The 56,318-nt window shown below is 59.9% G+C and carries 54 protein-coding genes, 2 pseudogenes and 1 riboswitch (2 of these 57 cut by a window edge); of the genes and pseudogenes, 30 read left to right on the plus strand and 26 right to left on the minus strand.

Annotated elements, in window-relative coordinates; all coding sequences use genetic code 11:
- The 4 genes from NKJ21_RS04650 to NKJ21_RS04665 form a co-directional block, all read left to right on the plus strand.
- Positions 1-658, plus strand: the 3' portion of a protein-coding gene (locus tag NKJ21_RS04650; protein ID WP_032740580.1) for an ABC transporter substrate-binding protein. Its footprint begins 278 nt before the window's first position; only the last 658 of its 936 coding nucleotides appear in the window; its start codon lies beyond the left edge, outside the window; the stop codon is at positions 656-658.
- A gap of 306 nt (positions 659-964) precedes the next feature.
- Complete coding sequence (locus NKJ21_RS04655; RefSeq protein WP_008804788.1) at positions 965-2,350, plus strand: diaminobutyrate--2-oxoglutarate transaminase; 1,386 nt, start codon at positions 965-967, stop codon at positions 2,348-2,350.
- A gap of 9 nt (positions 2,351-2,359) precedes the next feature.
- Positions 2,360-3,841 carry an aspartate aminotransferase family protein gene (locus NKJ21_RS04660; RefSeq protein WP_162493254.1) on the plus strand — a complete coding sequence of 494 codons (1,482 nt, stop codon included), beginning with the start codon at positions 2,360-2,362 and terminating at the stop codon, positions 3,839-3,841.
- A 204-nt stretch (positions 3,842-4,045) separates the two neighbouring features.
- Positions 4,046-4,939, plus strand: coding sequence for a LysR substrate-binding domain-containing protein (locus NKJ21_RS04665; protein WP_032754453.1), 894 nt, complete (start codon positions 4,046-4,048; stop codon positions 4,937-4,939).
- A 239-nt stretch (positions 4,940-5,178) separates the two neighbouring features.
- Here the strand turns inward: NKJ21_RS04665 and NKJ21_RS04670 are convergent, their stop codons facing one another.
- The 4 genes from NKJ21_RS04670 to NKJ21_RS04685 all read right to left on the minus strand — a co-directional run bounded on the left by NKJ21_RS04670 (position 5,179) and on the right by NKJ21_RS04685 (position 9,631).
- Positions 5,179-6,369, minus strand: a complete 1,191-nt coding sequence (locus NKJ21_RS04670) for a cytochrome c biogenesis protein/redoxin (RefSeq protein ID WP_032754455.1) — start codon at positions 6,367-6,369, stop codon at positions 5,179-5,181.
- Between the two features lie 102 nt (positions 6,370-6,471).
- Positions 6,472-7,815, minus strand: coding sequence for a HAMP domain-containing sensor histidine kinase (locus tag NKJ21_RS04675; protein ID WP_032754458.1), 1,344 nt, complete (start codon positions 7,813-7,815; stop codon positions 6,472-6,474).
- A complete protein-coding gene (locus NKJ21_RS04680; protein WP_032754460.1) occupies positions 7,812-8,552 on the minus strand; it encodes a response regulator in 741 nt (246 codons plus the stop codon). Before NKJ21_RS04680 ends, NKJ21_RS04675 begins: the two co-directional genes overlap by 4 nt.
- Positions 8,553-8,638: 86 nt before the next feature.
- Positions 8,639-9,631: an alpha/beta fold hydrolase gene (locus tag NKJ21_RS04685; RefSeq protein WP_048268461.1), complete on the minus strand. Its 993-nt coding sequence runs from the start codon at positions 9,629-9,631 to the stop codon at positions 8,639-8,641.
- A 243-nt stretch (positions 9,632-9,874) separates the two neighbouring features.
- Here NKJ21_RS04685 and NKJ21_RS04690 point away from each other — a divergent pair, with 243 nt between their 5' ends.
- From NKJ21_RS04690 to pqqF, 7 genes are all read left to right on the plus strand, one after another.
- Positions 9,875-10,894, plus strand: a complete 1,020-nt coding sequence (locus NKJ21_RS04690; RefSeq protein ID WP_012968141.1) for a dipeptidase — start codon at positions 9,875-9,877, stop codon at positions 10,892-10,894.
- A 136-nt stretch (positions 10,895-11,030) separates the two neighbouring features.
- A complete protein-coding gene (pqqA, locus tag NKJ21_RS04695) occupies positions 11,031-11,102 on the plus strand; it encodes a pyrroloquinoline quinone precursor peptide PqqA (protein WP_002905689.1) in 72 nt (23 codons plus the stop codon).
- Positions 11,103-11,156: 54 nt separating this feature from the next.
- Positions 11,157-12,083 (plus strand): pyrroloquinoline quinone biosynthesis protein PqqB, encoded by a 927-nt coding sequence (gene pqqB, locus NKJ21_RS04700; protein WP_008804781.1) that lies wholly within the window; start codon positions 11,157-11,159, stop codon positions 12,081-12,083.
- Complete coding sequence (gene pqqC, locus NKJ21_RS04705) at positions 12,077-12,832, plus strand: pyrroloquinoline-quinone synthase PqqC (protein ID WP_008804780.1); 756 nt, start codon at positions 12,077-12,079, stop codon at positions 12,830-12,832. Before pqqB ends, pqqC begins: the two co-directional genes overlap by 7 nt.
- 2 nt (positions 12,833-12,834) lie before the next feature.
- Positions 12,835-13,113 carry a pyrroloquinoline quinone biosynthesis peptide chaperone PqqD gene (gene pqqD, locus NKJ21_RS04710; protein ID WP_008804779.1) on the plus strand — a complete coding sequence of 93 codons (279 nt, stop codon included), beginning with the start codon at positions 12,835-12,837 and terminating at the stop codon, positions 13,111-13,113.
- Complete coding sequence (pqqE, locus tag NKJ21_RS04715; protein WP_008804778.1) at positions 13,100-14,242, plus strand: pyrroloquinoline quinone biosynthesis protein PqqE; 1,143 nt, start codon at positions 13,100-13,102, stop codon at positions 14,240-14,242. Before pqqD ends, pqqE begins: the two co-directional genes overlap by 14 nt.
- Positions 14,242-16,527, plus strand: a complete 2,286-nt coding sequence (gene pqqF / locus NKJ21_RS04720; protein ID WP_254732739.1) for a pyrroloquinoline quinone biosynthesis protein PqqF — start codon at positions 14,242-14,244, stop codon at positions 16,525-16,527. Before pqqE ends, pqqF begins: the two co-directional genes overlap by 1 nt.
- On the opposite strand, the gene NKJ21_RS04725 is transcribed toward pqqF, so the two are convergent.
- The 3 genes from NKJ21_RS04725 to NKJ21_RS04735 form a co-directional block, all read right to left on the minus strand.
- Positions 16,524-17,261, minus strand: a complete 738-nt coding sequence (locus tag NKJ21_RS04725; protein ID WP_008804776.1) for a glutamine amidotransferase — start codon at positions 17,259-17,261, stop codon at positions 16,524-16,526. The genes pqqF and NKJ21_RS04725 overlap by 4 nt on opposite strands.
- Positions 17,262-17,372: 111 nt before the next feature.
- Positions 17,373-19,283, minus strand: a complete 1,911-nt coding sequence (gene mrdA / locus NKJ21_RS04730) for a penicillin-binding protein 2 (RefSeq protein ID WP_043875224.1) — start codon at positions 19,281-19,283, stop codon at positions 17,373-17,375.
- A 221-nt stretch (positions 19,284-19,504) separates the two neighbouring features.
- Entirely contained in the window at positions 19,505-20,137 is a 633-nt protein-coding gene (locus NKJ21_RS04735) for a LysE family translocator (protein WP_004898401.1), read from the minus strand.
- A gap of 17 nt (positions 20,138-20,154) precedes the next feature.
- Positions 20,155-20,234: riboswitch (ZMP/ZTP riboswitch) on the minus strand.
- A 341-nt stretch (positions 20,235-20,575) separates the two neighbouring features.
- Here NKJ21_RS04735 and katG point away from each other — a divergent pair.
- Complete coding sequence (gene katG, locus NKJ21_RS04740; protein ID WP_167341267.1) at positions 20,576-22,753, plus strand: catalase/peroxidase HPI; 2,178 nt, start codon at positions 20,576-20,578, stop codon at positions 22,751-22,753.
- Between the two features lie 34 nt (positions 22,754-22,787).
- On the opposite strand, the gene zapE is transcribed toward katG, so the two are convergent.
- Positions 22,788-23,849, minus strand: coding sequence for a cell division protein ZapE (zapE, locus tag NKJ21_RS04745; RefSeq protein WP_012968136.1), 1,062 nt, complete (start codon positions 23,847-23,849; stop codon positions 22,788-22,790).
- 262 nt (positions 23,850-24,111) lie between these two features.
- Here zapE and NKJ21_RS04750 point away from each other — a divergent pair, with 262 nt between their 5' ends.
- Positions 24,112-25,518: an MFS transporter gene (locus tag NKJ21_RS04750; RefSeq protein WP_032754473.1), complete on the plus strand. Its 1,407-nt coding sequence runs from the start codon at positions 24,112-24,114 to the stop codon at positions 25,516-25,518.
- 20 nt (positions 25,519-25,538) lie between these two features.
- On the opposite strand, the gene NKJ21_RS04755 is transcribed toward NKJ21_RS04750, so the two are convergent.
- The 4 genes from NKJ21_RS04755 to NKJ21_RS04770 form a co-directional block, all read right to left on the minus strand.
- Complete coding sequence (locus NKJ21_RS04755) at positions 25,539-26,420, minus strand: LysR family transcriptional regulator (protein ID WP_008804771.1); 882 nt, start codon at positions 26,418-26,420, stop codon at positions 25,539-25,541.
- Between the two features lie 149 nt (positions 26,421-26,569).
- Positions 26,570-28,870 carry an FdhF/YdeP family oxidoreductase gene (locus NKJ21_RS04760; RefSeq protein WP_254732741.1) on the minus strand — a complete coding sequence of 767 codons (2,301 nt, stop codon included), beginning with the start codon at positions 28,868-28,870 and terminating at the stop codon, positions 26,570-26,572.
- A gap of 321 nt (positions 28,871-29,191) precedes the next feature.
- Entirely contained in the window at positions 29,192-30,109 is a 918-nt protein-coding gene (locus NKJ21_RS04765) for a bestrophin family protein (RefSeq protein WP_012968132.1), read from the minus strand.
- Positions 30,110-30,340: 231 nt separating this feature from the next.
- Positions 30,341-31,294, minus strand: a complete 954-nt coding sequence (locus NKJ21_RS04770; protein ID WP_042947889.1) for a cation diffusion facilitator family transporter — start codon at positions 31,292-31,294, stop codon at positions 30,341-30,343.
- Between the two features lie 220 nt (positions 31,295-31,514).
- Here NKJ21_RS04770 and NKJ21_RS04775 point away from each other — a divergent pair, with 220 nt between their 5' ends.
- Complete coding sequence (locus NKJ21_RS04775; protein WP_039103605.1) at positions 31,515-32,201, plus strand: ABC transporter substrate-binding protein; 687 nt, start codon at positions 31,515-31,517, stop codon at positions 32,199-32,201.
- Positions 32,202-32,204: 3 nt separating this feature from the next.
- Here the strand turns inward: NKJ21_RS04775 and NKJ21_RS04780 are convergent, their stop codons facing one another.
- The 4 genes from NKJ21_RS04780 to NKJ21_RS04795 all read right to left on the minus strand — a co-directional run bounded on the left by NKJ21_RS04780 (position 32,205) and on the right by NKJ21_RS04795 (position 34,289).
- Positions 32,205-33,074 carry an oxygenase MpaB family protein gene (locus NKJ21_RS04780; protein WP_039103607.1) on the minus strand — a complete coding sequence of 290 codons (870 nt, stop codon included), beginning with the start codon at positions 33,072-33,074 and terminating at the stop codon, positions 32,205-32,207.
- A 103-nt stretch (positions 33,075-33,177) separates the two neighbouring features.
- Entirely contained in the window at positions 33,178-33,609 is a 432-nt protein-coding gene (locus NKJ21_RS04785; protein ID WP_008804765.1) for an OsmC family protein, read from the minus strand.
- A gap of 113 nt (positions 33,610-33,722) precedes the next feature.
- Positions 33,723-33,869, minus strand: coding sequence for a hypothetical protein (locus tag NKJ21_RS04790; protein WP_012541624.1), 147 nt, complete (start codon positions 33,867-33,869; stop codon positions 33,723-33,725).
- 15 nt (positions 33,870-33,884) lie between these two features.
- The gene (locus NKJ21_RS04795) at positions 33,885-34,289 is read right to left on the minus strand and encodes a YdeI family stress tolerance OB fold protein (protein ID WP_064323531.1); all 405 of its coding nucleotides are present in this window, start codon (positions 34,287-34,289) and stop codon (positions 33,885-33,887) included.
- A 145-nt stretch (positions 34,290-34,434) separates the two neighbouring features.
- Between NKJ21_RS04795 and NKJ21_RS04800 the strand changes: the two genes are divergently transcribed.
- From NKJ21_RS04800 to NKJ21_RS04810, 3 genes are all read left to right on the plus strand, one after another.
- Positions 34,435-34,938, plus strand: a complete 504-nt coding sequence (locus tag NKJ21_RS04800) for a hypothetical protein (protein WP_116696053.1) — start codon at positions 34,435-34,437, stop codon at positions 34,936-34,938.
- Between the two features lie 8 nt (positions 34,939-34,946).
- Positions 34,947-35,393, plus strand: coding sequence for a DUF421 domain-containing protein (locus NKJ21_RS04805; RefSeq protein ID WP_008804762.1), 447 nt, complete (start codon positions 34,947-34,949; stop codon positions 35,391-35,393).
- Between the two features lie 314 nt (positions 35,394-35,707).
- Entirely contained in the window at positions 35,708-36,703 is a 996-nt protein-coding gene (locus tag NKJ21_RS04810) for an SDR family oxidoreductase (protein WP_022066401.1), read from the plus strand.
- Here NKJ21_RS04810 and NKJ21_RS04815 read toward each other — a convergent pair.
- From NKJ21_RS04815 to NKJ21_RS04835, 5 genes are all read right to left on the minus strand, one after another.
- Entirely contained in the window at positions 36,700-38,325 is a 1,626-nt protein-coding gene (locus tag NKJ21_RS04815) for an alpha-amylase family protein (RefSeq protein ID WP_016161119.1), read from the minus strand. The two genes, NKJ21_RS04810 and NKJ21_RS04815, sit on opposite strands and share 4 nt — an antisense overlap.
- Before the next feature lie 54 nt (positions 38,326-38,379).
- Positions 38,380-38,562 carry a hypothetical protein gene (locus NKJ21_RS04820; protein ID WP_012968126.1) on the minus strand — a complete coding sequence of 61 codons (183 nt, stop codon included), beginning with the start codon at positions 38,560-38,562 and terminating at the stop codon, positions 38,380-38,382.
- A gap of 17 nt (positions 38,563-38,579) precedes the next feature.
- Positions 38,580-39,086: a ferritin-like domain-containing protein gene (locus NKJ21_RS04825; protein WP_254732743.1), complete on the minus strand. Its 507-nt coding sequence runs from the start codon at positions 39,084-39,086 to the stop codon at positions 38,580-38,582.
- A 23-nt stretch (positions 39,087-39,109) separates the two neighbouring features.
- Positions 39,110-39,325, minus strand: coding sequence for a hypothetical protein (locus NKJ21_RS04830; protein WP_008804758.1), 216 nt, complete (start codon positions 39,323-39,325; stop codon positions 39,110-39,112).
- Positions 39,326-39,528: 203 nt separating this feature from the next.
- A complete protein-coding gene (locus NKJ21_RS04835; protein ID WP_008804757.1) occupies positions 39,529-39,714 on the minus strand; it encodes a general stress protein in 186 nt (61 codons plus the stop codon).
- A 653-nt stretch (positions 39,715-40,367) separates the two neighbouring features.
- Between NKJ21_RS04835 and NKJ21_RS04840 the strand changes: the two genes are divergently transcribed.
- Together NKJ21_RS04840 and NKJ21_RS04845 are read left to right on the plus strand one after the other, a co-directional pair.
- Positions 40,368-41,282, plus strand: coding sequence for an SDR family oxidoreductase (locus NKJ21_RS04840; RefSeq protein WP_008804756.1), 915 nt, complete (start codon positions 40,368-40,370; stop codon positions 41,280-41,282).
- A 165-nt stretch (positions 41,283-41,447) separates the two neighbouring features.
- Complete coding sequence (locus NKJ21_RS04845; RefSeq protein ID WP_008804755.1) at positions 41,448-41,693, plus strand: DUF2543 family protein; 246 nt, start codon at positions 41,448-41,450, stop codon at positions 41,691-41,693.
- 66 nt (positions 41,694-41,759) lie between these two features.
- Here NKJ21_RS04845 and NKJ21_RS04850 read toward each other — a convergent pair whose 3' ends face one another.
- Entirely contained in the window at positions 41,760-42,653 is an 894-nt protein-coding gene (locus NKJ21_RS04850) for a LysR family transcriptional regulator (protein WP_012968123.1), read from the minus strand.
- 114 nt (positions 42,654-42,767) lie between these two features.
- Here NKJ21_RS04850 and NKJ21_RS04855 point away from each other — a divergent pair, with 114 nt between their 5' ends.
- Both NKJ21_RS04855 and sra read left to right on the plus strand, forming a co-directional pair.
- Positions 42,768-43,619: a Vmh family MBL fold metallo-hydrolase gene (locus tag NKJ21_RS04855; protein ID WP_254732745.1), complete on the plus strand. Its 852-nt coding sequence runs from the start codon at positions 42,768-42,770 to the stop codon at positions 43,617-43,619.
- A 177-nt stretch (positions 43,620-43,796) separates the two neighbouring features.
- Entirely contained in the window at positions 43,797-43,937 is a 141-nt protein-coding gene (gene sra / locus NKJ21_RS04860) for a stationary-phase-induced ribosome-associated protein (protein WP_012541615.1), read from the plus strand.
- Here sra and NKJ21_RS04865 read toward each other — a convergent pair.
- Entirely contained in the window at positions 43,934-44,032 is a 99-nt protein-coding gene (locus tag NKJ21_RS04865) for a hypothetical protein (RefSeq protein WP_048268468.1), read from the minus strand. The two genes, sra and NKJ21_RS04865, sit on opposite strands and share 4 nt — an antisense overlap.
- 85 nt (positions 44,033-44,117) lie before the next feature.
- On the opposite strand from NKJ21_RS04865, the gene NKJ21_RS04870 reads away from it, so the two are divergent.
- From NKJ21_RS04870 to NKJ21_RS04880, 3 genes are all read left to right on the plus strand, one after another.
- Positions 44,118-45,815: an NAD-dependent malic enzyme gene (locus NKJ21_RS04870; RefSeq protein WP_008804752.1), complete on the plus strand. Its 1,698-nt coding sequence runs from the start codon at positions 44,118-44,120 to the stop codon at positions 45,813-45,815.
- A 183-nt stretch (positions 45,816-45,998) separates the two neighbouring features.
- Positions 45,999-46,706, plus strand: coding sequence for a glycosyl transferase (locus NKJ21_RS04875; protein ID WP_087498330.1), 708 nt, complete (start codon positions 45,999-46,001; stop codon positions 46,704-46,706).
- A gap of 396 nt (positions 46,707-47,102) precedes the next feature.
- Positions 47,103-48,818 carry an ABC-F family ATP-binding cassette domain-containing protein gene (locus tag NKJ21_RS04880; protein ID WP_032735710.1) on the plus strand — a complete coding sequence of 572 codons (1,716 nt, stop codon included), beginning with the start codon at positions 47,103-47,105 and terminating at the stop codon, positions 48,816-48,818.
- Between the two features lie 36 nt (positions 48,819-48,854).
- Here NKJ21_RS04880 and NKJ21_RS04885 read toward each other — a convergent pair whose 3' ends face one another.
- Positions 48,855-49,184 carry a GNAT family N-acetyltransferase gene (locus tag NKJ21_RS04885; protein WP_323053531.1) on the minus strand — a complete coding sequence of 110 codons (330 nt, stop codon included), beginning with the start codon at positions 49,182-49,184 and terminating at the stop codon, positions 48,855-48,857.
- Between NKJ21_RS04885 and NKJ21_RS04890 the strand changes: the two are divergent.
- Positions 49,134-49,262 (plus strand): annotated as a pseudogene (locus tag NKJ21_RS04890) (hypothetical protein); the annotation flags it as partial. The gene NKJ21_RS04885 and the pseudogene NKJ21_RS04890 sit on opposite strands and share 51 nt — an antisense overlap.
- A gap of 309 nt (positions 49,263-49,571) precedes the next feature.
- Here NKJ21_RS04890 and NKJ21_RS27760 read toward each other — a convergent pair.
- Positions 49,572-49,808, minus strand: a pseudogene (locus tag NKJ21_RS27760) (MarR family transcriptional regulator); the annotation flags it as partial.
- A 167-nt stretch (positions 49,809-49,975) separates the two neighbouring features.
- Entirely contained in the window at positions 49,976-50,575 is a 600-nt protein-coding gene (locus NKJ21_RS04900; RefSeq protein WP_022066397.1) for an inorganic diphosphatase, read from the minus strand.
- Between the two features lie 253 nt (positions 50,576-50,828).
- Here NKJ21_RS04900 and adhP point away from each other — a divergent pair, with 253 nt between their 5' ends.
- From adhP to NKJ21_RS04925, 5 genes are all read left to right on the plus strand, one after another.
- On the plus strand, positions 50,829-51,839 hold the full coding sequence (adhP, locus tag NKJ21_RS04905; RefSeq protein ID WP_002906221.1) for an alcohol dehydrogenase AdhP: 1,011 nt from the start codon (positions 50,829-50,831) through the stop codon (positions 51,837-51,839).
- A gap of 157 nt (positions 51,840-51,996) precedes the next feature.
- On the plus strand, positions 51,997-53,619 hold the full coding sequence (locus tag NKJ21_RS04910) for a TIGR04028 family ABC transporter substrate-binding protein (RefSeq protein ID WP_012541609.1): 1,623 nt from the start codon (positions 51,997-51,999) through the stop codon (positions 53,617-53,619).
- A gap of 10 nt (positions 53,620-53,629) precedes the next feature.
- A complete protein-coding gene (locus NKJ21_RS04915) occupies positions 53,630-54,574 on the plus strand; it encodes an ABC transporter permease (RefSeq protein ID WP_008804745.1) in 945 nt (314 codons plus the stop codon).
- Positions 54,571-55,419 (plus strand): ABC transporter permease, encoded by an 849-nt coding sequence (locus NKJ21_RS04920; RefSeq protein ID WP_008804744.1) that lies wholly within the window; start codon positions 54,571-54,573, stop codon positions 55,417-55,419. Before NKJ21_RS04915 ends, NKJ21_RS04920 begins: the two co-directional genes overlap by 4 nt.
- A protein-coding gene (locus tag NKJ21_RS04925; RefSeq protein WP_032730463.1) for an ABC transporter ATP-binding protein crosses the window boundary here: on the plus strand, positions 55,416-56,318 show its 5' portion. Its footprint extends 714 nt past the window's final position; 903 of the gene's 1,617 nt are visible here — the first part of the coding sequence; its start codon is at positions 55,416-55,418; the stop codon falls past the right edge of the window. Before NKJ21_RS04920 ends, NKJ21_RS04925 begins: the two co-directional genes overlap by 4 nt.

Genomic DNA, 56,318 nt, shown 5'->3' on the forward strand with positions numbered 1-56,318 from the left:
GTTACCGCTGGTGCGCGTCGGGACCCTGATTAACTCGCCGCTGAACACGGTGATCGTTCTCAACAAGCAGATCAAAACTCCGGCAGATCTGCAAGGTAAGAAGGTGGGCTATTCGGTCAGCGGCATTGAGCAGGCCACCCTGTCGACCATGGCGCAACACGCGGGGATCGATCCGGCCAGTATCAAACTGGTTAACGTCAATTTCCAGCTGACCAGCGCCCTGCTGGCGGGCCAGGTGGACGCGGTCATCGGCGGCTATCGTAATATAGAAGCACAGGAGCTGAAGCTGCAGGGCAAAACGCCGGTAGTGATGAACGTCGAAGATTACGGCGTGCCGGCCTATGACGAGCTGGTGATTGTCGCCCATCGCGACGCGATTCATGAGGCGAAGATCCGTAAATTCCTCACCGCCCTGCAGGCCGGGGTGAGCTATCTCCGCGCCCATCCGCAGGAAAGCTGGGAGGCGTTTGCCGCCGCCCACCCGGAGCTGAAAACCGAACTCAACCACCAGGCGTGGCTGCAAACCGTGCCGCTGTTCGCCACCGATCCGGCGGCGCTGGATAAACCGCGCTACGAAGCTTATGAACAGTTTTTATATAACAATAAGTTGGTGAAAAAAGTCACACCTTTAACAAATTATGCGGTGGAACTGCATTGAGACTTGCTATCGCTGACGGAAGGCATTCCGTCAGCGTTTTAACGCAGCGGCAATAAAAATATAGAGACTTTCTCACTAATAATTACACTTTAAAGGGTTATCGTGACACGCAGTTGTTCTATTATAATTCAGCAGGTTACGTTAATTATTGCCCCGGTAAGAATAACGTCAAAATAGCGCAATCAATAAAACGTTGAATGCGGATTTAAAAAGCCATATATTGTGCGCGCTTTATGAATGCCAATTCAATTCCTTAGACCAATTATTCAACCAGCGTTCAACCGCAATGCTGGTTGTGGGAGTGATATGATGACGGATAAAGTCCGTATTGATACTTTACGTGCCGATTTATTAGACGCAAACAACGAAACCTTTTTGGCCCGTCAGGCCGAATTCGAATCGAATGTCAGGAGTTACCCGCGTAAGTTACCGCTGGCTATCACTAAAGCTGAAGGCGTGTGGCTGACGGATGCGGATAACAAACAGTACCTGGACTGCCTCGCGGGCGCCGGTACTCTCGCTCTGGGCCACAACCACCCTGATGTATTGCAGAGCATCCAAAGTGTCATTACCAGCGGCTTGCCGTTACATACCCTCGATCTGACTACCCCGTTAAAAGATCGTTTCTCCGAATACCTGCTCTCTTGCCTGCCGGGCGAAGGGAAAGAGTATTGCCTGCAGTTCACCGGTCCTTCCGGCGCTGACGCCGTGGAAGCCGCGCTGAAACTGGCGAAAAAATACACTGGCCGTACGGCGGTGATCAGCTTCTCCGGCGGCTATCACGGGATGACCCATGGCGCGCTGTCCGTCACTGGCAACCTGTCGCCGAAAGCGGCGGTTAACGGCATGATGCCGGAAGTCCAGTTCATGCCTTACCCGCACCTGTATCGTTGCCCGCTGGGCATCGGCGGCGAAGCCGGCGTGAAAGCCCTGACCTACTACTTCGAAAACCTGATCAACGACGTGGAGAGCGGCGTCCGTAAACCGGCGGCGGTGATCCTCGAAGCTGTGCAGGGTGAAGGCGGCGTGAACCCGGCGCCGGTTGAGTGGCTGCAGCGCATCCGCAAAGTGACCGAAGAGCATGGCATTCTGCTGATCGTCGATGAAGTGCAGGCTGGCTTTGCCCGTACCGGTAAATTCTTCGCCTTCGAGCACGCCGGTATCCAGCCGGACATCATCGTGATGTCGAAAGCGGTCGGTGGCGGTCTGCCGCTGGCGGTGCTGGGCATTAAAAAACAGTTCGACGCCTGGGAACCGGGTCACCACACCGGCACCTTCCGCGGCAACCAGCTGGCGATGGCTACCGGTCTGACCACCCTGCGTCACCTGCGCGACAACAAGATTGCCGACAAAGTCGCTGCCCAGGGCGAGTGGCTGAAAGGCAAACTGGCCGAGCTGCAGAAGCGCTACCCGGTCATTGGCCACGTACGCGGTCTTGGTCTGATGATCGGTATCGAAATCGTCAAGCCGAACGAAGCTCAGGATCACATGGGCTGCTACCCGGCTGACGGCGAACTCTCTGCCCTGCTGCAGAAGAAATGCTTCGAAGCGGGCCTGATTCTGGAGCGCGGTGGTCGTCACGGCTGCGTGCTGCGTCTGCTGCCGTCCCTGCTGATCAGCAACGCGGAACTGGATGTGTTCCTCGACAAATTCGAACAGGCCCTGCTGGCCGCCGGCGTAAAGCCGGTCTGAGTGGAGTCAGTGACCACCATGTCCACATTGAATCCGATTCTTGCTGGTTCAGCGCAGAGCGTTGAAGCCTATCAGCAGGTTATCGAGCAGACCAGCCAGGCCGTTGTGCAGTGGCTGAAGCAACCTGAGATGTATCAGGGGAAAAGCGTTGACGAGCTGCGTGAGCGTATCTCCCTTGAATTTAACGAACAGGGTTTGGGTAACCAGGCGGCGATTGATCGTGCGATCGAGTACTTCCTGAAAGACAGCCTGTCGGTGCATCACCCGCAGTGCGTGGCGCACCTGCACTGCCCGAGCCTGGTAATTAGCCAGGCGGCGGAAGTGTTGATCAACGCCACCAACCAGAGCATGGACTCCTGGGACCAGAGCCCGTCGGCAACCATCATTGAGATGAAGCTGATCGAATGGCTGCGCGCCCGGGTCGGTTATCCGGCTGGCGACGCCGGCGTCTTCACCAGCGGCGGCACCCAGAGCAACCTGATGGGCCTGATGCTGGCGCGCGACGCCTTCTTCGCCCGTCAGGGGCACTCCATCCAGCAGGATGGGCTGCCGGGGGATATCCGCAAGTACAAAGTATTGTGCTCGGAAAACGCCCACTTCTCGGTGCAGAAGAACATGGCGCTGATGGGCCTCGGCTACCGCTCGGTCACGCTGGTGAAAACCGACGAATTCGCGCGGATGGACGTGTCCGATCTGAAAGCGAAGATTGCGCAAGCGCAGGCTAACGGCGAGCAGATCATGGCGATCGTCGCCACCGCCGGCACCACCGACGCGGGGGCTATCGACCCGCTGCGCGACATCGCCGGTATCGCCGCGGAACATCAGATCTGGCTGCACGTTGACGCAGCCTGGGGCGGCGCGCTGCTGCTGTCTGAGCAGTATCGCGACTACCTTGACGGTCTGGAGCTGGTGGATTCCGTTACCCTGGACTTCCACAAGCAGTTCTTCCAGACCATCAGCTGCGGCGCCTTCCTGCTGAAGGACGCGCGCCATTACGAGCTGATGCGTTATCAGGCGGCCTATCTGAACTCCGAGTTCGATGAAGAACACGGCGTACCGAACCTGGTATCTAAGTCGCTGCAGACCACCCGTCGCTTCGATGCGCTGAAGCTGTGGATGGGTCTGGAAGCGCTGGGCCAGAAACAGTATGCGGCGATCATCGATCACGGCGTCACGATGGCGAAAAACGTGGCGGAGTACGTGAAGTCGCAGCCGACGCTGGAGCTGGTGATGCAGCCGCAGCTGGCGAGCGTGCTGTTCCGTTCCCGTCCGGCGCAGATGGCGCAGAGCGACGCGGCGGCCATCGCGCTGCTCAACCAGCGCGTCGGCGATGCCCTGCTGGCTTCCGGCCGCGCTAACGTTGGCGTGACCGAGCATAACGGTGTCACCTGCCTGAAGCTGACCCTGCTGAACCCGGTGGTGACGCTGGATGACGTGAAGGTTCTGCTTAACCTGGTGGAACGCACCGCTCAGGAGCTGCTGGCGCAATAACCTGCCCTAGCGGGCGGCGCCTGCCGCCCCGCTGTCAGCCTTACCTGCAATAAGCCGATAATCTCCTTATCGGCTTTTTTATTTCTTTCCGCGCCACTGACGTTCTCTGCTCCCTGGCTGGTCGCTGGGCCCGTTGACGCCTGCCTTTCGCGATGCCACAGTATTATCCCGAGAATAACGACGTTCAGGATAAACATCCTGAAAATGAGGATGATGATGGAGAAACGCTTACCGGGACTGGATCTCGACGCCCTGCGCAGCTTTGTGACCGGCATGGAGTGCGGCAGTTTCGCCCAGGCAGCGCTGCGCCTGTCGCGTTCCACTTCGGCCGTCAGCGCCCAGCTTAAAAAGCTGGAGAGCCAGTGCGGTACGGCGCTGGTGGCCAAACAGGGGCGGCATCTGGTGCTCACCGCGGAAGGCGAAAAGCTGATGAGCTACGCCAGACGACTGCTGGCGCTCAATGATGAAACCCTGCGCGCGCTGCAGGGCGAGCGACTCACCGGCGAGATCCACCTTGGTATGCAGGAAGATTTTGGCGAATCGCTGATGCCGGGGATCCTGGGGCAATTTAAACGGTATCATCCGCAGGTGCGGATAGTCGCCAGGGTGGATCGCAATGGTCCGCTGCGCCAGGCGCTGGCGGAAGAGGCGCTGGATCTGGCGCTGCTGTGGCAAACCGAAGATCAGGGCCCCGGGATGGGCCGCTGCCCGCTGGCGTGGATTGCGCATCCTGACCTGGATATTGGTGCACTGCTGGCCTCCGGCGAGCCGCTGCCGCTGGTGATGTTCGACAGCCCGTGCCTGATGCGCTCTCGCGCTATTGCCTGTCTCGATGCCGCGGGGATCCCCTGGCAGGTGGTATTCGTCAGCCACAGCCTGAACGGCATCTGGGCGGCGGTACAGGCTGGCCTGGGGCTGACGATACGCACCCGCATCGGCATGCCCGGCAACCTGCGCACCGTCGCCGGGCTGCTGCCATCGCCAGGTAGCCTGGCCGTTAACCTGCAACAAACCCCGCGCGAGGGACAGCATTCCGCCGCCGTGGCGCTGCTCGGCGAACTGATGACCGAGGCCCTGCAGGGGTGGGTCGAGATGTGACGTTGTCACGCTACTTCCATTCACCCTCACCCTAACCCTCTCCCTGAAGGGAGAGGGAACCGTTCGGCAGTCACCGACAATGGGCATCCAGCGCCTCTCCCGCTTCGATGCCCGGTGGCGGCTGCGCCTTACCGGGCCTACACGCGGCTCCGTAACCAGGTAGGCCGGGCAAGCGCAGCGCCGCCCGGCATCAGTATAAGGGCTGGAGGGATCCGTCCGCCCGACGCCTACGCCGCGGGTCAGGCTTTGTTCTCCTGCAGTAGCTGCTGGATCACCTGCTCCTGGCGGGCATAATCCCCTTCGCCGAAGGCGGTATAACGCAACTGTCCGCGAGCGTCGAAAATGTAATGCGCCGGCCAGTACTGATTGCCGAAGGCATTCCAGATGGCGTACTCATTATCCGCCACCACCGGGTAGGTTATCCGCCCGTCCTTCACCGCCTGGCGCAGCAGCGGCAGCGAACGCTCCCAGGGATATTCCGGGGTATGGACGCCAATCACCACCAGCCCGGCCGCGCGGTATTTGTTCGCCCAGTCGCGTACGTAAGGCAGGGTATGCTGACAGTTGATGCACTCCCGGGTCCAGAAATCCACCAGCACCACTTTGCCCTTCAGACGCTCCGGAGTTAACGCCGGGCTGTTGAGCCACGCGCTGCCTCCCGCCAGGGAGGGCATCGCGCTGCTGGGCTGCGGCGCGGCGATCGGCTGGAGGATGGTCTTTTGCTCCGGCTGCGGCAGACGGGCGGCCAGCCGATGCTCCAGCGCCTGACTCCAGCCTCCCGCACTTTGCAGATAGCGATCGCCGCCGCTGGCGATCAGCGCCACCGAGGCCAGCATCGCCACCCCCGCCAGCCGGCGCAGCCGTTCGCCGAACGCCAGCCCACGACGCAGACGGGCAATCAACGCCGCGCCGCACCACCCCAGCAGGAATAACATCAGCGCCCCGCCGCTGCCGTAAGCCAGCAGCAACCCGCCAGTGGTCGCCTGGCCCGGATGCACAAAGCCCAGGCTCAGTATCGCCCCCAATACCGGCCCGGCGCACGGGGCCCACAACAGGCCCACCGCCAGCCCGGCCAGCAGCGAACCGATCCAGCCGCGCTGGCGTGAGCTGGCGTTGTTAAGCTGATTTCCCAGCGCCACCAGGGGTGAGGTCAGCCGCTGCGCGACGCGCTGCGAAAGCAGGCTCAGCCCGACCAGGGCGAAGAACGCCAGCGCCAGGCCGCGGCCTGCGAGGGTCAGATTCACCACCCAGCCGCTGGCGACCGTCACCAGCCACGAAACCGCGCCGAACATCAGCGCCATTCCAGCCAGCATAATTGCCAGCTGCCCCCGGCGGCCCCGGACGCTGGCGAACAGCAGCGGGATCACCGGCAGCGTACAGGGGCTCAGCAGGGTTAACATTCCGCCCAAAAATGCAATGAATATCGACATCGCCTTCTCCTCATTATGTCGTCGCTGCCGGGAGTGGCAGCCACGACATTACCGCAAGGCCATGTAAGGCGAATGTGTCGGGAAAGGGGGAGAATTGTCGGCTTAATTATCCGTCTGCGCCGGAGATACAGCAGGATACAATCCCGCCGCGGCAAGGCGAACGCTGGCGTCCAGGCCGCCCTGCGGGCGGTTGGCCAGGCGCAGTGCGCCGTTCATCTGGCTGACCAGCTGCGCAGCGATCGCCAGCCCCAGACCGGTGCCGCCGGTATCGCGATTGCGCGAGTCCTCCAGGCGATAAAACGGCTGCAGCACCGCCTGTAGCGCGGCCTCCGGGATCCCCGACCCCTCATCCAGTACATGGAGGGTGACATCCCCGGCGGCGTCGCGGGTCAGAGTTACCGTGACCGTGGTGCCGAATTTCAACCCATTATCGATAAGGTTAGTCATCACCCGGCGCAGGGCCTGCGGTGGGATCGACACCACCCCGGCGGTCTCCTCCGGGCAAAAACGCACCGGCCGGCCGACATCGGCATAATCGCAGACGATGGTGTCGAGAAAGGCGTCAAGGTTCAGCCGCTGGCGCGCCTCCGCCAGCGGCTGCGAGGTGCGGGCGAAGGCGATGCCCTCCCGCACCAGGCGGGTCATATTGTCGAGATCCTGCAGCAGCTTATCGCGTAGTTCCGGCTGGTCGGCCATCTCCACCCGCAGCTTCATTCGGGTGATCGGGGTTTGCAGATCGTGGGAGATAGCGGCGAGGATCCGCGCCCGCTCCTGCAGATGGTCGTGGATGCGCGCCTGCATCGCGTTAAACGCGCGAGCGGCACGGCGGACCTCTTCCGGCCCCTGCTCGGCCATGGTTCCCGCCGTGTCGCTGGCCGGTTCAAGGGCGTCCACTGCGCGGGTAAAACGGGTGATGGGCAGCAACACCTGGCGAACAGCATACCAGGCGCAGGCCAGCAGGAGAACAAACTGAGCGATCAGCACCACCGGCAGCCAGCGGGCGATGGCCGGTAGCTTCGGCCACAGATCGAGAGTCAACGGGGCGCCGTCGTGGAGGGTAATATGGGCCTGAATATGCTGCCGCGGGCCGGGGATCGTCACAATACTCACCGGGTACTGCGCGCTCAGCGCCTCCTGCAGGGAGCGGGCTGCGTCCCGGGCGCGCCAGCTGTCCGGGTAGTCGCCGCGCTCCCCGGAGTCCAGCAGATAGCGATAGTTGCCGCGCGCCAGCTTCGGCAGCCACTGTGGGCGCTCAGCGGCCGGCAGACGGTCGAGGATCGCCACGCTGGTCGCGACATCGGAGGCCAGGTTGTCCAGCATCACGCTGCGGGCGCTGCTCATGCGCTCATAAAACAGCAGCGACAGGGTTAAAGTATTCGCCAGCAGCAGCGCCAGAAACAGCAGCGCCATCAGCCTCGACTGCAGCGAGGCGGGCCAGAACCTCATTCATGCCTCTCGCGGATGGAGACCGGCACCGACAGCACATAGCCTTCGCTGCGCACCGTTTTAATGTAGGCCGGCTCGCGGGCATCCTCCCGTAGCCGCTGGCGCAGTCGGCTCACCAGCAGGTCAATTGACCGCTCAAACAGTTCCGCGTCGCGTCCCTGGGTCAGATTCAGCAGCTGATCGCGGTTCAGCACCCGCTGGGGGTGGTCGAGAAACACCCGCAGCAGCCGATACTCCGCCCCGCTGAGGGCGACGATGGCGCCGCTGTCATCCAGCAGGTGGCGGGCGGCAGTGTCGAGCAGCCAGTCGCCAAAGGCGATCAGTCTGCCCGCCTCGGTGATCTGCAGATTGGGCGGCAGCGCCCGGGTGCGGCGTAAAATGGCTTTGATGCGCGCCAGCAGTTCGCGGGCCACAAAAGGTTTAATCAGATAATCGTCAGCCCCCATTTCCAGGCCGAGGATCCGGTCGCTGTCATCGGTGCGGGCGGTGAGCATCAGCACCGGGATATCCTGCTGCGAGTTGGCGCGCAGCTGGCGACAGAGCGTTAAGCCATCCTCGCCCGGCATCATGATATCCAGCACAATCAGGTCAATTTGATGATTTTTGAGCACCGACCACATGGCTTTGCCGTTCGCCGCGCCGCTGGCGCGATATCCCGATTTTTCCAGATAGTCGACAATCAGTTCCCGAATATCGCGGTCGTCATCGACGACCAGGATGTGGTCAATACGCTCCAAAGGCTGCTCCTGCGGCAAAATTAACTCTTCACAAGCATAAGCCGTGTTGCCGGAAGCGCAACGTCGCGCCGCCGGCAAGGCGCGGATTACAAACGATCGGCGTCCACCACCGCCTGGACAAAGTCTGCCGGGTCCTCCTGCGGCGGATTATGGCCCACCGCCCCCTGCAGATCCCGGTGTTCATATTTCCCGGTAAATTTAGCCCGGTAGCTGGCGGGAGCCGGATGCGGCGCGCCGTTATTCGCCCCTTCAAGGGTGATGGTGGGCACGGTTATCGGCGGCAGCGCCGCCAGCCGTTGTTCATAGCCGGCATACTTCGCTTCCCCCTTCTCCAGCCCCAGGCGCCAGCGGTAGTTGCTGATGGTGATCGCCACGTGGTCCGGGTTATCCAGCGCCCGGGCGGTTCTGGCAAAGGTCGCGTCGCTGAATTGCCACTGCGGCGACGCCTGATGCCAGATAAATTTCGAAAAGTCGTGGGTGTTCTGCCGGTAACCGGCTTCGCCGCGCGGGGTGGCAAAATAGAACTGATACCACCACGACAGCTCCGCCTGCGGCGGCAGCGGTTTTTCGCCAATCTGCTGACTGCTGATCAGATACCCGCTCACCGAGACCAGGGATTTCACCCGCTGCGGCCACAGCGCGGCGACGATATCCGCCGTGCGCGCGCCCCAGTCAAAGCCGGCCAGATCCGCCTGCCTGATGTTCAGGGCGTCCATCAGATGGACAATATCGGCCGCCATCGCCGACGGCTGACCGTTACGCGGCGTGCTGGCGGAGAGGAAACGGGTCGTGCCGTAGCCGCGCAGATACGGCACAATGACCCGGTAACCCTTCTGCGCTAAAGCCGGCGCCACCTGAGCATAGCTCTGAATATCGTAGGGCCAGCCGTGCAGCAGGATCACCGGCTGGCCGTCGCGCGGGCCGATATCCACGTAGCCTATATTCAGGTCGCCGGCGCGGATCTGGTGGATCTTGTCGAACGCCCCCGCGTCTTCCGCGGCGCAAACGGCAGCGGACCACAGGGTGGATAACCCCAGCGCCGCGGCGCTGGTATAGCGGATCAGGGATAATCTGTTCATCACTTTCTCACCTTTTATCATCATCAAGAGAGTACGTGACCAGTAAAGCGGAAATTTGTATCTGCCATGTGCCCGACCGGGGCCATTTTTATCTCTTAATGTCAGCGCTGCGCCGCGAGATACAGTGTGATACAGAGTCGAGGTTGGCAATTGTTGCGGGCATGTGAATTTATGCTTGCCCCAGGAGATAAATCCGTTACCGTGGCAGGCATTTTTCACCACTTAAGAACGCAGGAACCCGCTATGGCGATTTTTGATGGTCACAATGACCTGCTGCTGAATCTCTGGCTTCACCATCGTGAGGATCCGGTAAGCGCCTTCTTTGCCGGGATAGAAAACGGCCATCTCGACTATCCGCGTATCCGCCAGGGCGGGCTGGCCGGCGGCCTGTTCGCCCTCTTTGTGCCGCCGCAGGAGTATATCGCCCGCGTGGCGCCGCAGTACGCCAGCGAGGCGTGGGATCCGCGGGCGATCCTCTGGCAGCAGTTGGCTATCCTCAAGGCGATTTGCGCCCATGACGCCAGTCGCGCGCGGCTGTGCCTGAGCGCGGCGGATATCGAACGCTGTCGCCAGGATAACGCGCTGGCGATGGTGGCGCACATCGAAGGTGCTGGCGGGTTCGACGCGCAAGGCGAAGATCTGCAGGCCTTTTATCGCGCCGGGGTGCGCAGCATTGGTCCGTTCTGGAACATCGCCAATCGCTTCGGCTGCGGGGTCACCGGCGCCTTTCCCGGCAGCCCGGACAGCGGGCCGGGTCTCACTCGCGAGGGCATTGCGCTCATCGCTCAGGCCAACGCCCTGAAGATGCAGATCGATGTTTCGCACATGAATGAACAGGCCTTTTGGGATACCGCCCACCACTCCACCGCCCCACTGGTGGCCACCCACTCTAATGCCCACGCCCTGTGCCCACAGCCGCGCAATCTGACCGACCGGCAACTGCGGGCGATCCGCGACAGCGGCGGCGTAGTGGGCGTCAATTTCGGCAATGCCTTCCTGCGCGCCGACGGACGGCGCGATAGCGACACACCCATAACCACCATTGTCCGGCATATCGACTATCTTATTAACATAATGGGTGAGGATCATGTGGCTCTCGGCTCGGATTTTGACGGCATCACCCTGCCCGACGAGCTGGGGGATGTGGCCGGCTTACCGCGGCTTATCAATGCCTTGCGGGACAATGGCTATGATCAATTGGTGCTGGATAAGCTGCTGTGGAACAACTGGCTGCGGGTATTAAAAAAGGTTTGGCAACAATAGGTTATATTGTAAACATAAAGTTAATTCCTTACAGATTCCGGGTTGATCTCTCTCCCGGTGAAGCGCAATATGCGGCGGCCGTCACAGATCCAGCATTATCCGTGAGGCCTGTCGTCATTTTTAAGAGGAACACAACATGTGGAAGAAACCTGCTTTTATCGATTTACGTCTCGGTCTGGAAGTGACGCTGTACATTTCTAACCGTTAATCGCCCCGCCCGCCGTTCGCGCGGGCACCTTCATTCATTACCCGGTCCGTCTTCATGTTCATTAAAGTCCTCGGCTCCGCCGCCGGCGGCGGTTTCCCGCAATGGAACTGCAACTGCGCCAACTGTCAGGGTCTGCGCAACGGCACCATTCAGGCCAGCGCCCGCACCCAGTCGTCGATCATCGTCAGCGATAACGGCAAAGAGTGGGTGCTGTGCAATGCCTCGCCGGATATCAGCCAGCAGATTGCCCATACCCCCGAGTTAAATAAACCCGGCGTACTGCGCGGGACGTCTATCGGCGGCATTATTCTCACCGACAGCCAGATCGACCACACCACCGGGTTGCTGAGCCTGCGCGAAGGCTGCCCGCACCAGGTGTGGTGCACGCCGGAGGTTCATGAGGATCTCTCCACCGGCTTCCCGGTGTTTACCATGCTGCGACACTGGAACGGCGGCCTGGTGCATCATCCCATCGCGCCGCAGCAGCCTTTTACCGTTGACGCCTGCCCTGATTTGCAGTTTACCGCCGTGCCTATCGCCAGCAACGCGCCGCCCTATTCGCCGTATCGCGACCGGCCGCTGCCGGGCCATAACGTGGCGCTGTTTATCGAAAACCGCCGCAACGGGCAGACGCTGTTCTATGCCCCGGGGCTGGGTGAGCCGGATGAAGCCCTTCTGCCGTGGCTGCAAAAAGCGGACTGTCTGCTGATCGATGGCACCGTCTGGCAGGATGACGAGCTGCAGGCCGCCGGCGTCGGGCGCAATACCGGTCGCGATATGGGACACCTGGCGCTCAGCGATGAGCACGGGATGATGGCCTTGCTGGCCTCCCTGCCGGCAAAACGCAAAATTCTCATTCATATTAATAACACCAACCCGATCCTTAACGAACAGTCTCCCCAGCGCCAGGCGCTAACGCAACAGGGGATTGAAGTGAGCTGGGACGGGATGGCAATCACCCTTCAGGATACCGCATGCTGATCACCGACACGCTGTCGCCGCAGGCCTTTGAAGAGGCTCTGCGGGCTAAAGGCGCCTTCTACCATATTCACCACCCTTACCACATCGCCATGCATAACGGCGAAGCGACCCGCGAGCAAATTCAGGGTTGGGTGGCGAACCGGTTTTATTACCAGACCACCATTCCGCTGAAAGACGCGGCGATTATGGCCAACTGCCCGGATGCGCAGACCCGGCGCAAATGGGTGCAGCGGATCCTCGACCACGACGGTAGCCACGGCGAAGATGGCGGGATTGAAGCCTGGCTGCGGCTGGGGGAAGCGGTCGGTTTGAGCCGCGACGACCTGCTCAGCGAGCGTCACGTGCTGCCCGGCGTGCGCTTCGCGGTGGATGCCTATCTTAATTTCGCTCGTCGCGCCTGCTGGCAGGAGGCGGCCTGCAGCTCCCTGACCGAGCTGTTCGCCCCACAGATCCATCAGTCGCGCCTCGACAGCTGGCCGCAGCACTATCCGTGGATCAAAGAGGAAGGCTATTTTTACTTCCGCAGTCGTCTGAGCCAGGCTAACCGCGACGTTGAGCATGGTCTGGCGCTGGCGAAGACCTACTGTGACAGCGCTGAAAAACAGAACCGGATGCTGGAGATCCTGCAGTTTAAGCTCGACATCCTGTGGTCGATGCTCGATGCCATGACCATGGCCTACGCTCTGCAGCGCCCGCCCTATCACACGGTCACCGACAAGGCGGCCTGGCACACGACCCGACTGGTGTAATCATGCAAAAAACGTCCATCGTTGCCTTTCGTCGCGGCTACCGACTGCAGTGGGAAGCCGCCCAGGAGAGCCATGTGATCCTCTATCCGGAGGGTATGGCCAAACTCAATGAGACCGCCGCGGCGATCCTCGAGCTGGTCGATGGCCGGCGCGACGTCGCGGCGATTATCGCCATGCTTAACGAACGTTTCCCGGAAGCCGGCGGCGTCGATGACGACGTCGTCGAGTTCCTGCAGATCGCCTGTCAACAGAAGTGGATCACCTGCCGTGAGCCAGAATAAACCCGCCGTCAATCCGCCGCTGTGGCTGCTGGCGGAGCTGACCTACCGCTGCCCGCTGCAGTGTCCCTACTGTTCCAATCCGCTGGACTTCGCCCGGCAGGAAAAGGAGCTGACCACCGAACAATGGATCGAGGTCTTTCGCCAGGCGCGAGCGATGGGCAGCGTACAGCTGGGCTTTTCCGGCGGCGAGCCACTGACCCGTAAAGATCTGCCGGAGCTGATCCGCGCCGCGCGCGACCTCGGGTTCTATACCAACCTGATCACCTCGGGAATTGGGCTAACCGAGAGCAAACTCGACGCCTTCAGCGAGGCCGGACTGGACCATATCCAGATTAGCTTCCAGGCCAGCGATGAGGTGCTCAACGCCGCTCTTGCCGGCAATAAAAAAGCCTTCCAGCAGAAGCTGGCGATGGCCAGAGCGGTGAAAGCGCGCGACTACCCGATGGTGCTGAACTTCGTCCTCCACCGGCACAACATCGACCAGCTCGATAAAATTATCGAGCTGTGCATTGAGCTGGAGGCCGATGACGTCGAGCTCGCCACCTGCCAGTTTTACGGCTGGGCGTTTCTTAATCGCGAGGGGTTACTGCCGACCCGGGAACAGATCGCCCGCGCCGAGCAGGTGGTCGCCGATTACCGGCAGAAAATGGCCGCCAGCGGTAACCTCACCAACCTGCTATTCGTCACCCCGGACTATTACGAGGAACGCCCGAAAGGCTGTATGGGCGGCTGGGGATCGATTTTCCTCAGCGTCACTCCGGAAGGCACTGCGTTGCCGTGCCACAGCGCGCGCCAGCTGCCGGTGGCGTTCCCGTCGGTGCTGGAGCAGAGTCTGGAATCGATCTGGTATGACTCGTTCGGCTTCAACCGTTATCGCGGGTATGACTGGATGCCGGAGCCGTGCCGCTCCTGTGATGAAAAAGAGAAAGACTTCGGCGGCTGCCGCTGTCAGGCCTTTATGCTGACCGGCAGCGCCGATAACGCCGACCCGGTGTGCAGCAAATCCCCACATCATCACAAAATCCTTGAGGCCCGGCGCGAAGCGGCCTGCAGCGACATCAAAGTCAGCCAGCTGCAGTTCCGCAACCGTACCCGCTCGCAGCTTATCTACAAAACCCGGGAACTGTAATGACGCTGGCGACCCGCACTGTCACTCTGCCGGGCGGCCTGCAGGCTACCCTGGTTCATCAGCCGCAGGCCGATCGCGCGGCGGCCCTGGTGCGGGTTGCCGCCGGCAGCCACCATGAACCGTCGTGCTTCCCCGGTCTGGCGCACCTGCTGGAACACCTGCTGTTTTACGGCGGTGAGCGCTACCGCAATGATGAACGGCTGATGAGCTGGGTGCAGCGCCAGGCAGGGAATGTGAATGCCACCACCCTGTCCCGCCACAGCGCTTTCTTTTTCGAGGTCGCCGCCGAGGATCTGGCTGACGGCGTCGCGCGCCTGCAGGAGATGCTGCAGGCGCCGCTGCTGCTCAGGGACGATATTCAACGCGAAGTCGCGGTTATCGACGCCGAAAACCGCCTGATCCAACAGCATGAGTTGTCGCGACGGGAAGCCGCCGTGCGTCACGCCGCCATCGCGCCCGCGGCGTTTCGCCGCTTTCAGGTCGGCGACGCCGGGTCGCTGGGGGAGGATTTCCTCGCGCTACAGGCGGCCTTACGTGACTTTCACCGCAGCCACTACGTCGCCCGCCGGATGCAACTCTGGCTGCAGGGGCCGCAGTCGCTGGAGGTGCTCGGCGAACTGGCGACCCGTTTCGCCACCGGGCTTGCCCCGGGCGAGGCACCGCCGCCAGCGCCGCCGCTCACTCTGGGCGAGCCCCCTCAACTGCAGCTGGCCGTCTCCAGCCAGCCCGCGCTGTGGCGCTGCCCGCTGATCGCCTTAAGTGACAATGTCACGTTACTGCGCGAGTTTTTGCTGGATGAAGCCCCCGGTAGCCTGATGGCCGGCCTGCGCCAGCGCGGGATGGCCGAGGACGTGGCGCTGAACTGGCTGTATCAGGATCAGCACTTCGGCTGGCTGGCGCTGATTTTCGCCAGCGACCGGCCGGAACAGGTCGACCGGCAGATAACCCACTGGTTGCAGGCGCTACAGCAGACGACGCCTGAGCAGCAGCAACACTACTATCAGCTGTCCCGGCGCCGTTTTCAGGCGCTGTCGCCCCTCGATCAGCTGCGCCAGCGGGCATTCGGCTTTGCCCCCGGGGCGCCGCCCACCGGGTTCGCCGATTTTTGCGCCGCCCTGCTGGCCGCCCCCACGGTCAGCCTGGCCTGCCAGACGCAGCCCCCCGGAGCAACGGTAGCCACCCAGGGCTTTAGCCTGCCGCTCAGCCGCTGGTCGCCACGTCCGGTCTCTGACCCGGCGCTGGCATTCGCTTTTTATCCGCAGGCCGCTGGCGAGCTCGTGGCCGAAAGCCCGGCGGAAGCCGCGCCACTGCGTCACCTCCCGTCACCGGGAGAGCCGCCGACGCTCCTGCTGCGACCGCCCTTCTACTGCTCGCCCACGCCGGCCGAAGGGCTGGCGCGCGGGGAACAGCTGCGTCCATTTCTTGCCGCCCTGCGCCATGCCGGGGGACACGGCGAGTGGCATCTGTTCGACGGCAGCTGGCAGCTGATCCTGCAGTTGCCTGCGTCCGGCCAACGGCCGGAGGCGATTCTGCAGGCCATCGTGCGGCAGCTCGCGCTCCCGGTCGCCCCGCTGCCCCCACCGCCGGAGAGTATTGCGATCCGTCATCTCATGGCCCAGCTCCCCGAACGGCTGGGTACGTCAGCGCACCAGGAAGGTTGGCTGGCGGCCCTGATTGGCGGCAGCGCGGAAGATGCGCAGTGGGTAGCGCGTCAGCTGAGCCGGCTTACCGTCCCGGTTAATCCGCCGATGCCCGCTCCGGCCCCCTGCCGCGGCGGCGTCGAGCGGCTGGCTTATCCCCGGGGCGACACGGCGCTACTGGTCTTTCTTCCGCTGCCGGAAGGCGCTTCATTGGCGGCCCTGCGGGTGCTGGCGCAGTTCTGCGAGCCGCCGTTTTTCCAGCGCCTGCGGGTGGAGCAGCAGATAGGCTATGTGGTGAGCTGCCGCTATCAGCGCGTTGCCGATCGCGACGGACTGCTGATGGCGCTCCAGTCCCCGGATCGCCGTCCCGGAGAACTCCTCCGCTGCTGTAAAACCTTTCTGCGCCAGCTGGACCCCATGGATGAGGCGACCTTCAGGTTGTTACAGCAGCGGCTGGCCGCTCAGGCCCGCTCCCGGGTACCGCCGAAGGTGCGCGCCCTGGACGCGCTGCGCCAGGAGTATAACTTGCCGGGGGTGACGCCGCAGGCGGCTGACGCGCTGCGCGTTGAAGAGGTGGTCGCCCTGTGGCGTGAGATGACCCGCCGGCGTCGTCGCTGGCGAGTGCTGTTCACGACAGGGAGTTAATGGCCGGGGGCATCCGGGGTCAGAAAGTCGCTGACGAAGCGGGTGAGGATCGCCGCGGCCTGCGGGCTCTCCTGGACCTCGTCGTGTAACTGTTGTGGGTCGATGCCTTCCGCCTGCAGCACCGCCTCCCGGTAGCGGATCAGCGAGCGGGCAATCGGCGCGGTGAATTCCGGGTGAAACTGCGTGGAGACCGCCTGCGGCCCGTAGCGCACAATCTGGTGGGGATCGTGGGAGGATGCGGCCAGCACGGTAGCCCCCTCCGGCAAACGGGTCACGGTTTGCAAATGGCTCAAATGCGCGGGGAATGTCGCTGGCAGGCCGCTCAGCAGCGGGTCATCGACACCCCACGGCGAAAGCGCAATCGTTTTGCTGCCGCTTTCCCGCCCGGCAGGATGGTAAGCCACCTCACCGCCCAGCGCATGGGCCATCAGTTGATGACCATAGCAGACGCCGAACAGCGGCATGCCGATAGCCACCGCCTGACGGATCCAGTCGGCGGTCCGTTCGCTCCATGCCAGGCGATCGGACACCATTGCCCACGAACCGGTGAGAACCGCCACGGTCTGGCGATCCGGCGCCGGCAGCGGTTCATCTTCAAAGACCCGCACCGCGGTCAGCTGCGCCTGCCACGGCGCCAGCAGCGTACGGAACCAGTGCGGCAGATCGCCATGCTCCTCGCGGATGGCTGCCGGCGGCGTGCCGGTCTGAACCAGCAATAATCGGTTACGTGTCACCCTTCCTCCTCGCTCCGGGTCATGTTCCTGCCATCACTATGCCGCCCGGAAAGCCGCGGGACAAATAACCAATATCTATGAACGATGCGCGTCCGGAATAAGTCCAGCCGCTTACTGGGCATCGGCGCTGTCACGCTGCGGCACGTCAGCCGCCGCGGATGACGCCTGCTGCGGAACAAAGATGTGGTCCAGAATGGCGCGCGCCGTCGGTCCGGCCACCACCCCATCCCCGCCGCCGTTCTCCAGGATCAGCGCCATCGCCACCTTCGGATGCTGATAAGGGGCAAACAGGGTATAGAAGATATGGTCGCGCAGACGCACCGGGATCATTTTGGCGTTGTAGGTCTGGTTTTGCTTCAGGCTGAACACCTGCGAGGTGCCGGACTTCGCCGCGATCTGGTACGGCGCGGTATGGAACAGCTTGTAGCCGGTGCCGTTGGGCAGATTCGCCATCCCATACATGCCGTTGCGCACAATGCCCCAGTACGGCGATTTCGGATCGCCCACCTGCGGCAGGTTCGCCGGCTGCTGATAACGTTCCACATGATCGCCCTGCTTCATCGAATAGAGCAGATGCGGATCCTGCACCTTGCCATTGTTCAGCAGGGTGGTGAGCGCCTTCACCATCTGAATGGGCGTGGCGATCCAGTACCCCTGGCCGATGCCGACCGAGATGGTGTCCCCCTGATACCAGGGCTTTTTATGCACCCGCTGTTTCCATTCCCGGCTGGGCAGTACGCCGGCATACTCCTCATTAAGGTCGATGCCGGTGGACTGGCCGTAACCAAACTTGCTCAGCCACTCATGGATCCGGTCAATGCCCATCTCGAAAGCGACCTGATAGAAAAAGGTGTCAGCCGACTCTTCGATGGCTTTGGTCACGTTGAGCATCCCGTGGCCGGTCTTCAGCCAGTCGCGGTAGCGGCGTTGCGTGCCCGGCAGCGTCCACGTCGGCGCGCCGAAGAAGGTGGTATTCGGGGTGATGACCCCTGCGGAGAGCGCCGACAGCGCCATATAGGGCTTCACCGTCGAGGCCGGGGGATACAGCCCCTGGGTGACGCGGTTGATCAGCGGCCGGTCCGGATTATCGAGCAGCGATTTATAGGCCTGATAGCCAATGCCTTTGACGAACGGATTAGGATCGTAGCTGGGGCTGGAGACCATCGCCAGCACGCCGCCATCCCGGGGATCGACCACCACCACCGCCGCGCGCTGCCCCTTCAGCACCGACTCAATATACTGCTGCAGGTGCAGGTCGAGGGTCAGATAGAGGTTTTTCCCGGCCACCGGCGGTACCTCTTTCAGCAGACGCACCACCCGGCCGTGGTTATCGACCTCCACTTCCTGATAGCCGGTGGTGCCGTGGAGCGCTTTTTCGTAATAGCCCTCGATCCCCTGCTTGCCGATATTGTGGTCGGCAGCATAGTTCTCCTCTTCGCCGTCTTTCGCCAGCCGCTGCAGGTCGTTGTCGTTAATTTTCGACACATAGCCCACCACGTGCGCCAGCTCGGCGCCGTACGGGTATTCGCGCTGCTGATAGCTCTCCACCGTCACGCCGGGGAAACGGAATTCGTTAACCGCGAAGCGCGCCACCTCCACGTCGCTGAGGTCGGACTTCAGCGTCACCGCTTTATAGCGGCTGTTGTGGTGCATATCGTCGCGGAAGCTGGCGATGTCATCCGGCGTCAGGTCGACGATCGGCGTCAGGCTTTGCAGCAGCGCGGTCATATCGGGAATTTTGCTCGGGATCACCTGCAGGCGATACAGGGTAATGTTCTGCACCAGCGGAATGCCATTGCGATCGAATATCAGCCCGCGGCTGGGGGCAATGGGCAGCATCTTAATGTCGTTCTGGTTCGATCGGGTCTGGTAGAAATCATGCTGCTCCACCTGCAGATGGTAGAGGTTGACGATCAGCACGCCAAAGCAGACCACCACCAGCAGAAAAGCAATTGCGGCCCGGCGGATAAACAGCATCTCTTCCGCGGAGTGGTCGCGAATTTCATCTCTCAAAAGGGGCATTAGCGGTACATCACCTGAATCACAAGAAAAGCCAACAGCGTAACGGCCGGGAAGCATAGCCTTATCGCGGCGCCAGCCCTACTGAAAGGTTGCTAATGATCTGGCAGAAATGTTTCAGCATGTTAGAGCGTGGGAAGCCTTTCTGTGCAGGAGAAAGGCATCAGAGTGTGAGGTTAGCCAGCAACGGGGACGGCTGGCATCTGTTTACACGATCAACCCGCTTATTTTCTGGCCTCAAAAGCGATCTTAACCGCCATTCCCGCCAGTACCGTCGCCATCAGCCAGCGTTGAAATTGTTGCCAGCCCGGCCGCCGACCAAGAAATAACGCCACCTGCCCGGCCAGCAAGATAATCATGCCGTTCACCGCCACGCTGATGATCACCTGGGTACAGCCTAATATTAACGACTGACTGAGCACGCTGCCGAGTCCGGGAGTGATAAACTGCGGCAGCAGGGACAGATACAGGATGGCAACTTTGGGGTTCGCCAGGCTGGTGAGGAATCCCATCAGAAACAGCTTACGCCCACTGTCCGCGGGTAAGTCGCGCACCGCAAATATCGGCCGCCCTCCCGGTTTGATCGCCTGCCACGCCAGATAGAGCAAATAAGCGACCCCGCATAAACGCAAGGCATCGTAGGCGTATGGAACCGCGAAAACCAACGCGGTGATGCCGAAAGCGGCACACAACATATAGAAGAAAAATCCCACGGCCACGCCGGCAAGGGAGATAAAGCCAGCGCGTTTTCCCTGGCAAATCGAACGCGAAGTGAGATACATCATGTTGGGGCCTGGGGTTAACACCAACCCCAGCGCCACCGCGGCAAAGGCCATTAATGAAGCGAATTCAGGCATAACTTATCTCCAGCTATCGGTAATGCCCAGGCGCGCGGCGACGTCGACCATGCTCCCCGACAGTATTCTGTCTTCAGCGCCAGTCACATGGTGCCTAAGTATTAGCTTATTCTGTGTCCGCCAACAACCCCCGTACCGAACATTCGTTACGCTCGCGCAACGGACAGCCCTCATCCTTTTCTCGCAGGAAAATTGTCATATCTCAAACAATTAGCATTCCGGCTCCCTGATTGACGCAGATCGTTTCCTTTGCCGTCTCGTTACGTCTATGGTTAATGGTGAGGTTTATACTAACCGCCAGGTATGCCTGGTCATATAAGGGGATGTTTACCTTTCGTTGAACGGAATTAGCTATTAAATCTGTAGACTCATTCAAATATCGCTTATTGGTAGCAGTGTATATCGTAATGGCATTCACAAAAGCAAACGGAGCCTGATATGAGCACGTCTAACGACCCATCCAACAACGCATCCGCCGGAAAGTGCCCTTTCCACGCCGAGACGCCAAAACAGAGCGCCGGCAGCGGCACCGGCAACCGCGACTGGTGGCCTAACCAGCTGCGTGTCGATCTGCTGAACCAGCACTCCAGTCGTTCCAACCCGTTGGGTGAGGATTTTAACTACAGGGAAGAGTTTAAAAAGCTCGACTACTCCGCGCTGAAAGCTGACCTCAGAGCGTTGCTGACCGACTCGCAAGAGTGGTGGCCGGCAGACTGGGGTAGCTATATTGGCTTGTTTATTCGCATGGCCTGGCACGGCGCCGGCACCTACCGCACCGTTGACGGTCGCGGCGGCGCAGGCCGTGGGCAGCAGCGCTTTGCGCCGCTGAACTCCTGGCCAGACAACGTCAGTCTCGATAAAGCCCGTCGTCTGCTGTGGCCAATAAAACAGAAATATGGCCAGAAAATCTCCTGGGCCGACCTTTACATGCTGGCGGGTAACGTCGCTCTGGAAAACGCCGGCTTCCGCACCTTTGGCTTTGGCGCCGGTCGTGAAGATGTCTGGGAACCGGATCTGGACGTCGACTGGGGCGATGAGAAAGAGTGGCTGGCCCACCGTCACCCGGAAAGTCTGGCCAAACAGGCCATCGGCGCCACCGAAATGGGGCTGATCTACGTCAACCCGGAAGGACCGAACGCCAGCGGCGAGCCGTTGTCCGCCGCGGCAGCCATTCGCGCCACCTTCGGCAATATGGCGATGGACGATGAAGAGATTGTCGCCCTGATCGCCGGCGGCCACACGCTGGGTAAAACCCACGGCGCCGCCGAAACCAGCCACGTCGGCGCCGAGCCGGAAGCCGCCCCGCTGGAAGCGCAGGGTCTGGGCTGGCACTCCAGCTACGGCAGCGGCGCAGGTGCGGATGCCATCACCTCCGGTCTGGAAGTGGTCTGGACGCAGACGCCCACCCAGTGGAGCAACTACTTCTTCGAGAACCTGTTTAAATATGAATGGGTGCAGACCCGCAGCCCGGCTGGCGCTATCCAGTTCGAAGCCAAAGATGCGCCGGAAATTATCCCGGATCCGTTTAATCCGGGGAAAAAGCGCAAACCGACCATGCTGGTCACCGACCTGACCCTGCGCTTCGACCCGGAGTTTGAAAAGATCTCCCGCCGCTTCCTCAACGATCCGCAGGCCTTTAACGAGGCGTTTGCCCGGGCGTGGTTCAAGCTGACCCACCGGGATATGGGGCCAAAATCCCGTTACCTCGGTCCGGAAGTGCCGAAAGAAGATCTGATTTGGCAGGATCCGCTGCCGGCAGCGACTCATCAGCCGAGCGCTGAGGATATCGCCAGCCTGAAAACCGCCATCGCCGGCGCCGGCCTGTCGGTGAGTGAGCTGGTTTCGGTCGCCTGGGCTTCCGCCTCCACCTTCCGCGGCGGCGATAAGCGCGGCGGCGCCAACGGCGCACGCCTGGCCCTCGCTCCGCAGAAAGACTGGCCGGTCAATGCTATCGCCAGCCGGGTGCTGCCGACTCTGCAGGCGATCCAGCGCGCCTCCGGCAAAGCGTCGTTAGCCGATATCATCGTGCTGGCTGGCGTGGTCGGCGTTGAGCAGGCGGCCGCTGCCGCCGGCGTCAGCGTTAACGTGCCGTTTACCCCAGGCCGCATCGACGCCCTGCCTGAGCAGACCGACGTCGAGTCGTTTGACCTGCTGCAGCCGCTGGCGGATGGCTTCCGCAACTATCGCCGTATCGAAGGCGGTGTCTCGACGGAAACGCTGCTGATCGATAAAGCCCAGCAGCTCACGCTAACCGCCCCGGAAATGACCGTGCTGGTCGGTGGCTTGCGCGTACTGGGCGCGAACTACGACGGCAGCAAACACGGGGTGTTCACCGACCGCGTCGGCGTGCTCAGCAATGATTTCTTCGTCAACCTGCTGGATATGGCCAACGTCTGGAAAGCGGCCGATGACCACGCGGAGCTGTTTACCGGCAGCGACCGTAAAACCGGCGAGGCGAAGTACAGCGCCACCCGCGTGGATCTGGTGTTTGGCTCCAACTCTGTACTGCGCGCGCTGGCGGAAGTGTATGCCTGCGCCGACGGGCAGCAGAAGCTGGTGCATGACTTCGTCGCCGCCTGGACTAAGGTGATGAATCTCGACCGCTTCGACCTGTAATCCCCCCGCCCCGGCAGCCGCCGGGGCGTTTCTCTCACACCGCCCGCGGCAACTGTTGCAGGCGACTCCGCGTACGCTGAATATCCTCCAGTTCCACCCCGGCCACCAGTGTCTCCAGATCGCAGCAGGTTACCAGCAGCAGGCGGATCTGCTTTTCATACAGCACATCAATCACGTTGATAAAGCGCTGCTGGGCCGCCGGCCCCACCGTAGCCAGCGGCGGCACTTCATCCAGTAACCAAACCGTATAGCTTTCGCTGAGCGTCAGATAGTCCATCACCGCCGTGGCGGCCTGACAGAGCTGGGCAAAGGTGAAGTGGAGCAGAGTGGATGACGCCGTGGCAGCCAGCAGGGTGCGATAACCTACCGTCAGCGAAACCGGTTCGGCAGGTAACGACGGCAGGTCATACAGCTGACGCTGTTGTGTATTCGGATTAACCCACATCCGCCCGCTGCAGAAGGCATTATCGACGCTCAGATGACGCTGGCGATAATCCTCCTCACCGTTCAGCGCGACGACCGCCAGGTGGGCGCGGATCAGCGCGATCGACGGTAAAAAGCGATCGTGATACAGCGGATTGGGCAGCAGCATCTCCGGCGGATAGTTTGACGTCGCCAACAGCACAATACCGCGCTGAAAGAGATGCTCCAGTAAGACCTTGATCAGCATCGCGTCGCCAGGGTCGTGAAGATGAAATTCGTCGAAGCACAGCAGGCGACAGCCGGAAGTCATCTGCCTCATCACCGCCTGCAGGTCGGGCGCGCCGGGAGCATTCAGCCGCTGATGTAGCTCGCGGAAGAAGTGATGAAAATGGACCCGCCGCCGGGCGGCGAGCGGCAGGCTGGCAAAAAAGTGGTCGAGGATAAAACTTTTCCCCCGCCCGGTCCGCCCCCAGACGTACAGCCCCTGCGGCGTACCAGCCGCGGACAACAGCTGCTGGCCCAGAGCATCCAGGCGAGCGATCAGCGACAGCTGATCGTCATCGAGCGTCAGACGCGCCCGCGCCGCCTGCTCGGCCATCACACGGGTAAAGCGAAACTCAGTCGCCATCTCTGGCTGATCTGAATACGACGCCATACATCCCTCTTTTAACATTCTTATAACCTCCTGCGAGGAGGCCATTCTAGCCGCTTTCCTGCGGGTTGGCGAATCGCACAACGGGAAATACCGTCCGCGGTGATTTACTTCAATTCTTCGCCTGGCATGCGGCGAAAACTAGCATGAATCTCATTTTTCATGGTGTACCGCGATATCTTGCGCTAAAGATTGCAGCTAACGCGTAGGATTAAAAATATAAAACTATTAACAATCAATTAACATTAGCAGGCAAACCATTCATCCTGAGGAATACAACACCATGTCTACCACCCAGGTTCTCGGCGGCGCGCCTTATGCCTCGCCAGGACAACCGCACGCCAGCTTAACCGGACGCATTGATGCGCTGCCCGCCTCCTTCGGTTTATGGTCGTTTATCACCCTGCTCTCCCTCGGTGGCTTCTTCGAGCTCTACGACCTGTTCCAGACCGGGTATATCAGCGCAGGGCTGCTGGCCGACGGGATTTTCCACACCGGGCAGGCGGGGATATTCGGGATTGCCGATCAGGCGGCTTTTGCCTCCGCCACCTTTATGGGGCTGTTTATTGGCGCCAGTCTGTTGGCGCCGCTGGCGGACAGGCTGGGGCGACGTCTGACGTTTATGGTGGCGCTCGCCTGGTACGGCCTCTTTTCGCTGCTGATGGCGACGCAGAGCAGCGCGGAAGGGGTGATCTTTTTCCGCTTTCTGGTGGGGATCGGCCTCGGTATTGAGCTGGTGACCATTGACACCTATCTCAGCGAATGGATGCCAACCCATCTGCGCAATAAAGCGTTTGCTTTCGCTTTCTTCATCCAGTTCCTGTCGGTTCCGGCGGTGGCGCTGATGTCCTGGATGCTGGTGCCAACCACCCTCTTCGGCCTCAGCGGCTGGCGCTGGGTGATCATCTTTGGCGCGCTGTTCTCGCTGGCGATCTGGTTTATCCGCAAAAAGCTGCCGGAGTCAGCGCGCTGGCTGGAAAGCAAAGGGCGGCATGATGATGCGCATGCGGTGATGAGTGAGATGGAAGCCCGCTGTGGCCTGACGCCGTCGCCGAAGCATGCGCATGCGGCACAGAGCGTCGTCAAACGCGGCACCTTCCGCGAAATCTGGGCGCCGCAGTATCGGCAGCGCACCCTGATGCTGATGGTGATGAACTTCTTCCAGGCGATCGGCTTCTTCGGCTTTGGCAACTGGCTGCCGGCGCTGCTCTCCGGTCAGGGGGCCAGCATCACTCACAGTCTGCTGTACGCCTTCTTTATCACCCTCGCCTATCCGCTGGGCTGCCTGTTCTGCACCCGCTTCGTGCATCGCTTTGAGAACAAGTGGCAAATTGTCCTCTCCGCGCTGATGACTGTCATCTTCGGGACCCTGTTCGCCCTGCAAAACAGCCCGATTCTGCTGGTGATCTGCGGGTTTATGATCACCTGGTCCAACGCCTGGCTGACCATCAGCTACCACGCCTACCAGGCCGAGGTCTTCCCGACCCATATTCGCGCCCGCGCCGTCGGCTTCTGCTACTCGTTCAGCCGGCTCTCCACCGCGGTGACCAGCATCCTGATCGGCATTATTCTGCAATACGCCGGCACGCCGGGGGTGATTAGCTTTATCGTCGTCAGTATGCTGATGGTGATGCTGTCGGTAGGGATCTTCGGCCCCAGAACGCGGGGCATTCGACTGGAGAATATCTGAGGTTGTCGCAGGGACTGGCCTCAGCCAAAAATCCCCTGCGCCTCGGCGAAGCATTTTTCCGCCAGGGTTGATACCGGCTCCTGCTGGCGCATAATGAGCGCCAGCTGTGAATCGACCTGGGTTTCGGCGATCGGCAGAATTTCAAGATTATCGCTCAGCGCTTCGAGGCCGTTGTTGAGCGGCATAATCGCGCAGCAGATCCCCGCCTGCACCGCCTGGATAATCTGAAACGTCGAATCGCTTTCAAAAACATACTTCGGCGTTAGCCCTTTAGCCTTAAAGCTGATTTCAATGGATTCCCGGTAGTACATTCCCTTGGTCAGAAAACCGAGGGGCAACGTCGCCAGCGCCTCCCACCCCGGCGTCCCACCGCTGAAGTCGAAATGGCGTTTATCATGCAGGAGCCCCATCCGGGTTTGCGGCAACCGGGCGACCTTAAACAGGCGCTGGTCCAGATGCTGCAGATAGCAAATGCCCAGATCCAACTGGTTACGGCTGACGCCATCGATAATCTGCTCCGAGGTCATCGACAGCAGGCTGAACTGCAGCGCCGGGTATTTCTCCGCCAGCGGTTTAATCAGCTGCATCGGGTTCAGGCTCGCCAGCGGCACCATGCCGACCCGCAGCTGACCGACCATCTGCCCGCGACAGATCGCCGCCTCTGCCGCCAGACCATCATGGGCAGCCAGCACCGCCCGCGCCCAGGCCAGGATCCGCTCACCTTCCGGGGTAAACCCCTCAAAGCGCTGGCCGCGCTGAATAAGCGTCAGGTTCAGCTCCTCTTCCAGATTACGAATGCGCATGGAGAGGGTCGGCTGAGTAATATGGCAGGCCGCCGCCGCCTGGCCAAAATGGCGCGTCTGATCGAGCGCGATCAAATACTTGAGTTGCTTAATATCCATTCTCTTTCCCGTTTGAACCCCGCCGTTCACCCCCGGGGCCGCGCACAGGTTACCAGAATGTTAGTTTCACTAGCGATAAATTCAAGCGAGGATATCACGAGGGGCTGCGGGGCGCAGGACGGCGCGATGCCGTCCTGCGCCCCGCTTTTTTAGCGTACGCCGGCCAGCGGACGGATCTCTTTCGAGCGCAGCGTCAGACGAACGGGAACCGACTTATACGAAGGGGTGCCGCTCTCTTCATCCAGATAGTTCAGCGGCACCAGCACGTTGGCTTCCGGATAATAGGCCCCGACGGTACCGGGCGCGATGCCGTAGGCTACCACCGTGATATCTTCCAGCGTCAGCTCGCTGTCTGGCAGCGCGGTATGAATATCTACCCGATCGCCATGTTCCAGCCCCTGGGCAGCCATGTCCTGTTCATTCATAAACAGCACGTCGCGGCGGCCAAAAACACCGCGGTAGCGGTCATCCATCGCGTAGATGGTGGTGTTGTACTGATCATGACTGCGCAGCGTCACTAAGCGCATCACATCTTCGCCCTCCACCACCACGTTCTCATGCACCCCTTTGAAGACCGAGAACATCGCTTTACCGGTGGCCGTTGGCCAGATGCGCTCGGTCGGCGGTAGCGGCATGCGGAAGCCCCCGGGATGACGAATACGCTGGTTATACTCCTCGAACCCCGGAATGGTCTGTTCGATCAGATCGCGAATGCGGTCGTAATCTTCCACCAGATACAGCCAGTCCACTTTGCTGGCCGGCAGAGTGGCCTTCGCCAGACCAGCGACAATCGCCGGCTCCGAGCGCAACGTCGGCGAGGCGGGCTTAAGCTTGCCTGACGACGCATGCACCATCGACATCGAATCCTCGACAGTGATCGACTGCCGGCCGCTGGCCTGCAGGTCAAGCTCGGTGCGGCCCAGACACGGCAGAATAAAGGTCTCTTTCGCCGTCAGCAGGTGCGAGCGGTTGAGCTTGGTGCCGACGTGAACGCTGAGCTCAAGGCCGCGCATCGCCGGGAAGGCGCGTTCGTGGTCCGGCATCGCCACAGCGAAATTGCCCCCGAGGCAAATCAGGGCTTTGGCGTCGCCGGCGATCATGGCCTCCAGGGCCTTCACCGCATCGTGACCATGATGCCGCGGCGGCGTAATCCCCATCACCCGCTGCAGGCTGTCGAGGAAGGCCTCGGAGGGTTTTTCACTGATCCCGACGGTGCGGTTTCCCTGCACGTTTGAGTGGCCGCGCAGCGGACAGATGCCAGCGCCCGGCTTGCCGATGTTGCCGCGCATCAGCAGCAGGTCGGCAATCAGACGGACGTTGGAAGTGCCTTTATTATGCTGGGTAATACCCATGCCGTAGGTGACGATGGTGGCCCTGGATTTGGCGTAAGCCACGGCGACCTGGGTCAGGGATTCGCGCGTCAGGCCGGACTCCTGTTCGATATCCTGCCAGCGGGTGGCATGCAGATCCTCGGCGAAGGCGGAGAATCCCTGGGTATGCTGGGTAATAAACCCGTGGTCGAGCACATTGCCCTGCTCCTCCTCCAGCTGCAGCAGCGCTTTGGCGATCCCTTTCAGCGCCGCCGCGTCACCGCCGGCCCGCACCTGGTAGTAGGTCGAAGCGATTGGCGTCGAGCGCCGGGTCGCCATCTCCATCACGTTCTGCGGGTCGGCAAAACGCTCCAGCGCCCGCTCACGCAGCGGATTGAAAACGATAATCGGCACGCCGCGGCGGGAAAGCTCATGCAGGGTGCCCATCATCCGTGGGTGGTTGGTGCCCGGATTATGGCCGATGGAGATCACCAGCTCGGTCTGGTCAAAATCGTCGAGGGAGACGGTGCCTTTGCCAATTCCGATCGACTGCGGCAGGCCCACGCTGGTGGATTCGTGGCACATGTTGGAGCAGTCGGGGAAGTTATTGGTGCCATATTCGCGGGCGTACAGCTGGAACAGCCACGCTGCCTCATTGGACGCCCGGCCAGAGGTATAGAACTCGACCTCATCAGGCTGCAGGCCGCGAAGGATCTCGCCGATGCGGGCGAAGGCCTGCTCCCACGCCACCGGACGCAGAGTATCGCTGGCGCGGTCGTAGACTAAAGGATGGGTTAAGCGGCCGTAGCCTTCCAGTTCAAAATCGCTCTTCGCCAGCAGGGAGGTCACAGTGTTGGCTGCGAGGAACGCGGGCGTCACTCGTTTGGTGGTCGCCTCCCAGGTCACGGCTTTGGCGCCATTTTCGCAAAATTGAAAAGTGGATTTATGCTCTTTATCCGGCCAGGCGCAGCCCGGGCAGTCAAACCCATCCGGCTGGTTAGTGCGCAGCAGCGTGGCGGGCGCCTCGAAGGCATCCATCTGGGTACGCACAGCGATGGCCGTGGCCTTCAGGGCGCCCCACCCACCTGCCGGGCCATCATAGGGGTGAACACCGGGCACCGCGCGTCTTTTATTGGTCATCTTTTAACTCCTGCTGCTCTGTTCTGGCCGCCGCAGCCTGAAAAAAGGCGTACGACGGCCCCGGGCGACGTGGCGTGGTTAGCACGGCGTCACCTGATTAGGATGCGGTTTCTCAAGGATAGTACGATGGGAAAGCGTAGGTACTGCGTTTGTTAACTGAATAATAACATACACAACAAATCTGTATAATTGATGTTATCTATCAGGTGTTAAATTTAACTTATTTGCAAATTTTCGCGGTTATCGTCGCTGTGCGCTGACGGATAAAAGACCCACGGGAAAGCGATGACCGGGCAGCGGAAACCGCCCGGTGGGTCTGATTCAGGTCAGATTGAAGTAACGGTCCGGACGCAGCGTCTCCGGCAGCGGATGCTGACCGGTCATGTCGAGCAGATTGCGCTCAATGGTATTGCACATGGCGTTCAGCGGCAGATCATTGGCGGCGGTACCGAAAGGATCTTCCAGCTCTTCCGCCAGCGAATCCCACGACAAAAAGGTGTAGGAGATAAACACCGAGACAAACGGCGTCATGTAGTGCAGATCGCCGACCAGCGCGAACGGCAGCAGCGTGCAGAACAGGTACACGGTGCGCTGCAGGATCAGGGTATAGGCGAATGGCACCGGGGTGGTCGCCAGCCTTTCACAACCGCCCAGCACGTGCGCCAGCTCATCGAGTTTGTTGTCCATCAGCCCGTAGGTGATGTCGCTGAGCTTGCCCGCCTCCCGCAGCTGGCCAATTTCGTTGCCGACCAGCAGCAGGATCCGGTTGGTGGGCATTGAGCTGGCGAGGATCTCCGCCACCTTGTCATCCGGCAGCAGCCGCCGCAGGTCAGCCGTCGGATCGGTTTTGCGCAGCTGGTGCTTCAGGCTCCAGCTAAAGGCCACCAGATAGCTGACGATGCGGCGATGGACATCGTGTTCGGCCGGCAGGATATTGCGCAACTGGCGTACCAGCGTACGTTCGGCGATAAGCACCGTCCCCCACAGATTGCGCGCTTCGACGAACCGGCTGTAGCTGGCGCTGTTGCGAAAGCCGAGAAAAATCGCAATCGCAATCCCCAGCAGGCTGAACGGCGCCACCGTTAAGTGGATCCCCAGCTGCTCGTACCATTGATAGCTGATAATGGCGATGATGGACATCAGCACATTAAGCAGCAGACGAAAGATGATTTTCGACAGCACGGAGCCGTGCCAGTCAAATAAGCGAAGAAACCAGTGTTGTTCTGGCCGAATGATCATTGTCTGACTTCCTGAATTACCGCTCTGGTCATTATCTCTGAATAAAGAATAGAGATTATCTATGAACCGATTGGTTTATTTTATCGTTAACTGCGATGGGCAGATCTTCGCCATTATTTAGCGATGGTAATGGCGTTTTTAGTATGTGCTTTTTTTATATTTCAGGCAATCGATGCGCCAGCAATTAAGGCTCAGGGAAAAAATAGCCGCTGAGCCAATAAAATTGCCGGTTCAGGACACCGGGTGCGCCAGGCCGCTTTTGTCAGCCCCGCCTAGCGCGCTGGCCGCGTCGCTGGGATCAAGATGCACCATTACGTTAAGCACCGGATGCTGCGCCAGGACCCGCTCCCGCGCCTGACGGGCAATCTGATGTCCCTCGGCTACCGACATCTCTCCCGCCACCTCGAGATGGACATCCACCAGCACCAGATCCCCCGCCTTACGGGTTTTCAAATCGTGCAGACCCGCCACGCCCGGCGTGGCCTGCAGCGTGCCGGCGATCGCCCGCTGCGTCTCTTCATCGACCGCGCGGTCCATTAAATCGTGCAGCGCCGTGGCGGCGAAACGATAGCCCATGCGGGTGATTAGCAGTCCCACCGCCAGCGCGGCAAGCGGATCGAACCAGGCGAACCCGGCCAGGTTACCGATAATCCCCAGCGCCACCACCAGAGATGACGCGGCATCGGAGCGGGCATGCCAGGCGTTGGCGATGAGCAGCGATGAATTCAGCCGCGTGGCGACCGCCAGCATATAGCGAAACAGCCCCTCCTTAACGGCCAGCGCCACCAGCGCCATCCACAGCGCCACGCTGTGCACCGCCGGAATCGTCTGCGGCTGCGCCAGGTGACCTGCCGCGGACCACAGCATGCCGACCCCGACCAGCACCAGGATCGCGCCGAGGATCAGCGAGGCGCCATTCTCGTAGCGCCAGTGTCCATAGTGGTGATCGTGGTCTGAGGGTCGACGGCTCTTTTTATTCGCCACCAGCACCACCCCATCGGCGACCAGATCGGAAAAAGAGTGCATCCCATCAGCAATCAACCCCTGGGAGCCAGAGAATATTCCCACCACAACCTGAAACACGGAAAGGAAAATATTGACCACCACGCTAATAAGGGTACTCTTTCGCGCCTGCACCGAACGCTCATGATATTTATTATCATTTTCAAAATTATGTTGTGTCATTATTTCTCTCCCTTTGTGAGCGGGAAGAATAAACTGACAAGCTGAGTTTATGCTTAACAATATAAAAGCCATTGCCTTTCCGTTTAACGATATCGGCGCTGTCGATTATTAATATATTCTGAAAGGGTGGCAGGACAGGTACAACCGCGCGCGGATGGGCTATCTTATGACTGGCCCGGCAGGTCGGGCCACTTTCTCTTCACCACCACAGGAGTCAGCGATGTCAGAGAACACCTCATCCCGGCTGCGTTTTGCCATTAACCTGGGCAACGCGGTCCTGGCCCATCTCGGGGAGACGGGGGAGCCCGCAGGTCTCACCGTCGAGCTTAGCCATCGGCTGGCGACGCGCTGGGGCGTCACCGCCGAGTTCGTCCCCTATCCTGCCGCCGGAAAAGTGGTGGCTGACGCCGGCGGTGATCACTGGGACATTGCGTTTCTGGCCATCGACCCGGCCCGGGAAGCGACCCTGCGTTTTACGCCTCCCTACATCACCATCCAGGGGACCGCGCTGGTGAGAGCCGATTCGGCCTGTCAGCGGGTGGCTGACATGGATCGCCCGGCAACCACCATTAACGTCGGGCAAAACGCCGCTTACGATCTGTGGTTAACCCGTCATCTGCAGCACGCCAGCCTGAATCGCCTTCCCTCCTCGCAGGAGGCCATCGACGCCTTCCTCGCCGGTGAAGGAGATATGGTCGCCGGTATCCGACAGCCGCTGGAGGCGACAGCCCGTCAGCACGCTGGGGTGCGGGTACTGGCGGATAATTTTACTGAGATCCAGCAGGCCATCTGCGTCGCCCGGGCGGATGTCGCTGGCTTCAACGCGGTGAATGACGCGCTCAGCGAGTGGCGGGCGGATGGCAGCCTGGAGGCACTGATTGCCCGACAGCTGGGCAAGGCGAAGTGACCTTCACTCCACTTGCATCCGGCGCATGGCGCAATGCCAGGCGCCGTTGCGTACCGAGGCACGGAGCACGCGGGCCACGCCATGCACCAGCAGGCGCGTCGTGCGCCGCTGCAGCGGCGTGAGCGACAGCCCCAGCATCTCCTGCGCCCATTCCGGCAGCAGATCGATCCCGGCGCGCATCATGACCTGACCCACCGGCTGGCTCAGCCTACCCGGCAGACGAGTAGAGAGCAGCACCTCGGCTACCTCCCGGGTACGTTCGTCACAGCGCAACTGCGGGCGCATCGCCTCGAGATAGTCCGCCACTTCCTGCGGCGTCTGAGGGATGTCCTGGGCCCCCAGCCGACGGGCGATTTCCGCCGACTCGCGGAAATAGTCCTCCTGGCGCCCGGCGCTGACCACTGTCCGCTTGTAGCGCAGGTGGGAGGCCATAAAGCGGCTGCACTCGGCGACGTGCACCCAGGTCAACAGCGCCGGATCGCTGGCCTGATAAGGAGTGCCGTCCTTATCCACCCCGCCGATCCGCTGATGGATCCCCTGCACTTTGGCGATGAGCCGCTCGGCGTCGGGGGTAGTGGCAAAGGTGGTGGCGGAAATAAACTGGCTGGTGCGGCGCAGGCGGCCAAAGATGTCCTCACGGAAACGGGAGTGATCCCAGACGCCGGCCAGCGCCAGGGGATGCAGCATCTGCAGCAGCAGCGCGCTGATGCCGCCGCAGAGCATCGAAGTAAAATCGCCGTGTACCTGCCAGATGGCCGACTGCGGACCAAACAGCCCCGGCTCCCCTTTAGGCTGTTCAAAATCGATCTCTTTTAGCGCCATGCCGGTCAGGCCGAGCACCTGCGCCTCGATCATCCCGCGAATGCCGATCATGATGATGTCCCTTACGTGCAATTAAAGGACAAAAGATACCACTATTGGGCAGCGCAGGGAGAGATATCGGGATAGGGTGCCCGCTGCGCGCGGGCACGACAGCTTACGGATTCAGCTGGTAGTCGAGAGTGATATTGGCTTTCAGCACCTGCGATACCGGGCAACCGGCCTTCGCTTTCTGAATGATCTCATCGAACGCCGCCGGCGCAACGTCCGGCAGAACAATCTGACTTTGCAGCGCGATGTCGGTTATCGCAAAGCCGCCGTCGGTTTTATTGAGGGTGACCACCGCCGTCGTGTCGATAGACGTTGCGGTATAGCCCTCTTCGCTGAGCATCAGCGACAGGGCCATTGAGAAACAGGCGGCATGCGCGGCGCCAATCAGCTCCTCAGGGTTAGTGCCTTTCACCCCTTCAAAACGGGTGTTAAAGCCGTAGGGCTGCTGGCTCAGCGCCCCGCTCTCTGTCGACACGGTGCCTTTGCCATGTTTCAGATCGCCTTCCCAGTGCGCCAGCCCTTTCTTATGAATCGCCATGTGACTCCTCCTGTGATGATGTCGAACAAAAAGTATAGTGCGTGATGCCGAACCTGCGCCTTTTCTGCGGCCTGGGCATCACTGTGCCCTTAAGGATCTCGTGGTCAGCCTCGCTAACGACCATCGTGTGGCTGATAAGGATCGGTTTTGTCGTCCTTGCTGTCGTCCCGTTTACGCGGCACTTCGCCATGCTCGGCAGGCGCCTCGCGCGCAGGATGCTTTCCGCCCTGCTCACCTTGCGGCTGAGATGTATTACTCATATCGGCGTTCTCCGCTTACTTAGGCGACTGCTTGAGCAGACGATCGACACGCACCACCGGCGGCGTCATTTTGCGATCGAGGCTACCGTTGATGCTGACCAGATCGTCAGGCTCTACGTGCTGTTCGTTAAACGCGGCGGCCGGAATGATGGCAGTGATGGTGCCGCTTTTATCGCGAAACTGATAACGGTCATTTTCCCCTCGGGTGAGCAAATTACCGCGCAGTGAAATAGTCGCGCCATCGTGCATGGTTTTCGCCTGCTCAACGGTCATGATCCGGCCATCCTCGACGCCGCGATAGCCGTCATCGAGTTTGTGCGGCGGCGGCGGTGCGGCATCCTGACTAAAACCGCCCTTATCGTCCGCCTGTGCAATACCCACGGCGAGTACACAGGCCATAGCGAGCGCTAATTTTTTCATCATCCCTCCGTCATTTTACCGATGATTAGAATAAAGCCTGGCTGAGGCGATTCACTTTTACAAAGTCAATTGTTCTGATATCGACTAATATAAGAATGTCCTTATCGTTACGCTGTTGCCGAAACGAAACGCGGGGAAAATAATAATGATTAAGAATCAACAGGATTGTCCCATCGTTGACGAGAATGAACGAGCACTACGCTTCGAATATCGATTCCGGCGCTATGGGATAATTTTTCTGAGTCTCATCATTCTTACCGCGCTAAGCGGTCTGTGGTCCTCCGGTTATTTCAGTGAAGCGCACCGGGAAAGTGCCGCAGGTGAATTAAGCGTCGATTATCAGCGGTATGCCAGACTGATGAGTGAAACCGAAGTGAATATTCAGATTAAACCCGATGGAGGTAGTGAAAAAATTATCAGCTTCACCGCCCCGTTTTTATCGCGCTACCAGGTCGGTGATATCCGCCCGCAGCCGGATAAAATGTACAGTGCCGAGGGGAAATTATACCTCGTGTATCAGCAAGCGGCCAACCGCTCGCCGATGTCGGTGTGGTTATCCATTACCCCAAAAACAGCCGGCAATATTTCCCTGCAGGCGGCAGTGAACGATCGCGCGCCTGTCACCTGGAACCAGTTTGTCTATCCCTAGGAGTGGCTATGGAAATGGTCCTCAGAGCCGCAGCAATCTATTTTATCCTGTTGATTATTTTTAAGATTGCTGGCAGAAGAACGCTGATGCAGTTAACCAACTTTGATCTAATATTGCTGCTGATAATTAGCGAAGCCACGCAACAGGCGATGCTCAGCACCGACTACTCCGTCACCGGTTCGATGCTCACCATCGTCACTCTGGTGGGTGTTGATATTTTATTCGGCTATATTAAGAAACGCTTCTCGCAGGCGGAAAATTTCATTGATGGTAGCCCGGTTATTGTGGTGGAAAATGGTGCTGTCATCGACGAAAAGATAAAGCTCGTCAATATCTCTGTCGATGATATCCTGCTGGCAGCCAGGCAGCACCATGGGATCTATGAGCTCAAAGCGATCAAATTCGCTATCCTCGAGCGTAACGGCCAGATATCCATTATTCCTGAAAAGGAATAGTCTCAATTTTATTTATCGCGCTCCGGTTGTTTATCACCTGATTCGGGGGCGCGGGTGGCGTCATCCTCTTCTTTTTCAACGCTAAGCATGTTTAATGTCACCATTTTTCCTCCTCGCGGGTTGACAGGGTTCTAACAGATTATAGAACGTCCTCGCCGATGCAGGCACGATCCAGCCAGCATCATCCGGATATGTCGTCTGATTCACACTGCGTATATTCCAGGATATTTCCCACCTCGTCATTGTCATTTGTGAGGAATAATTAACCGATCTGTGCAGTTAATATTGCGCTAGCCAAAAAAAATGAGGTCTCTATGTCTGTGATGGTAATTACCGGGGGAACCGCGGGGGCGGGCAAAGCCACCGCACTGCGTTTCGCTCGCGCAGGATACCACGTGGCGCTGATTGCCCGAGATGAGACGGGTCTGCAGGAAGCCCAGCAGGCCTGCGAACGATTTGGCATTAAAACGCTGGCCATTAGCGCCGACGTCGCCGATGCCGGGGCGCTGCAGCGCGCCGCCGCCGAGGTGGAAGCCACACTTGGCGCGATAGACGTTTGGATCAACAACGCCATGACCACCGTGCTGGCCCCCTTTCGTCAGATGAGCGAGGAGGAATTTCGCCGGGTGACGGAGGTGACCTATCTCGGCTATGTCAACGGCACCCGTGCGGCGCTGGAGGTGATGGCGCCCCGGGATCGGGGAGTGATTATTCAGGCCGGCTCGGCGCTGGCCTGGCGGTCGATTCCCCTGCAATCGGCCTACTGTGGAGCCAAGGCGGCGATCCGCGGCTTTACCGATGCCGTGCGTACCGAACTGATGCACGAGAAAAGACACATCCAGTTGACCATGGTCCAGCTGCCGGGGATGAACACCGCCCAGTTTGGCTGGGCGCGGAATAAAATGGATCAGGCCATGCAGCCGGTGCCGCCGGTCTATCAGCCGGAAGTGGCCGCCGAAGCTATCTATAGCGTCATCCAGCGTCCGGTCAACGAGCTGTGGGTCGGGAAAAGCACCATCCAGTCGATCCTCGGTCAGGTCTTCTTTCCTCGCCTGCTCGATCGGCTGATGGTGAAAAAGGCGTGGGAGGGACAGTTTACCGGCCAGCCGAAGCCGGCAGAGCATCAGGACGACCTGTTCACGCCGGTACGCGGCAATCACCCCGGACACGGCCCCTTTAACGATGGCGCACGGCGTAAAGCGGTGACCATTAGCGCCGATCTCCCGGGAAAAGTGGCTGCCGGCGTCGGGGTAGCGGTGGCGACGATGGCTCTGCGGGCGTTGTTCCGTCGTTCCGGGAAACGGCGTTAATCCAGGCTCCGGCTGAACCAGCGGTACCCATACCCGGAAAGCGCCAGCCGCGCATCTTTCCCGCCGTGTAGCCCATCCTGATAGAGCTTATCTTCCAGAATTGGGCTCCAGTAGCCCTCGGCCAGCGGCGGGAGCAGGACCTCTACCGCCTGCTGGCTGCAGTTCGCCAGCATCAGCACTTCCCGCGATTCGCTGCGATAGCACAGGCCCAGTACCGCAGCAGGCTTCACCGCGAGGATGGCGAAAGGAATGGAGCCCGGCTCGGTATATTCCGCCCGCGCCAGCACCATATTGCGCACCCGGTTCAGCAGCGATCGGGGGTGGCGCAGTGCCGTTTCGACATTGATCCGCTGGTAACGCCACCGCCCGCTGGCTATCGGTTTTACCGGCAGATCGTCCCGCGCCGCCCGGGAAAAGCCGCCGTTGGGCGCCGCCGACCACTGCATCGGCGTTCTGACCGCGTAGCGCTCCGGTAAGCTCAGATCGTCTCCCATGCCAATCTCGTCGCCATAGCGCATCACCGGCACGCCGGGCAGCGCCAGCAGGATCGCATGGGCCAGCGCCATGCGCCGGGTATCGCCATCCAGCATCGGCGCCAGTCGCCGGCGTACGCCACGCTGGTAAACGGACATGGATTTATCAGGGGCAAAGGTGCGGATAACCTGGCGTTTATTGCGTTCGCCGATCCCCTCGAGATCCAGTTCATCATGGTTACGCAGCCAGTTGACGAAGCAGCACCCGTCCGGCGGGGTCACCATCGCCTGCAGGGCTTTTACCACCGGGGCGGCGCGCTGCTGCGCCAGACTGAGGTAGAGATATTTGTTAAGCCAGAAATTGAGCACCATCTGCAGCCGATCGCTGTGACCGAAGTAATGGCGGTAATCTTCTACCGCAACGTCTACTTCACCCAGTAGTATCGCCTCGGGATTGAGGCGCTGAACGACCTGCCGGAGATGGTTCAGCAGCGGGTAGCCGCGCGCCTCGTCGCCCTTCCCGGCCTGTTTCACCAGATGTGACGCGGCATCGAGGCGAAAACCTGACACGCCCGCCTGCAGCCAGAAGGTGATGATGTTTTCGATTTCAGCGATCACCGGCGGATGAGCAAGATTCAGATCCGGCTCATGACGATAAAACATGTGGCGATAGTATTGCCCGGCCTGTTCGTCCCAGCGCCAGACGCTCTCCTCGACGCCGGGAAACATGGGGGGATCGTCCTTCTCCGGCGGCCTGTCGGCCCAAAGATAGTATGGCCGCCACGGCGACCGGGGATCGCGTCGCGCCGCCTGAAACCACGGGTGCTGGGCGGAAGTGTGCTGGATAACCAGCTCAACAATCACCCGCAGCCCCAGCTCCCGGGCGCGGGCAATCAGCTCAATCACGTCGGCTATGGTGCCAAAGCGCGGATCGGGCTGCAGATGGTCGCTGATATCATAGCCATCATCCTGCAGAGGGGTGAGATAGAAAGGCGTCAGCCAGAGCACCGTCGCCCCGAGGCTGCGAATGTAATGTAGCTTTTGGCGAATACCGGCGAGATCGCCGTAGCCGTCACCGTTAGCGTCATAAAACAGTGAACTATCAACCTGATAAATGACCGCTCTGTGAAACCACTGTTCCCGTTGCATCACTATCACCTTGCTTATTCACCCTGACGGGTGGTCCGTCACTCGCCAGCAGATTCAGCGCGGTTTACGTCCGCCCCTCGCCGTCGGCCGGGGTTTGGCGACAGGCGATACGGTAGCGTGTTCCGCTGAAGGCGCCCGATTCGCCACCGCGTCCACCAGAGCCTGCTGTCTGGCGGTTAATTTCAGAGGAACCTGTTCCTCGACAGCATGGAGCGCGATCGTGTGGCGTTTAACCATAGTTTTTCTCCGGCGGCTTATTTTCCGGCCTCAACGCCAGGCAGATCGGCACGATGCAGAAATTGCCCGACGATCGGCGGCTGATGATGAAGCAGCCAGTCAGCCATGCCTCGCTCCTCCGCCAGCATCGCCTCCAGGGCGTGGATGGCATGGTGGTCGCCCACCCGTTTCGCCGCCGTCAATAAGGCGGTATAGCAGGCGACCTCGAATTGCGCAAAAACATAGGCCGTGATAATGACTTTAATAACCTCATCGCCGGGCAGCATCATCCCAATGGACTGGCCCAATGCGGCGACCCGGCTCATCGCATCCTGCAGCGCGGAGCGGGAAATATGATTACGGGCAATGATATCCTGCAGAGACGATAATTGCCGGCGGGTTTCATAGAGATGTTGTTCAAGACGCGTGCGCAGTGGCGGATAGTTCTCACTCCTTCTGATTGCGGCGATTAATATCACTTCGGCCTGTTTTTCCATCGCATGTGCATCGCGCAGCCAGTTATGGTAATTTTCAATATCCGTCATAAATACCTCTGATAACCAATCCTTTATTTGGATGTGGGATCTTCATTCTCTTCCGCCGCCTGATCCGCTCGCGCTGCACTATATCCGGATAAATGCCCAACGATATTCGCATAGATGCTAATGAGAATGACCCACAGGACGCTGTTTTTCCACCAGATTAACGAGGGTATTGCCAGAATGACCCACATCACGGCGGCCACAAGATGGCAACGTTTAATCAATGCCGGTGTCAGTTTCATTTTTATTACCTGCTATCTTATAAATACTTAACCGTTAACCAGCATGTTGCCGATTCATTTACTCTTCGCGTATTGCCGATAAATAAATACGAGTATTCGACCAGATTTATTATTATCAGCTCATATAAACAGAAACCTGCGGACCGGCAGGCCCACAGGTTTTTTTTTCGGCGCCCTTTTTAAAGCGCCTCAGGCTTCAGTCATTAACTGTCACCGGCTTTACGACCACCGCCATGACTGTTCTTACCACCCTTTTTACCGGCTTCGGATGCACGTTCAGGATCATTTTTAAAGTTCCCGCCGCTGTGCTGTCCGCCTTTACGCCCGGCTTCGGATGCTTTTTCACGATCTTCTGCAAAGTTACCTGAACCGCCTCTATGCTCTGCCATAATTTCACCTTTTAGGTTTACTCGATCTCGGTTGGTAAATGGAAAATGACCCTGTTACAAATCATCGCCCTCAATATCTAACACTAGAGGAATGCTCGCAGGAGTCAAATTAACGCCAGGCTTTTATCCACGCCAAATGGCAAATAAAAAATAAATAACGAAGCGGCAGTAAAAATAAATACATTGTAACTCACTTATTCGCCTTAGGTTATCACCATTTTCTATCGTGAAACTTTTCCCCTCGACGCTTTTGTAAAAAAATGAAAATGATAGATGTTATTTATTTTTTCTTCAGCCAGACATCACCGTCATAAAAATACTCACAATGAAGTAGTTCATCAACCATCCATAGGTGCAAAAAACTATTTTTTTCACAATGCACCCCCCTTCGTCTTTAAAAAAGCATACCGTCATTCAGCCCGCCCGGTAAAATAGCCCCGAGCCGCAAATTAAGGATGGAATAATCCTAATTTAACACCACCAATAATAACGCAGCGACATACAACGAAATTCGCCAAGGATCAGCCGGTTAAAGTCAAATAAAGCCCCTATTTTGCCTGTTAAACAAGATAGATGATCCTCTCGCGCTGCCTGGCCTGGGGTGAAGCTGACCTATCCTTAGGTCTGGCCCGTTCTGTCTGAAGGAGATGACTATGCAAGATGAAAAACCGCCAATGAAAAAATTACCCACCTCCATGTTGCCAGAAGAGACGGCTCCCCGTCCGGAGTTCCCGGAGCAAGAACAAACCCCGCCGGGTCTGGATGCGGAGATGGAGCCGTCACCGGACCACGGAGAAACCAGCTACACCGGCACCGGGCGGCTGGCGGGTAAGAAAGCGTTAATTACCGGCGGCGACTCCGGCATTGGCCGCGCGGTGGCGATCGCCTTTGCCCGCGAAGGGGCTGATGTCGCCATAAGCTATCTGCCGGAGGAGCAAGAGGATGCCGATGAAGTCATCGCGCTGATCAAAGCCGAAGGTCGCACCGCGGTGGCCCTGCCGGGGGATATTCGCTCCGAGTCCTTCTGTCAGTCGCTGGTGGCCGACGCGGTGGAACAATTGGGAGGCCTGAGCATCCTGGTCAATAACGCCGGACGTCAGCAATACTGCGAGACGCTCGAGGAGCTCACCACCGAAGACTTTGACGCCACCTTTAAAACCAATGTCTACGCGCCATTCTGGATCACTCGCGCGGCGCTGCCCCATCTCCAGGCCGGGAGCGCAATCATCAATACCACCTCGGTGCAGGCCTATAAACCCAGCCCGATCCTGCTCGATTATGCCCAGACCAAAGCCTGCCTGGCGATCTTTACCAAATCGCTGGCCAAGCAGGTGGCGAAACGAGGCATTCGCGTCAACGCCGTGGCGCCAGGCCCTTACTGGACGGTGCTGCAATCCAGCGGCGGCCAGCCGGACGAGAAAGTGAAACAGTTCGGCAAAGACACACCGATGGGCCGCCCGGGGCAGCCGGTCGAGATCGCCCCGCTGTACGTCACCCTGGCATCAGACGCCTGCTCCTATACCTCCGGTCAGGTGTGGTGTTCTGACGGCGGGGACGGCGTGGTCTAAATCCGTCGCCTCCGGGCCGATAAGCGGGCCGGCGTTATGCCGGTCCCTCCCCAACACGATCGCCGCGCAGCCCTGCGTGGCGATTTTTCCTCTCCCGCAGCGTGTTTAGCCGGCTGCATGCTATGATATCCGCCCGCCGCTGTGCGCTGACCCTGAGGACAACTGATGAGTAATGAGATCCCCCTGAAATTTTATGACATCGTGGACGAGTACGAGACCGAAGCGGCCTCCCCGGTTAAAGAGACGGAACGCGATGCGCTGGCGCGCTATTTTCAACTGCTGATTGAGCGGCTGATGAATAACGAAGAGATCGATGAAGAGGCGCAGCAGGAGATGGCCCGCGAAGCGGCCATTGATGAACGCCGAATTGACGATATCGCCAACTTCCTTAATCAATGGGGCAACGAGTAAGTCTCATCGTCAGCTCACCGGCAGGGCCACCGCCCGCCGGTGTTGCCGCTGAATGCAACGCCATGTTCATGCCCCGGCGGCAATCTCCCCCAGACGTCGCTGCAGCGCATCCAGAAACAGCGGTAGCCCATCGGGCTGATAGTCGCGGGAAAGATAGATGCCATAGACGCTCAGCGCCTTCGGCGTCCAGTCAGGGAGCACCACCTCCAGCGCCCCGCTGGCCAACGCGCTCCGCGCCTCCAGTTCGGGGAGCATCGCAATGCCGCACCCGGCGACCGCCGCCTCCAGCAGCAGAGAAGAGATCCCCGCGCTCAGATTGCCGCTCACCGCCACCGACGCCTCCTGCCCCTGCGCATCGCTGAACTGCCAACGCTGGCCGGCAAAGTGGCTGTATAACAGACAGTTATGCTGTTGCAGATCGTCAAGCGTCGCCAGCGGGCCATGCTGCTGGAGCCAGCGCGGTGCGGCACAGAGGAGCGAACGACACAGCCCGAGGCGGCGAGCGATCGCCCCGGGCTCGGGGTTGTCGGTAATGCGAATGGCCACATCGATGCGCTCGCCGATCAGGCTGACCGGATGGTTATTGATATCCAGCTCCAGGCGCAACTGCGGATAGCGAGCGAGGAAGTCCGGCAGCAGCGGAGAGATCAGCTGCATTGCCGTGAAGTGCGCGCAGGCGACGCGCAGCGTGCCGCTGGGGTCGGCCCGCTGGCGCTCGCCGGCGATTTCATCGGCGATCCGCGTCAACCCGCGGGTCTTAAGCAACACTTTTTCCCCCGCCGGCGTCAGGGTCAGCCGGCGGGTGGAACGATGGATCAGCCGGGCGCCAGCCCAGTTCTCCATCTGCTCCAGATAGCGACTGACCATCGGACGCGACATCCCCAGCGCCCGCGCCGCGGCGCTGAGACTTCCCAGCTCGCAGATGCGCAGGTATACCTGAGCAGCAATCACCCTGTCCATCATGCCCCCTTCATCTGCACGATTTATGAAACTCAGCATCTCTTATTTCAGCAATTCTATCAAATAGCGAAATCCGTACAATGGAACGCATTCACCTGTTACTGAGAACACATCATGAAATTATCTGCTCTTGCTGTTGCCACCGCCCTGTTCAGCGGTTCGATCTTCGCGGCGCCTCTGACGCTGCAAACCTACAATCCGCAGGAAAAGGGCATCTTTGCCGTTAACTCCACTCTCGTTTCCGGCCCGCACGAAGCAGTGCTGTTTGACGCGCAGTTCAGCGTCAAAGACGGCGAAAAGCTGGTAGACATGATCAAGAAAAACGGCAAGCCGCTCACGCGGATTGTGATCACCTCTGGCGATCCGGATTTCTATTTTGGTCTTGAACCGCTGATGAAAGCCTTCCCGCAGGCGGAAGTGGTCGCCACGCCGGAGGTCGTCAAACATATTGAAGCCACCAAAGCGGCCAAACTGGCGTACTGGGGCCCGCAAATGAAAGATGGCGCGCCGACACAGGTGTACGTTCCGCAGGCGCTGAAGGCCAACAGCTTTACCATCGACGGCGAGAAAGTAACCATTATGCAGCCGCATGACTACGCGGCGTTCGTCTGGATCCGGGCGAACAAAACGATCCTCGGCGGCACAGGCGTGGCGTGGGGCATGCATCTCTGGACCGCCGACACCCAGACGCCGGCCAGTCGCCAGCAATGGCGCCACACGCTGGACCAGATAATCGCCCTGCACCCGCAGCGGGTGATCCCTGGTCATTACCTCGGCACCCCACCGGAGGGAGACAGCGCGGTGCGCTTCACAAAAACGTATCTCCAGCAGTTTGAGCAGGCGCTGAAGACGCATCAGGATTCGGCCGGGGTGATCAAGGCCATGGAGACGCAGTGGCCGGGCCTGGCGGAGACCAGCTCGCTGGAGTTAAGCGCCAAAGTTAATACCGGCGAGATGAAGTGGTGATCCCGGCTGTGCGTGAGGGAGACTGTTCTTAATCTGGCGCGCGAAGGTTGCTATTGCCCTGAAAATGGACCACCCTAGCTGAGGTCGCACAAAAAACGTGCGGCCGACTTTGGGTTACATTTCATCCGGTCACCACCGGGTTTGCCCTTGAAACCAGAACAGGATAAAGGAGTCAGAATGAAATCGAACCATCAGGCACGTCATCTTCTCGGTCTGAACTATAAGCTTTCCCAGCAGAAAAAAGTGGTGCTGGAAGGCGATGAAGAAACCACCCTCAACCACATCCATGCTACCGGCCGCAAACGCCGCGGTGGTTAATTTTCAGTCTGAGTGATGATAAACAACACCGTCCTGTTGCCAGGATGGTGTTTTTTTATGGCAATTGATTGCTTGTTTACCCGCTTGACGACCATCTACTCTATACTCTGCCCGCTGCTTTCCACCCGCCCTCGCTTATCGCCGCGCCGGGACTGTGGTCATGATCAAGGAGTTAGTGCGATGCAATTTACCCATAAGAAAAACCGTTCCCTGTACATCCCTTACGCGGGTCCCGTTCTGCTTGAATTCCCCCTGCTCAACAAGGGCAGCGCCTTCAGTCTGGAAGAGCGCAGCAATTTCAACCTTCTTGGTCTGCTGCCGGAAGTGGTTGAAACCATCGAAGAGCAAGCGGAGCGCGCCTGGATCCAGTATCAGGGATTCAAAACTGAAATCGACAAACACATCTACCTGCGTAACATCCAGGACACCAACGAAACCCTGTTTTATCGCCTGATCGGCAACCATCTCGAAGAGATGATGCCGGTTATCTATACCCCGACGGTGGGCGCCGCCTGCGAACGTTTCTCCGAGATTTACCGTCGCGCCCGCGGCGTCTTCATCTCTTACCAGAATCGCCATAACCTTGACGACATCCTGCAGAACGTCCCGAACCATAACGTGAAAGTGATTGTGGTCACCGATGGCGAGCGTATTCTCGGCCTCGGCGACCAGGGGATCGGCGGGATGGGGATCCCGATCGGCAAGCTGTCGCTGTACACCACCTGCGGCGGCATCAGCCCGGCTTATACCCTGCCCATCGTGCTGGACGTCGGAACAAACAACCAGCAGCTGCTGGACGATCCGCTGTATATGGGCTGGCGCCATCCGCGCATTACCGACGACGAGTATTATCAGTTCGTTGACGACGTGATCCAGGCGATTAAGGCCCGCTGGCCGGACGTCCTGCTGCAGTTTGAAGACTTTGCGCAGAAGAACGCCATGCCGCTGCTCAACCGCTATCGCAATGAAATCTGCTCGTTTAATGACGATATTCAGGGCACCGCGGCGGTCACCGTCGGGACGCTGATCGCCGCCAGCCGCGGCGCCGGTAGCCAGCTCAGCGAGCAGAAAATCGTCTTCCTCGGCGCGGGTTCCGCCGGCTGCGGCATCGCCGAGCAGATTATCGCCCAGATCGTCCGCGAAGGCGTTAGCGAAGAAGAGGCCCGCCAGCGCGTGTTCATGGTTGACCGCTTCGGCCTGTTAACCGACGGTATGCCTAATCTGTTGCCGTTCCAGAACAAGCTGGTGCAGAAGCGTGAGCATCTGCAGGGCTGGGATACCACTAACGATGTGCTGTCCCTGCTGGACGTAGTGCGTAACGTGAAGCCGAACATTCTGATCGGCGTCTCGGGTCAGCCGGGGCTGTTCACAGAAGAGATTATCCGCGAGATGCACAAGCACTGCCCGCGGCCAATCGTGATGCCGCTCTCTAACCCGACCTCACGGGTGGAAGCGACGCCGCAGAATATCCTGAGCTGGACCGACGGCGAGGCGCTGGTCGCCACTGGCAGCCCGTTTGCCCCGGTCACCCTGAAAGGCAAGCAGTACGCCATCGCGCAATGCAATAACTCCTATATCTTCCCGGGGATTGGTCTGGGCGTGATTGCTTCCGGCGCGTCGCGGGTCACCGACGAGATGCTGATGGCCGCCAGTGAAACCCTGGCGAAACACTCGCCGCTGGTGAACAACGGCGAAGGTCCGGTGCTGCCGGAGCTGAAGGATATCCAGACCGTCTCACGGGCAATTGCCTTCGCGGTCGGCAAGGTGGCGCAGGAGCAAGGCGTGGCGGTGAAAACCTCCGCTGAAGCGCTGCTGCAGGCCATTAGCGATAATTTCTGGCTGCCGGAATATCGCAATTATCGCCGCACCTCGATTTAATCACGCTCACCGGGCCGATATATCGGCCCGGTTATTAATAACGTCAGAATAATATCTCCCGCCACAGAAACATCTTTTTCGCCCATATTCATTCATCGTAAAAATATAAAACGGATAGCATTTGCCGCACGCCCTCCGCTGTGCAAAATAGTTGTTTCTCACCCCCTCACAACGGAATGTGAAATGCTAAAATTAACCCCTGGCGCGAATAAAGCGAATGCGATTCTGATCCGTATTGTCTTGTTTCTTATCGGCGGTATCGCCATCATCACCGGAATGTGCCTCTTCAGCGGTGATATGTGGATGCTCACCCCGCGGGCGGAACAGTATCAGCCCGCCACCGGCGATCTGGTGGATGTCGTCATCTATGAACCGAGTAAATTTTTCTTCGCCCTGCTCTACGTGTTTATTATTACCCTGGTCTGGCTGCTGGCGGTACGTAAAATCCCCTGGCGGCCGATACAGCATCCTATATTACCGCTGATGGTACTGATTGCCGCCGGGATATTTATTTTCCTCCATCCGGAGGTTACCCCCGGACGAGATGCCAGTATTCAGTACGGTAAACACAACATTTCTTACACTGCCATTTTCTGGAGCAAAACGAATTCAGATCGACATGTCATTCAACCCTCTAAATATGAAATTTTTGTTGAAGCGAAAGATCCCCGCTGGCTTATCGACAGAAACAATCTTGGCCGCGCCTGGCGCTGTGAAGTCAAGCGGTATAGCCAGTTTTACACCCTGTCATTCAATGAGGGCTGGTTTCCGGACGGCGATCCGCAGGTCATGGCCCGCCAGTGTACTCAGGTAAGCGATCTGAATGCGCTCAGTGAAACGGCAATCATGATTGCCCGCCCGATCGCCACCGTCCCTGTGGAGGCACCGTAAATGAGCCAGCAAAAAAATGGTTCTGCAACCATGTTCTGGCAAACACATAAGCCCTCTGCGCCAACCCGGCATCGTAGACAAAGACGGCGCAGGTGAAAGCTGGCGGGGCCCCCTGCCAGTTTTGTCACTGGCGTCGCTAGCCTTTCCCCACTACACTGCCAGCACCCACCCACTGACTGAATAAAAAAGGAGGCCCCCCATGCTGTATTGTGAAATGTTTATTGTTTCACATGCATTAGGCAATTGCGCCAGCTCAAGCGTTATCGGTATCGTGCTGCGATAACTATGGCTTGAGCGAAGACACTTCACGCAATCCCTTCTCTCCGGCTTACCGGGTTATCGTCAGCGAGTTTTGACGAGGCATTTGCATGCCTGTAACTCTTGAGTAAGTTGACTATGAGTACATTACTAACTGCCCATGCGCTCCACGTGGAGACTGCCTTTGGGCCGCTGTTTAACACCCTCTCCTTCACCCTGAAGAAAGGCGACCGTATCGGTCTCATCGGCCATAACGGTTGCGGCAAAAGCACCCTGTTGCAGGTGCTGGACGGCACCCTCGCGCCCACCTCGGGCAGCGTCTCACTCGCCGGTCAGTGTCTGATGGCCCGCGTTGAACAGCATCTGCCGGAGGCGCTGCGTTCGCAGTCGCTGTTGCAGGCCGTGCTGGCCCCGTTACCCGCCGATGTACGGAAAGCGCAGCGCTGGCTGGCCGAACGCCTGCTGGCGCAGATGGGCTTTACCCCGGCGGTGATGGAGCAGCAAACCACTACCCTGAGCGGTGGCCAGCACACGCGCCTGCTGCTGGCCCGGGCGCTGATCCGCCAGCCTGACCTGCTGCTGTTGGATGAGCCCGGCAACCATCTCGATCTGCCGACCCTGCTGTGGCTGGAAAGCTTCCTGCAAACCTGGCAGGGGAGCTTCGTGCTGGTGTCACACGACAACACCTTACTGGATGCTGTAACTAATGCCAGCTGGATCCTCCGCGACCAGACGCTGCACAGCTTCGCCTTGCCCTGCAGCGCTGCCCGTCAGGCACTGCAGGAGCAGGATGAAAGTGCCGCGCTGCGCCATAAGGCCGAGCAAAAGGAGATCGACCGGGTCAGCGCCAGCGCCCGGCGGTTGGCCACCTGGGGTCGCGTCTATGACAACGAAGACCTCGCCCGCAAAGCCAAACAGATGGAGAAGCAGGTCGCCCGCCTGAAAGACGAGCAAACCGAGCTCAGCGTCGGCCCGCCGTGGCGTCTGTCATTGCAGGGGGACGCCCTGCCGGCTGACCGCCTGCTGGAGATGGACACCCTGCCCGTCGCGCCCGCGCCGGGCCTGCCATCCCTCTTCACCACCGGCGTGGCGCGCCTGCGCAGTGGCGATCGCGTGGCCATCATGGGGCGCAACGGCGGCGGTAAATCGTCCCTGCTGCGCCTGCTGTGGCAGCAGATGAACGACGCATCGCCACTCCCGGGGCTGCGCCTGCATCCCCGGCTGCACCCCGGCTACTATGACCAGACGCTGGAGCAGTTACCGGACGATGCCAGCCTGCTCGACGCGCTGACGCCGTTCGCCCCGTCGGCCGACACCCGTAAGCGGGCGCTGATCGCCGCCGGGTTTGGCTGGGCGAGACATAGCCAGAAGGTCAGCACCCTCAGCGGCGGCGAGCGGTCGCGGCTACTGTTTGTTGGCCTCTCGCTGGCGCGCTACAGTCTGCTGCTGCTGGATGAACCCACCAACCATCTTGATATGGAGGGTAAAGCGGCGCTGGCGCAGACGCTGCGCGATTACCCCGGCGGCGTGCTGCTGGTCAGTCATGACCGCCAGCTGATTAGTGAAAGCTGTAACCGCTTCTGGCTGATCGACAACGCCGGGTTAACGGAATGGCACAGCCTGGAGGAGGTCTATGCCCGTCTGCAGGCCGTGGCGCCCGCCCCAGACAGTCGACTCGCTTTACAAAGTACGCCCGCCGGGGCTGACGATGATGAGGAGGCGCTGCTGGCGCGGCTGATTGACCTGGAGCAATGGCTGGCTGACGATATGGCCCGCAAGCCAAAACATCAAAAGCCGTCACTGCAGGCACAGTGGCAAGAGGAGATTGCCCGCCTGCTTAACCAGCTGACGTAATCTCCATGTCCCCCCACCGGCTAAGGCGTCACGCCCTTAGCCGGTGTTTCCGGACCGGGTAAATTGCTGCTCGGTCATTACCTTTCCCCACTGCTCTCCCTGCCATTCGCGGGTTAACGTGAAGCCAAAGGATTCATACAGTTTGCGGGCCGCGTCCAGCCCTTTAAAGGTCCACAGCTGCACCGCGCTAAACTGGCGACTATCGCAGAAAGTCATCGCCTCGCTGAGCAGACGCCTGCCGATGCCGCTTCCCCGGCAGCTGTCGTCGAGAATAAACCAGCGCAGATGCGCCTCCTGCTGGCCGAGGTCCTCGCCATCGATAGCCAGCGAGCCGACGATTTTCCCTTCGCGGATCGCCAGCCAGATCTGGTTGGCCGGGGAGGAAAGCCGGGTGGCAAATTCCGCTACGCCGCTGGCGACCTTGCCTTCAAAAAAAGCGCCAAAGTCATGATGACGGGCGTAATACTCCCCGTGCATCTGGGCAATCCGGCCGATCATCCCCGGCTGATAGCCGGTCATCAGCGAAATTTGCGGAGCCGTATCCGCGAGCGCGCTATCCCGACACTGCGCCAGCGCCCGGGCATAGGCCGCCAGTCCAGTGGCGACAGTGTGCTGCTGCGTCTCATCCAGATGGTCTAACGCCTCCACCACCTGACGGGTACCCCAGGCGTTAATTTTCGCCACCGTATCGTGCCCCTTTGCCGTCAGGGCGAGTGATTTCGCGCGCGCATCCTCCGCGCAAGGACGCTCCTCCAGCTCACCGGCCGCCAGCAGACGAGAGACCATCCGGCTGACGCTTGATTTTTCCAGTCCCAGCAACGTGACCAGCTGCGCGGCCGTCATCTCCCCCCTCATCGATACCTCAAGCAGGGTGTGCACCGCCGAAGGTGAATAATGGGTGGCGGCCAGCGTGGTGCTCATAAAGCCCAGCTCGCGCACCATTAACCGCGAGGCGGTACGAATCTGTTGGATTAAGGGGGTGTCAGGCATGGCGGCGGGTCCGAAACATGAAATAGTTGTACAATACAACCATCATCTTCATCCTGCGTCAAGATGCAATATGGTGAGATAAGCGTTACCGTGTGACCTGTGATTTCGGCGCCACTGGGGTCGTGAGAGCGAATACCGCGGGCGCCGGACAGCGCCCGCGATGAATATTATTGCGGGTTCTGCGCTTTCCAGGCCTCCCAGGCCGATTTGATCTCCTGCTTCGCAGCGGCGGCATCGTTAAAACCGGCCAGCTCAACCTTTTTACGCCCCTCCGGCAGTTCTTTATAGACCCGGAAGAAGGCCTCCAGCCGCTGCTGCTCGATTTTCGGCAGATCGGTGATGGTCTTGATGTCGTCATAGGTTGGGTCAATTTTACTGGCCGGCACGGCGATGATTTTGTCGTCTTTCTCACCGCCGTCTATCATCTTAAGGACACCGATCGGCCGCAGCTTAATCAGTGTACCCGGCGTCATCGGCGCGCGAGTGTAAAACACCACGTCCAGCGGGTCCCCATCTCCGGCCAGCGACTGGGTCAGCGAGCCGTAGTTCGCCGGGTAAGCCACCGGCATCGACTGAAAGCGGTCGGCGATGATAAACCCCGTTTTGGCGTCGGTTTCATACTTAATGATGCCCCCTGCCGGGATCTCGGTGACGGCGTAAAATTCTTCCGGGTTGTTTTCCGGCTGGGGGAATTCCAGTACGTTCTGCGCCTGCGCGGCGGCGGACAGAAACAGACCGGCAGTGAGGATGGTTTTTACCAGATGCATTGTTGTATCACTCTGTTGTTATAAGAAATTGATGCGCAAAACGATAGAGTTGGGTGATGAAGAAAACATGACCATTCAGTGACGCTATTATTACCTACCAAAATTAGAGGTATTGCCTGAATTTTGTGCTACCGCTGTAGCAAAAAACCACATCCTGTACTAAAGCGCCTTGTATTTTTCTCCATCGCGTCTAATCCTTATTGGGTACTATTGCATTAATAAAATTAAACAATCCCCTCACAAGGAGACAGGCATGAAGGCTGCTGTTGTTACCCACGACCATCAGGTTAACGTCACGGAAAAAACGCTGCGCCCGCTGGAATACGGTGAAGCGTTGTTGAAAATGGAATGCTGCGGCGTGTGTCATACGGACCTGCACGTGAAAAACGGCGATTTTGGCGATAAAACCGGCGTCATTCTCGGCCATGAAGGGATCGGGGTGGTGCAAAAAGTCGGACCGGGCGTCACCTCCCTGAAGCCAGGCGATCGCGCCAGCGTAGCGTGGTTCTTCGAAGGCTGCGGCCACTGCGATTACTGTAACAGCGGCAATGAGACGCTGTGCCGCTCGGTGAAAAACGCCGGCTATACCGTCGACGGCGGCATGGCGGAAGAGTGCATCGTCACCGCCAACTACGCGGTAAAAGTCCCGGACGGCCTCGACTCCGCCGCCGCCAGCAGTATCACCTGCGCGGGCGTCACTACCTACAAAGCGGTCAAGGTCTCTCACATCAAACCGGGTCAGTGGATCGCTATCTACGGTCTCGGCGGGCTGGGCAACCTGGCGCTGCAGTATGCGAAGAATGTCTTTAACGCCAAAGTGATCGCTATTGACGTCAATGACGGGCAGCTGGAGCTGGCGGCCTCAATGGGCGCCGATCTGACCATCAACTCCCGTAATGAAGATGCGGCGAAAGTGATTCAGGAAAAAACCGGCGGCGCGCATGCTGCCGTAGTGACCGCGGTGGCCAAAGCGGCCTTTAACTCGGCGGTAGATGCCGTTCGTGCCGGTGGCCGCGTGGTCGCGGTGGGCCTGCCGCCGGAGGCGATGAGCCTCGATATTCCACGTCTGGTGCTCGACGGCATCGAGGTAGTCGGTTCGCTGGTCGGTACTCGTCAGGATCTGGTGGAAGCCTTCCAGTTTGCCGCCGAAGGCAAAGTGGTGCCGAAAGTCACCCTGCGCCCGCTGGAAGATATCAACGCCATCTTTAAAGAGATGGAGCAGGGTCAGATCCGCGGCCGTATGGTTATCGATCTGCGCAGCTAATCACCAACGCCTCTCCCGCCCGGGAGAGGCGCTTGCCCCACGCTTCCCACTCGCGAAGTAAATCCAATTTCCGCAAATGCTTAGCGCAATTCCTTGGTTCCTTTGTTTTTAGCCGCGCCCGATGATGGCAACACAATAGATAACAAAGGAATTCACCATGCATCGTCATTTTCGCCTGCCCGCGCTGGCCGCCCTGTTTCTCTCCGGCGCCTTTTCCGTCTGGGCCGCCGACACGCCGGTTAAAGGCGGCACCTTAATTTATCTGGAGCAGCAACCGCACACCAATCTCTATCCGCCCGCCGGCGGCTTTTATCCGAATGGCGGTATTCTCAATCAGATAACCGACAAGCTCACCTGGCAGAACCCGAAAACGCTGGAGATTGAGCCGTGGATTGCCGAGAGCTGGACCAGCAATGCCGATAAAACCGAGTACACTTTCCACCTGCGCAAAGGGGTCACCTTCTCGGACGGCACGCCGCTTGACGCCGCCGCCGTGGCTAAAAACTTCGACACCTATGGTCTGGGAGATAAAGCCCATCGCCTGCCCGTCTCGGAGGTCATCAATAACTACCAGCGCAGCGAAGTGATCGACCCGCTGACGGTGAAATTTTACTTCAACAAACCGTCGCCGGGCTTCCTGCAGGGAACCGCCACCATCGGCTCCGGTCTGGTATCACTCAGCACCCTGCAGCGCAATTTTGAAGAGCTGGGCGATGCCCGGCATATTATCGGCTCCGGGCCCTTTGTGGTGCAGGATGAAAAGCCAGGCCGCGAGCTGACGCTGGTGGCGCGCAAGGATTATCAGTGGGGGCCGAAAAACAGTGCCCAGCAGGGGCCCGCTAACCTCGACGGGATCACCTATATTGTGACTCCGGAAGACAGCGTGCGCATCGGCGCGCTGCTGGCGGGCCAGGCGGGCTTTATTCGCCAGGTGCAGGCCTACGATGAAAAGCAGGCGACCGATCAGGGATTTAAGATCTACGCCGCCCCTACCCGCGGGGTCAACGACAGCCTGAGCTTCCGCCCGGATAACCCACTGGTCGCCGATCTGCGGGTGCGCCAGGCCCTGCTCCATGCCACCAACGCCAAACAGGTGGTGGAGACGCTATTCTCCGCTAACTACCCGCAAGCGACCTCCGTACTGGCCAGCTCCGCCGCCGGCTATGTCAATCTGAGCGATAAACTGACCTTCGACCAGGCCAAAGCCCGACAGTTGCTGGACGACGCCGGCTGGAAGCCCGACGCCGACGGTATTCGCAGTAAAGACGGCCAGCGGCTGGCGCTGACGGTATATGAATCGCTGCCGCAGCCGCAGAATAAGGAAGTGCTGCAGCTGATCGCCCAGCAGTGGCGCCAGGTAGGTGTGGCGTTGACCGTCAAAGCCGGGGATGCCGGTAGCCGTACGCTGGACAATCTTGACCCGCAGAAAACCCCGCTCACCGTCTCAGAAGTGGGCCGCGCCGACCCGGATGTGGTGAAAAGTATGTTCTTCCCCAACAACCGCGATGCGCTGCTGCAGAAAGGCGGCTCCAGCGATAAAGTGCAGCATTTCCGCGATGATAAGCTGAATGACCTGCTGACCGGCATCTCCGCGGCGGTAGAGCCGCAGCAGCGCTTGCAGTTAACCGGTGACGCCCAGCGCTATCTGATCGATAACGCCTATGTGATCCCCATTTTCGAAGAGCCGCAGGTATTCGCCGGCGCGCCGTGGGTCAAAGGCGTCAGCTTCGAGGCCGTCGGTCGTCCGTCGTTCTACGGCGCGTGGCTGGACAAGCACTAAGAGGCCGGATATGAGCGCTTATCTTCTGCGACGGTTCGGCCAGGGGCTGCTGGTCCTGTGGGCGGCATTTACCCTCACTTTTTTCCTGCTGCAGGTGCTGCCGGGAGATGCGGTGCTGATCAAATTTCAGAATCCGGATCTTGGCCTGAGCCCGGCGCAAATCGCCGACATGCGACTGGCCTACGGCGCCGATAGCCCGCTGTGGCGCCAGTACCTGCACACGCTGCTGGCGATGCTGCACGGCGACTTCGGCTATTCCCTGCAGGCAGGGCTGGCAGTCAGTAGTCTGATTGCCAGCAACCTGCCGGATACCTTAAGCCTCGCGCTGCCGGCCTTTCTGCTGGCCGTGGCGCTGGCGTTCGCCCTCGCCTTCGCCTCGCGTCTGCCGGGGCTGCGCTGGCTGAGTAACCTCCTGCAGTCGCTGCCGGTGCTGTTTATCTCTCTGCCGACTTTTTGGCTGGGTATCGCCCTGATCCAGCTCTTCTCGTTTCAGCTGCGCTGGATCCCGGTGATCAACCCCGGCCCACTGGAAGGGCTGATTTTACCGGTTATCGCCGTCGCGCTGCCCATTTCGGCCCCGCTGGCGCAGATCCTGATGCGCAGCATGGATCAGGTGGCGGTTCAGCCCTTCGTCGCGGTCGCCCGCGCCAAGGGAATGAGCGAGACCGGCGTCCTCTGGCACCATGTGATGGGTAATGCCCTGCTGCCGGCGCTGAATATTGCCGGGCTGCTGCTGGGTGAGCTGATTGCCGGGGCGCTGATCACCGAGACCGTCTTCGGCCGCAGCGGCCTCGGCCAGCTGACCCAGCAGGCGGTCAATAACCAGGATATCGCCGTGCTGCAGGCAGTGGTGATGATCTCCGCCCTCGGTTTCGTCCTGATAAACCTGCTTGTCGACCTGGTCATGCCGCGACTGGATCCCCGACTCCATTTACAGACCGGAGGTGCGAAATGAGCCTGGTCGACTATGCCATCGCGGTTCGCCGCCGCCCGGAATGGCGCAGGGTGCGTCTGCAGCCTGGCCTGTGGCTGGCGTGGGCGGTGATGATCACCGCGTTGTTAATGGCCCTCGCCCCGCAGTGGTTTACCGCCGCGAACCCGCTGGAAGGGATCCCCGGCGCTCAGCGCCTGGCGCCGCAAGCGCACTACTGGCTGGGTACCGACCAGCTGGGGCGCGACCTGTGGACGCGGGTGGTTTACGGCGCGGTACATTCCCTGTCGGCGGCGCTGATCGCCGTCGCCATCGGCCTGGTGGTAGGTACCGCCCTTGGTACGCTCGCCGGGGCGCTGACCGGACGCGTTGAATCCACGATCATGCGCCTGGTCGATGTCCTGCTGGCCATCCCCTCCCTGCTGCTGCAGCTCACGGTAATTATTCTGCTTGGTTTCGGCACGGTGAATGCGGCGGTGGCGGTTGGCGTGGCAGCTATCGCCAGCTTCGCACGCCTGGCGCGGGCGGAGGTCGTGCGCGTGCGCCACAGCGATTACGTCGAGGCGGCCCGGGGCAGCGGCGGCACCTTTTTCGCCGTCTTCTGGCGCCATATTCTGCCCAACTCGCTCACTGCGGTGCTTGCTTTCGCGACGCTGCAGTTCGGACAGGCGATGTTGGCCCTGGCCACCCTCAGCTTCCTCGGCTACGGCACCCCGCCGCCGGTCCCGGAGTGGGGATTATTGATCGCCGAAGGTCGCAACTACCTGTCGACCGCCTGGTGGCTGACCACCTTCCCCGGCCTCGCCGTGGTCGCCGTGGTCCTTGCCGCCAATCGTCTTAGCCGCCAGTGGAGTGGAGTACGCCCATGAACGTTCTGTCCGTTGAAGATCTGCGCATCAGCTACCGCTCGCGGGGCGAATGGCGCGAGGTGGTGCACAACGTGAGTTTTTCCATCCAGCGTGGCGAAATGCTGGCCTTCGTCGGAGAATCCGGCTCGGGGAAAACCACCACCGCGCAGGCCATTATCGGCCTGCTGGCGGATAATGCCCGCCGGGATGCCGGGCGGATTGTCCTCAATGGCGAAGTGATTAGCGACTGGTCGGCAAAACGCCTTAACCGCCTGCGCGGAGTGAGCATCAGCCTGGTCCCGCAGGATCCCGGTAATTCGCTCAATCCGGTAAAAACCATTGGCCAGCAGGTGGAAGAGATCCTGCGCCTTCATCAGTCCCTCTCCGCCGCTGAGCGCCGACAGCAGGTCCTTAACCTGCTCACTAAAGTCGGTCTCAGCCACCCGGAACAGCGTTTTGACCAGTATCCGCATCAGCTGTCTGGCGGGATGAAACAGCGGGTGCTGATCGCCATCGCCATTGCCCTGCAGCCGGATCTGATTATTGCCGACGAGCCCACCAGCGCTCTCGACGTCACGGTGCAGAAGCGCATTCTCGACCTGCTCGATATCCTGCGTCGCGAGTCGGGTACCGCCGTGCTGTTTGTCACCCACGATCTGGCGCTGGCCGCAGAACGCGCCGACCGGATCATGGTGTTTCGTCAGGGAGAGATTCAGGAACAGGGCGCCACCGAGACGATTGTCCAGCGTCCGCAACACCCTTACACCCGCCAGCTGCTCCACGACCTGCAGGATGCGCCGTTGGGGCTGACGGCGGCTCGTCACCGACTGCTGGCCACGCCGGCCATTCGCGTGGAGGGGATCAGCAAACGTTTCTCGCTGGGCAAACAGGCGCTGCAGGCGCTCGACAGCGTCAGTTTT

The organism is Klebsiella sp. SWET4 (assembly GCF_024296565.1).
GTDB lineage: Bacteria > Pseudomonadota > Gammaproteobacteria > Enterobacterales > Enterobacteriaceae > Klebsiella > Klebsiella variicola.

Bases quoted from the DNA above. Each gene is read 5' to 3' on its own strand.
- NKJ21_RS04685 (WP_048268461.1), bottom strand. From the start codon at position 9,631: ATGAACAGATTATCCCTGATCCGCTATACCAGCGCCGCGGCGCTGGGG.
- NKJ21_RS04880 (WP_032735710.1), top strand. From the start codon at position 47,103: ATGAGTACATTACTAACTGCCCATGCGCTCCACGTGGAGACTGCCTTT.
- NKJ21_RS04655 (WP_008804788.1), top strand. From the start codon at position 965: ATGATGACGGATAAAGTCCGTATTGATACTTTACGTGCCGATTTATTA.
- NKJ21_RS04840 (WP_008804756.1), top strand. From the start codon at position 40,368: ATGCAAGATGAAAAACCGCCAATGAAAAAATTACCCACCTCCATGTTG.
- sra (WP_012541615.1), top strand. From the start codon at position 43,797: ATGAAATCGAACCATCAGGCACGTCATCTTCTCGGTCTGAACTATAAG.
- zapE (WP_012968136.1), bottom strand. From the start codon at position 23,849: ATGTTAAAAGAGGGATGTATGGCGTCGTATTCAGATCAGCCAGAGATG.
- NKJ21_RS04790 (WP_012541624.1), bottom strand. From the start codon at position 33,869: ATGAGTAATACATCTCAGCCGCAAGGTGAGCAGGGCGGAAAGCATCCT.
- NKJ21_RS04805 (WP_008804762.1), top strand. From the start codon at position 34,947: ATGGAAATGGTCCTCAGAGCCGCAGCAATCTATTTTATCCTGTTGATT.
- NKJ21_RS04920 (WP_008804744.1), top strand. From the start codon at position 54,571: ATGAGCCTGGTCGACTATGCCATCGCGGTTCGCCGCCGCCCGGAATGG.
- pqqD (WP_008804779.1), top strand. From the start codon at position 12,835: ATGCAAAAAACGTCCATCGTTGCCTTTCGTCGCGGCTACCGACTGCAG.
- NKJ21_RS04780 (WP_039103607.1), bottom strand. From the start codon at position 33,074: ATGATCGGCATTCGCGGGATGATCGAGGCGCAGGTGCTCGGCCTGACC.
- NKJ21_RS04875 (WP_087498330.1), top strand. From the start codon at position 45,999: ATGCTAAAATTAACCCCTGGCGCGAATAAAGCGAATGCGATTCTGATC.
- NKJ21_RS04855 (WP_254732745.1), top strand. From the start codon at position 42,768: ATGAAATTATCTGCTCTTGCTGTTGCCACCGCCCTGTTCAGCGGTTCG.
- NKJ21_RS04915 (WP_008804745.1), top strand. From the start codon at position 53,630: ATGAGCGCTTATCTTCTGCGACGGTTCGGCCAGGGGCTGCTGGTCCTG.
- katG (WP_167341267.1), top strand. From the start codon at position 20,576: ATGAGCACGTCTAACGACCCATCCAACAACGCATCCGCCGGAAAGTGC.
- NKJ21_RS04845 (WP_008804755.1), top strand. From the start codon at position 41,448: ATGAGTAATGAGATCCCCCTGAAATTTTATGACATCGTGGACGAGTAC.
- NKJ21_RS04765 (WP_012968132.1), bottom strand. From the start codon at position 30,109: ATGATCATTCGGCCAGAACAACACTGGTTTCTTCGCTTATTTGACTGG.
- NKJ21_RS04820 (WP_012968126.1), bottom strand. From the start codon at position 38,562: ATGGTTAAACGCCACACGATCGCGCTCCATGCTGTCGAGGAACAGGTT.
- NKJ21_RS04795 (WP_064323531.1), bottom strand. From the start codon at position 34,289: ATGAAAAAATTAGCGCTCGCTATGGCCTGTGTACTCGCCGTGGGTATT.
- NKJ21_RS04690 (WP_012968141.1), top strand. From the start codon at position 9,875: ATGGCGATTTTTGATGGTCACAATGACCTGCTGCTGAATCTCTGGCTT.
- NKJ21_RS04735 (WP_004898401.1), bottom strand. From the start codon at position 20,137: ATGCCTGAATTCGCTTCATTAATGGCCTTTGCCGCGGTGGCGCTGGGG.
- NKJ21_RS04775 (WP_039103605.1), top strand. From the start codon at position 31,515: ATGTCAGAGAACACCTCATCCCGGCTGCGTTTTGCCATTAACCTGGGC.
- NKJ21_RS04800 (WP_116696053.1), top strand. From the start codon at position 34,435: ATGATTAAGAATCAACAGGATTGTCCCATCGTTGACGAGAATGAACGA.
- pqqB (WP_008804781.1), top strand. From the start codon at position 11,157: ATGTTCATTAAAGTCCTCGGCTCCGCCGCCGGCGGCGGTTTCCCGCAA.
- adhP (WP_002906221.1), top strand. From the start codon at position 50,829: ATGAAGGCTGCTGTTGTTACCCACGACCATCAGGTTAACGTCACGGAA.
- NKJ21_RS04755 (WP_008804771.1), bottom strand. From the start codon at position 26,420: ATGGATATTAAGCAACTCAAGTATTTGATCGCGCTCGATCAGACGCGC.
- NKJ21_RS04825 (WP_254732743.1), bottom strand. From the start codon at position 39,086: ATGACGGATATTGAAAATTACCATAACTGGCTGCGCGATGCACATGCG.
- NKJ21_RS04830 (WP_008804758.1), bottom strand. From the start codon at position 39,325: ATGAAACTGACACCGGCATTGATTAAACGTTGCCATCTTGTGGCCGCC.
- NKJ21_RS04850 (WP_012968123.1), bottom strand. From the start codon at position 42,653: ATGGACAGGGTGATTGCTGCTCAGGTATACCTGCGCATCTGCGAGCTG.
- NKJ21_RS04865 (WP_048268468.1), bottom strand. From the start codon at position 44,032: ATGGTCGTCAAGCGGGTAAACAAGCAATCAATTGCCATAAAAAAACAC.
- NKJ21_RS04785 (WP_008804765.1), bottom strand. From the start codon at position 33,609: ATGGCGATTCATAAGAAAGGGCTGGCGCACTGGGAAGGCGATCTGAAA.
- NKJ21_RS04665 (WP_032754453.1), top strand. From the start codon at position 4,046: ATGAGGATGATGATGGAGAAACGCTTACCGGGACTGGATCTCGACGCC.
- NKJ21_RS04760 (WP_254732741.1), bottom strand. From the start codon at position 28,870: ATGACCAATAAAAGACGCGCGGTGCCCGGTGTTCACCCCTATGATGGC.
- NKJ21_RS04910 (WP_012541609.1), top strand. From the start codon at position 51,997: ATGCATCGTCATTTTCGCCTGCCCGCGCTGGCCGCCCTGTTTCTCTCC.
- NKJ21_RS04900 (WP_022066397.1), bottom strand. From the start codon at position 50,575: ATGCATCTGGTAAAAACCATCCTCACTGCCGGTCTGTTTCTGTCCGCC.
- mrdA (WP_043875224.1), bottom strand. From the start codon at position 19,283: ATGCCCCTTTTGAGAGATGAAATTCGCGACCACTCCGCGGAAGAGATG.
- NKJ21_RS04810 (WP_022066401.1), top strand. From the start codon at position 35,708: ATGTCTGTGATGGTAATTACCGGGGGAACCGCGGGGGCGGGCAAAGCC.
- pqqC (WP_008804780.1), top strand. From the start codon at position 12,077: ATGCTGATCACCGACACGCTGTCGCCGCAGGCCTTTGAAGAGGCTCTG.
- NKJ21_RS04750 (WP_032754473.1), top strand. From the start codon at position 24,112: ATGTCTACCACCCAGGTTCTCGGCGGCGCGCCTTATGCCTCGCCAGGA.
- NKJ21_RS04835 (WP_008804757.1), bottom strand. From the start codon at position 39,714: ATGGCAGAGCATAGAGGCGGTTCAGGTAACTTTGCAGAAGATCGTGAA.
- NKJ21_RS04870 (WP_008804752.1), top strand. From the start codon at position 44,118: ATGCAATTTACCCATAAGAAAAACCGTTCCCTGTACATCCCTTACGCG.
- NKJ21_RS04675 (WP_032754458.1), bottom strand. From the start codon at position 7,815: ATGAGGTTCTGGCCCGCCTCGCTGCAGTCGAGGCTGATGGCGCTGCTG.
- NKJ21_RS04770 (WP_042947889.1), bottom strand. From the start codon at position 31,294: ATGACACAACATAATTTTGAAAATGATAATAAATATCATGAGCGTTCG.
- NKJ21_RS04670 (WP_032754455.1), bottom strand. From the start codon at position 6,369: ATGTCGATATTCATTGCATTTTTGGGCGGAATGTTAACCCTGCTGAGC.
- pqqF (WP_254732739.1), top strand. From the start codon at position 14,242: ATGACGCTGGCGACCCGCACTGTCACTCTGCCGGGCGGCCTGCAGGCT.
- NKJ21_RS04815 (WP_016161119.1), bottom strand. From the start codon at position 38,325: ATGCAACGGGAACAGTGGTTTCACAGAGCGGTCATTTATCAGGTTGAT.